Origin of the sequence: Sporolactobacillus putidus (genome assembly GCF_014647035.1) — a bacterium.
GTDB classification, from domain to species: domain Bacteria; phylum Bacillota; class Bacilli; order Bacillales; family Sporolactobacillaceae; genus Sporolactobacillus; species Sporolactobacillus putidus.
In genome coordinates this window covers 1-57,479 of record NZ_BMOK01000014.1, presented here as the reverse complement: position 1 = coordinate 57,479, position 57,479 = coordinate 1, and the positions used below count along the sequence as shown (strand labels likewise).

Here is a 57,479-nt window from a genome sequence, read left to right as displayed (position 1 = left end):
GTCAATCATTCTAGCCTGCATGACCGAACTTTTTTATCGAAATATCTTACAAGTCAAGCTGAGACAATTTGGTCTCCCAGTCTATTGGTCTGTCGCGATACAAAGCCTTTGTTTCTCCATACCCTTTTTTATATCCGGCCATTCGCTCGTGACTGCATTAGGTGCGCTCATTATCGGACATATTAATGGACACATCGTATACAAAACACGGAGTATATATCCCAATTTTATCGTAACCAGCATGTGGTTATTTTTCCATCCGCTTTACAGGTAAAAGTAGGTAAAAGTGGCGGGTCCTTCCCGTTCGGATTCTATCTTGTAAGTAGTTATATATTCTGAGGAGCGGCGATATTTTTCGATGAACAGCGATATAGTTTCGCGGGCGGCGATATTTTCCGATGAACAGCGATATATTCTCGTGGGCGGCGATATTTTTCGCTGAACAGCGATATATTCTCGTGGGCGGCGATATTTTTCGCTGAACAGCGATATAGTTTCGTGGGCGGCGATATTTTTCGATGAACAGCGATATATTCTCACGAGCGGCGATATTTTTCGATGAACAGCGATATATTCTCGTGGGCGGCGATATTTTTCGATGAACAGCGATATAGTTTCGTGGGCGGCGATATTTTTCGCTGAACAGCGATATATTCTCGTGGGCGGCGATATTTTTCGATGAACAGCGATATAGTTTCGTGGGCGGCGATATTTTTCGATGAACAGCGATATAGTTTCGCGGGCGGCGATATTTCCCGCTGAACAGCGATATAGTTTCGCGGGCGGCGATATTTCCCGCTGAGCGGCGATATAGTTTCGCGGGCGGCGATATTTTCCGCTGAACAGCGATATAGTTTCGCGGGCGGCGATATTTCCCGCTGAACAGCGATATAGTTTCGCGGGCGGCGATATTTCCCGCTGAGCGGCGATATAGTTTCGCGGGCGGCGATATTTTCCGCTGAGCAGCGATATATTCTCGTGAATAGCGATATTTTCCGCTGAGCGGCGATATAGTTTTGCGAAAGCCGATATAACCTTTATAGGCCGGCACCATTTATACTAACCGTATCGTCACTCGAACATTTTATCATTTCGTCTGTTCGCAGTTTTCGCGTTTATAAACAACTCGAAAATTCTCACAAACTACTGGGATTTTATCGGTAAATTCTTGATTGACTCTTTCCAATTCTTTTTTGAAGAAGGCTTTATGAACCTCGCGCCAATACTTTAAAGTACGGTCTCCTTCACCTTCGCGATGGGCATGCTCTTCGGTCACTTCATCAAAAGGAACAACTTCTACATTTGTTGTTTTGACAATAGCCACAGCCTTTTCTTCTCCATCCAAAATGATGTTGTAAAGGCCGGCGAACGGCAAGGGATCATTCTCTAATTGGTATAATGTGTAATTTGAGGCCGTCGCTGTCTTTGTCCCATTCAAAACCAATCCGGCAAGGTGATTAGCCGTTTCCTTAGAATAACCAAACGCCCAGGCTTCACAACTCTCCGGTATATCCGGATTAATTTTTCGGTAGTCTTCCCACAGCTGAGCTGCTGAACTATTCATCTTTTTGACCTGCTTTCGATTTTAGGCGCACAATCCGAATAGATCCATCCGTGTTAAGAGAAAAATTCAAATTGCCCTTCCATTTTTTAAACTTAACGTTTTGATCTCTAAACGCGCTCAACATTGATAGAAACTTAAGCTTTTACAAGATCCTTCATCGCTACAATGAATGCGTTCATTTCTTCATCGGAACCTATGCTGACGCGTAAATAATTCGAGATCCGTGGCTGATGAAAATAGCGCACGAGGATTCCTTTATCTCTCAGTTGATGGAATATAGACTCCGCATCATATTGGGGATGGGTGATGAAGATAAAGTTGGCTTCAGAAGGAATAATCGTGAAACCGATTTTGGCCAGACTGTTCACGGTGTTCTCCCTGGTACGGATCACACGCTCCGCCATTTGCCTGTAATACTCATCATCTTCTATGGCCGCTTTGGCTCCTGCCAAAGCCAGGCAGTCAATCGTATAGGAATTAATCGAATTTTTCAGCCGATTGAGGCCTTGAATCAGTTCAGGATCGCCAAAGGCAAAACCGACGCGTATGCCGGCAAGGGCGCCAAACTTGGAAAGCGTCTGAACGACCAATAAATTGGGATATTCTTTGGTCAGAGGAATGACGGATTCTCCGCCAAAATTAACGTAAGCTTCATCAATGATTACCACGCGGTCAGGATCCGCTTCTAATATTTTTTGGATCGATTCAATAGAAATCCCTTGTCCGGTCGGAGCATTCGGATTCGGAATAACCACCCCGCCGCTTGATTCACAGAACGCCTTGACGGGCAGTTTAAACTCCTCGTCCAGCGGAATCACGTTGGGCTGCAGCGAACAAAGATTGGCATACACTTTATAAAAGCTGTAGGTAATATCGGCGAACATAACCGGACGATCAGGCGAGAAGAAGGTCATAAAACTAAAAGCGAGCACTTCATCCGATCCATTGCCGATAAAAATATTTTCACTCGATAATCCAAAACGTGCCGCCAGCGCTGCTCTTAAATCATCCGAGTTGGGATCCGGATACAGACGCAACCGGTCATTGACCGCCTCTTTTATCGCCGCCAATACTTTTGGGGACGGGGGATACGGATTTTCATTTGTATTCAATTTTATATAACGTTTATCCTTGGGCTGCTCGCCCGGAACGTAGGGTTCCAGTCTATGTATCCGTTCATTCCAATATTTACTCATAACGCACCTCGCTCATGGCTGTTTGCTCTCGGATTTTATCAGATAAGTAGTGTTAATGCTTGCAAAAAGATCGAACCTTATTCGTCTCATTTCAAAAATCCACCGTTTAATCGTAACATTTCAAGGGAAAAAAATCATTAACCTTAATCGGAATGATAATAGCAATGATTCTTCAAAGGTTCCGGTCTTTGTTTCACTACTTCAGTTATGATTCATTTTGGGTGTGAGCTTATCCAAACAAGACCATAATCGTTATTTGTTGAAATGAATGTATTGATTTTATAAAATAAAACGTAAAAGACGCATTTTTTACATGATCCGTGTTTCGTAAATTGACTAATTTAGAAAGCGCTCTAATTTATGCACCGTAATCCGCACAAATAAAAGGGATTCGACAACTGTTTTTATAAGGAATAGGATGGTGATCATCTTGGCAGAGCTGAAAACGGAAAATGCTGCCCACTGGATGATAAAGGCGGCACTGCTGTATCAATCGTTCAAAAAATGCGGCGATACTCAAAACGCAGACAAGTTGCTGGACCGGTATAAAAAATCAGTGATTGATCAACATATAGCTCTGGCCTTTTGCGGCCATTTTTCGGCAGGAAAATCCAGTCTGTTAAACAAAATTCTGCAAAATCAGCTTTTGCCATCCAGTCCGATCCCGACAAGCGGCAACCTGGTCCGGATCAGATCAGGTGTGCCATCCGTCCGGTTTGAAACCTATGCCGGCGAAACCGTTTTGCTGCCCGAACACTATCCAACGGAAAAGCTTCACGACCTGTTAAGAGATTCGGATTCTATTAAAAGCGTTGACATAACAGTTGATGAGGCCTTCCCACAGGGCGTTGAATGGCTGGACACACCGGGGGTCGATTCTACTGATGAACGGCACCGAATGGCAACGCATGAGGCGCTCCATCTTGTTGATGCCGTTTTTTATGTGACCGATTATAATCACGTTCTGTCAGAGACTAACTTCAACTTTATGAAAACATTAGACCGGCTTGGCAAACGTTTTTATCTTATCGTGAATCAGATCGACAAACATAACAAAAAGGAAGGAACATTGGCTTCTTTTAAGAATTCTATTGAAAACGCTTTAAATAATTGGTCTCTCCATCCTGAAAAAGTATTTTTCCTGTCACTTATCAAGGAAGATCTGCCGGGAAACGATTTAAACACCTTTCTGGAGTTTTTAAATGAGATAATGAAAAACGGAATAAAGGCTTTCTCTGAACAGGATACGATGCTGCGGGAATTGCGAACATTAACGAAACAACACCGGCTTTTTCTCGATACTCAATTTGACCAATTATTAAAACAAAAACATATTGACACCGTTCCTGATGAAGGCACTGTGCAAAAATTAATAGCTGATATAGAAGTTCTGCAATCTGAGGCCGCGCGCCTCGCTGAACAAGAACGGTCGTGGCTTACTCAGGCAGAAGAAATTCTTTCAAGAACGATTCACTCGGCCATTTTGATGCCGTTTGATGTACGCGAGGCCGCCCAATTTTATCTTGCCTCCCTCGATAGTCAATTCAAAATGGGCTTATTTGCCACTCGGAAGAAAATTGAAAAGGAGCGCGAGCAACGTCTGAACCTTTTCCTTGAAAACTATCAGAAACAGGAACAGACATTAGAATGGGCGGTCAAGGATACGCTGATCTGGATTTGCAGGGAGACGGATGTGATCAGCGAACCGGATATCGGTTCCTTTTCCGGACTGTCCAAGGACGATCTGCAGGAATTCATTGCCGTCCCGCTCACGGGCGGCGTGGAAACAAATAGCGCTTATCTCATCCATTTTGCGGATAAAGTTTCCGATCTGACAAAACAAAAAATGAGGAAAAAAGCGATGGCTGTCCTCCGTGGTCTGGAGACTCTGATACGCGAGCGCAGTGAAGAGAAAGCCGCCTCCCTAAAACAGCTGATCTCAGAAGAAGAAGAAAAACTTCACACGCTGCAAGCGATCTTGTTAAAAAAAGGCGAATGGCAATCCGCTCACGGCCGGCTGGATGCCATCCTAGCCGATGAACAGGCATCTGCCGATAAATCTGAAGCAATTCAATGTTTTGCAAAAGAGATTGAGGAAAAAGAAGACCATCATCGAGTACTGACCCTTGAGGATTATCTGCAAAAATATGGTACGCCGAAAAACGGCAGGCAAAGGGAGGAACGTGAAGACGATATCCACAATGAATGGGACACCCGGCAGGAAGGATCTTCAGAAGTCGGCTGGTATCAGCAACTGACACAGGCTGCAGCCATTTTGCGGCCAATCGGCGGTTTTCAAGATGCTGCAGATGATTTAGTCCGATCTGCAGCGCGTTTGAAACAGAAAACATTCACCATCGCTTTATTCGGAGCTTTCAGTGCCGGAAAATCGTCGTTTGCCAATGCACTGCTCGGCGAAGCTATTTTGCCGGTCTCACCCAATCCGACCACCGCCGTGATCAATCATATAAAAAAATCAACGGCCGATCATCCGAACGGCTCGGCTGTTGTGCGGATAAAGAGTGAGCAGGCATTGCTTGATGAAATCAATCAATCACTGGATCATTTTAACAGCCGGATCGATCATTTAACCGATTTGAAAACGCTTCTTTCTAACTTAGAAGCTGGACACCCGCATAACACACTGCTTTTTACTATGGCAGAGGCAATCGACCACTTCAGAAAAGAATGGGGCGGCGCCTATGAGATGACGCTTTCAGAATCCGGCCAAATGGTGGCTAATGAAAAAATCGCCTGTCTGATCGAAAGTGTCACGATGTACTATGACTGTCCATTTACGAGACAAGGCAATGTTCTTGTTGATACGCCCGGAGCAAGCTCCATACACGCCCGTCACACAGAGGTTGCCTTCCATTACATCAAAAATGCTGATGCCATCCTCTTTCTCACCTACTTTAATCATGCTTTTTCGCGTTCGGACAGGGAATTTCTGATTCAGCTCGGTCGAGTGAAAGGAACTTTTTCATTGGATAAAATGTTTTTTGTCATCAACGCCGTCGACCTTGCCCGTACCGATCAAGAAAAGAAAGAGGTGATCGCCTATGTGAAAGGACAGCTGCAAAAATTCGGCATCCGGTTTCCGAAGCTATACGGCGTATCGAGCAAGCTGGCCTTGCAGGAACAGGGAAGCAATGATCGACAGGCAAACGCGGCATCAGGAATGATGGCATTTCTGGATGATTGGAATGCTTTTGCCGATCAAAAGCTGATGATGGAAGTCGCACAATCCGGATTGAAGGTCATCCGGCAATCGGCCGAACAGATCACTCATTGGCTGAATGACTTGCAACTGGAAGGCACGAAAAAAGAGCAGCGAATGAATGAACTGATGCGAATGAAGAATGCTGTCGGCCAATCATTAGAACAAATGCCCATCAAACAGAGAACACCGGAGATCAATCAACATATTGACGAATGGTTCTTTTACATTAAAAAGCGTCTCATCCAAAGATATATCGATGAATTCCCACAGTTTTTCGAACCAATCCGTTCGAATAAAGCCTTTCTCTCTGAGGGATTGAAAAATTGCATTGACTTTCTGTCTTTTGACCTCGACCAGGAATGCCGTGCCGCCTTTTTACGAATCGAAGCATTGTTGAAAAAAGAATGGTCAGGGATTTACGAAAAATGTGAGCGAATAAGTGCTGAGTTGATCGGAAGCGCAGGAATCGCCGCACGGGATCCGGAATTCAGCGAGCCGATTCTTTCAGCACACCTGAAAGACATCGACATCGCCTCGCTCACCTCTGTTTTTAAATTTTATAAAAATCCAAAACAGTTTTTCGAAAGAGACGGCCAGAAGCTGATGAGAGATAAGCTTCAGGAACTTCTGGATCCGCATATCACGATCATCACTGAAAAATACGGGGACTGCTGCAAATCTCATTATCTTCCGCTGTTTTACAAAGAAGCGATCAGGCTGACTGGACTGTTTAAGAAACAAGCTGATCAGGCTGCCGATAACCATATCCAAATACTTCATGAGGATCAAAAGCCGATAATCAGCTCTCTTAACCACGCTCGTAAAAATTTAATGGATTTAATCGGTGAACAGGGAAAAGCGTCAAGAATTCGGGGAGGGGAAGATTGATACCGCTGTGGGCAAAAAGACAAGGGATGACAACGCGCTACTGACGCTGACCGAACGCAAAAACGCATACACCCCTTCCACGAAGATCGGCAGGAAGGATTCGGACTCTACGGATAATGGAGTAAGAAGTTGAAACGCCGATACGGCAGCCATTTTGGCCAGATCTTCAAGTCCATAGTACGCCACTTGGACTTTGATTTGGCTAAATGAGCTTATTGAGCCCTTCAGCCAGTCTTTCTTCCGAGATCACTTTAATTCCGTTTCTTCCGAGCAATGCAGCGGTAACGCCATTCCCTTTAATTTTCTTTCCTTTAAATTCTCCGTTATAAATCCAGGTACTTCCGCATGAAGGGCTGTATTCTTTGAGTACGACTGCCGTTGCATGAAGTTCTTTCACCTTCTTTAATGTCAGATATGCCCCCTTTACATACCCTTCTGTTACATCTTCCCCAGATTTAGTGACTACTCTGGCCGTTCCATCAAGGACGTCCATACCATCACCGCCGATCATTTCAGCGGGTTCTCTTGGCGTTGAAAAGCCTCCAAGTAATTCCGGACATACCGAGATAGCTTTTCCTTCATCAATCAACTGTCTGATTCTAGTGTCCAAGCAATGCGATTCATTGTACCTTACCGCTAGTCCCGCCAAGCAGGAACTCACAACGATCATTACGCCGCCTCACTTTCTAAATTCTCGAAAAGCACATTTTATGGTTTAAAACGCCCATGCATGAAGATTTGAGGTAAATTAACTATTAACTTATTATATTCAGTTGATTTAAATAAATCGAATGTTTATTTATATAGTCTATACAACTTTTTAATATGTTCAGAGATTTTTACTCGAAGTTCAGCGGGCTGAATGACTTCTGCCTGAGATCCGAAACCTAAAATCTTGCAAAGCGCTTCTTCCATTGTTTCAAATTGAATTCGGGCAAGGACCTTTGCTTTCTTGCCGGTACCCGTTAACTGGATTTGTGGGCCATAATCGACGATTAGACTTGGAACAATAGCAGGATCTATAAGGAGAATTACCTGAAAAACCGGACGGCTGCTTTCAAACTCCCGGCACCATGACGCCCAGATCGGGCAAGGACCTTTGCTTTCTTGCCGGCACCCGTTAACTGGATTTGTGGGCCATAATCGACGATTAGACTTGGAACAATAGCGGGATCTATAAGGAGAATTACCTGAAAAACCGGACGGCTGCTTTCAAACTCCCGGCACCATGACACCCAGAAATGTGCCAATTCAAAATCCCGCGGGAAAAGAAAGGTTTCTTTCTTAACTTCTACGTTCCGGATCCTGGAGACACGGTAGACTCTCAGGATGCCTGAGTGCTTCGCCACCAAATACCAGCAATCAGTCTTAGCAACAAGCCCTAATGGCTCCACTCTCCTAGAAATAAATTCACCGTTTCCCTTTAGGTAATCAATGTGAATCAATTGATTGGACTGTATCGCTTCGTAAATAATAGTAAGGCAGGGCACAGAGTCGTGTCTGCTGAACCATTGAACGGGATCAAGATACAGCCGCTTACTGAATTGAACAGCTTGCTGCCGATTTGCCTTTGGAAGGTAACTGATTAACTTATTGGAGATCTGATTAAATCCTAATCCTAAATCAGTCAGCGGTCCTGGAAAACGGTTAATCAACAGTTCTTTGACTTCCGAAGTTTTCAGGTTTGAAAGGTCTATACGGAAATCCTCTTTTAAAACGAAACCACCCTGTGAACCGCGAACGGCATAGATCGGAAAACCGGAAAAGCTTAAGGCGTCGATATCCCTGAAGATGGTACGTTCAGAAACCTCCAGCTGGTTGGCCAGCGTCCGTGCAGAAGTTCTCCCTTCTGCTTTCAAAATCAGAAGAATCGATAAGAGTCTGTCTGCCCGCAAGTGCGTTCATCTCGGTTCATTTTTCTAAAGTATACCATGGATATATGACAGCAGATGTCATGATTCATCGTTAAGATAGAGGCTGAACCTATTCTGTGAAAGAGGGAAATAGAAGATGATCCCGCATTTTAAAAGAATTGTATGGTGGATTCTTTTTGGGTATACGCTTTCTTTATTTGGCACAGGCATGACCGAGCCTTATCTTGTTCCCTATCTTTATCAATTACGGGGCATCCCGCTTTCATGGACAGGAATGATAATCGGTATTTCCGGATTGGCCGGAGTGATTGCCGTCCCTGTATCTGGATGGCTTGCGGAACTTTTTGATACGAAGCGTATCTTTCTTTCAATGCTCCTGCTCGGCGCAGTCGGCCGAATTTTTTTTGCTTATGCTGAGAACCTGGAAATCGCTTTTCTTGCGTCTATCGTTTCGGGAGCTGGTGCCGCGGGATCATGGAACGCTCTCTCTGTTATTCTGGCGGAGTCTGTCCCTCAATCACAAAGAAACAGCATATTCGGAGCCGCTTTTGCCTTGCAAAATCTCGGTTCCGGACTTGGCGCTGCTGTCAGCGGCCGCCTGATTGATCTAAGCTCTCTTGCATCTTTTCAGCATATCTTTTTTCTTGATGCGGCTACATTCATCATTTTTGCTCTGTTCTGCAAAAAGTGGACATCCGATTCTCAGCAGGAAATTATTAAGAAGACATCCAATGGTTTATCTAAAACATCTAAAACAAAATCATTGTTGAGAGACAAAGCTATGATCGGTCTCTCGTTCAGCTATCTGATCTTGGCCGTGATAATGAGCGGACTGACAACGACGCTCTTTCCCCTATGGACCACCGACCAAGCCCGGCAACCTGTTTCACTAATTGGCCGGGCATTTTTGGTAAACAGTCTGGTCATCGTACTCGGCCAGGTTTTTGTTCTTCAGATGATTCGCAACAGGCTGAGAACCCGGGCGATCGCCATTGCCGTGCTGTTCTATTTAACCGGTTGTCTGATCATGTTTGGATCCGGATTTCTTCAGCGCCCTGCGGCTTCTATTGGTCTTATCTCTTCTTTAGGCGTTACAGCCATCGGTGAAACGCTTCTCTTTTCGTGTCTGCCGGCATTAATCAACGATATAGCTCCTTATCCTTTGACAACCTGGTATAACAGCCTGATCAATGCAACATGGCAAGCGGGTTCTATCATCGGCCCGGTACTGGCCGGATGGATTCTCAGTCACCACCAATCGATCCTTCTGTTTATGGTATTTATTTTAGCATTAGGCCTTTTGATACCCCTTCTTGTTATGCTTGAACATTTCATCCCTGTGACGGTGAACAGAGTGAAACAGTTTTGACGTTTACATCTAAGCTTAAGTTGATAAAGATCCTCTCTAATTCGATCATAGAATAGGGCACTTTCGAATTGACTTAGTTAAGCCCGGATAACTTCCAAAGCTTACGGTTATACGCTGTTAATAACTGCGGCGGTATGTTCCACTGAAAGCGGTCAGCGCCGACAAAAAAGTTCAAGATGAGCTCTGATTGATTTCAAGCCGTTTACTATTGATTCTTTGAACGTTACTGTTGATTCTCTGCCATTTACTGATGATTCTCAACCGTTTGCTGTTGATTCTCTCCTCTTTACTGACGATTATCCGGCTGTGTGCTTCTGGGAACACATAGAAACCCGCTTTTTCAGTTAAGTTTTTTCACAATAAAGGGCTTCAGACCGTTGAGATGACTGCTAAACGGCTTCAATGGACACCGAAAGAAGAAAGATCCCCACCACCGGTTTGTCAGGCCAACATTACGCCGCCTCACTTTCTAAATTCTCGAAAAGCACATTTTATGGTTTAAAACGCCCATGTATGAAGATTTGAGGTAAATTTGATCATTGGCTTTTTATATGGATTGTCAGTCTCCACCAATCAATCCTTCTGTTTAAAGTATTTATTTTAGCATTAGGCTTTTTGATCTTTATTTATGATTTTCTCTATTAATTCCCGTTCACGTTCTAATTTCATTCCCGCTTTCCAGTCATAATCAGCGGATCTTTCGAGAACCCATTCAGCTGTTTCGCGAATTGTTTCTCGAATCGGGCGAAACGAAAGTCCAGCCTGGATGGCTTTTCGATTATCCACTGTTTGAAATCCGCTCATGTTTTCTTTTACAGGAACCCAGAGCGGCATTTCAGTCCAGCCGGCAACTCCATGGTCAAGCAAAAATTCTTCTTTTGCCCATTGAAACTGTACTCCTGTATTTAAGACTTCGGCGCAGGAATCGAGAAAGGCACTCATTGTCAACGGCTCTTTTGGACCAGTCGCATGATAGATACCGGTTTGCTTCGCTTCCACCATATCCAGAATCCATGAGGCCAAGTCCCTGACATCGATCCATTGGACACGTGCATTCGGATCGCCAGGCGCAAGTATGGTTCCCCCTTTCATCATCCGCCATGGCCAATAAGTAAAACGATCGGTCGGATCATAGGGTCCAACGATCAGACCGGGCCGTACGATCAGTGTACGGTTTGGCATCTTTTCCTGAACGACTAATTCACAAAGTGCCTTTAGCGGGCCGTATGTTTCTCCATTTATTATTTCTACCGTTTCATCCGCCAATTTACCAACGTCTGCCTGCTCATCAATGTTTTGCTTACTGAAATCACTATATACAGAGATACTTGAAACAAAAGTGTAGTGATCTGTTAAATGAGAAAGCAAGTGAATAGATTTACGGACGATCCTTGGGACGTAACCCGACGTGTCAATAACGGCATCCCATCTTCTATCTTTCAGCACCTCTAAATTCCCGTCACGATCACCATGCAGCTGTTCAATATGTGACAAAATCCCCGAGTGATTGCCACGATTGAATAACGTAACACAATGCCCCTTTTCCTTGGCGATTTCTGCCAGATGTCTCCCGAGAAAAACAGTTCCGCCTAAAATAAGGATATTCATGATTAGAATCTACTCCTTTTACTATTTACTTCTTTAAACGTTTATTGACCCTGAATTGTTACAAGTAAATAAAAAAGCGTAGGTGTCAACTAGTCCACACTCCGAGAAATCAGAACGATATTTATACGACGCTTACAGTGAGTCTTAGGCCCATCATCTATAACAATTATGGATATCTTGTTTCAGCAGAAAACGGGACTTCTTCCGGTAGATATGTCATACTGGATCGGTACAAACATCAACATAACCCAAACAGGAGAATCGATCATGAAGTGTAAAATCAATCGAAATGCGGCCAAAGTGATGAAAGAGATGCTGGAAAATGAAGATGCAAAAGGACAAATGCTACGTGTCATCGTGACAGAACATCATGGCGATCATGCCCATTATGCGCTTACCTATGGAACCCCGACCGAGCATGATGAGATTGTTCATACGGATAAAGGAATTGACGTCCTTTTAGACACCCGTGAAGAGCTACTGGACGGAGTCTGGATCCAGTTTTTTTATTTTCCTGAAGAAGGGTTTGAAATCGTCAACCCGTCCATGGGGCACCATAACCATTTTTAAAAAATCCTGATTCGCAAGTGAATAGGAATGGTGATATTTTGCTGTAAGCGGCGATATTTTCTCACAAAGAGCGACATTTTGCCGTGAGCGGCGATATTTTTCTAAAGAGCGATGAAATTAGCCTTTATTTTTTCTTTTGCGTAAAAAAACAGCAGTCCGCTTGATCAGGCAAAATGCTGTTTTTTGATATGATTGATCCCTTGCTGTTATGAATTGATTGCTTACTGCTCTCTGTCGTTGCTGTGCTTTCTTCTCCGTGTTAAGAAAATGATCACGGCGCCGCCTGCTAACGTTAAGAACAAGACACCTGCTGTAATAATTCCCCCATTAGTCGACCCAGCGGTTTGTGACAACTTTTCTCCACTTTGAGCATCAGTATGTTTTGGTTGCCGGGTTTCGGATTTCACTGTCTGCTTTTCTTGGCTTTTTTGCAGTACAGCGGGTACACTTTTTTCATCTTTTTCGGTTGATCCCGCTAGTTTTTCCGAACTTTCATTAAAGACTTTTTTTACGGAATGAGACGCCGCTCGCACTATATTGATCCCATCACTCTCGGCATGATTTATCGAGAAGCCGTTGATCACCCATTTGGCATGAAGTTTTGTATCCGCAGTGATTTTCGTGCTGAAATCGAAAACTTTGGTCAGGCTGCTGTCCGCATACCAGCCGGCAAAGGTATAACCTGTTCGCGCAGGATCGGATGGCTGAGTTGCCTGATCGCCGTAGTTCACTGTCTGACCGCCGACTGCCGAGCCGCCATTGCTGTCGAAACTGACCGTGTAGCGATTGGCCGTCCATTTGGCGTAAAGCTGTGTATCTGCAGTGATTTTCGTGCTGAAATCGAAAATTTTGGTCAGACTGCTGTCCGCGTACCAGCGGGAGAAAGTATAACCTGCTCGCACAGGATCGGATGGCTTACCGGCCAAGTCACCATATCGGACCGTTTGCGCATTCACTATAGATCCGCCGTTACTATCGAAGCTGATGATGTCATTGTTAATGTTCCACAGAGCATACAGTGCCACATTTGCTGCTCCCATAGTGAACACGCTATCGGGGGTATAGGTCGTCCCGCTCCCGTCCATACCCGTGTTCCATCCGGCAAATGTGTAGCCTGTTCGGCTCAGTTCCCCTGTATTACCTGATACCGTAAAACTGCCATTATAAGGATAAGTTTTTTCTGCAGGCACGCTGCCCCTGTTGTTGCCGTTTCCGTCATACGTGACAGAGTAGCTGTTGACCGTCCATTTGGCGTAGAGCGTTGTATCCTGAGTGACGGTATCTTTTTCAAAGTCCCATGCCATCGTCAAATCTTTATCTTTATACCAGCCGGCAAAGGTATAACCTGTTTGTGTCGGAACAGACGGGGCGCTGATCGTGTCCCCATAGTCTGCGTTGATTTCTGGTGTCGCGCTGCCTCCGTTACTATTGAAACTGACCGTATAGCGATTGACCGTCCATTTGGCGTAAAGCTGTGTATCCGCAGTGATTTTCGTGCTGAAATCGAAAACCTTGGTTAGGCTGCTGTCCGCATACCAGCCAGCAAAGGTGTACCCTGTTCGCGCAGGATCGGATGGCTGAGTTGCCTGATCGCCGTAGTTCACTGTCTGACCGCCGACTGCCGAGCCGCCATTGCTGTCGAAACTGACCGTGTAGCGATTGATCGTCCATTTGGCGTAAAGCTGTGTATCCGCAGTGATTTTCGTGCTGAAATCGAAAACTTTGGTCAGGTTGCTGTCCGCGTACCAGCCGGCGAATGTATACCCTGCTCGCGCAGGATCGGACGGCTGAGTTGCCTGATCGCCGTAGTTCACTGTCTGACCGCCGACTGCCGAGCCGCCATTGCTATCGAAACTGACCGTGTAACTATTGACCGTCCATTTGGCGTAAAGTTGTGTATCCGCAGTGATTTTCGCGCTGAAATCGAAAACTTTGGTCAGGCTGCTGTCCGCGTACCAGCCGGCGAATGTATATCCTGTTCGCGCGGGATCGGATGGCTGACTTGCCTGATCGCCGTAGTTCACTGTCTGATCACCGACTGCCGAGCCGCCATTGCTATCGAAACTGACCGTATAGCGATTGACCGTCCATTTGGCGTAAAGCTGTGTATCCGCAGTGATTTTCGTGCCGAAATCATAAACTTTGGTCAGGTTGATGTCCGTGTACCAGCCGGCGAATGTATACCCTGTTCGCGCGGGATCGGATGGCTGACTTGCCTGATCGCCGTAGTTTACTGTCTGATCGCTGACTGCCGAGCCTCCGTTACTATCGAAACTGACCGTGTAGCGATTGGCCGTCCACCGGGCGTACAATGTCACATTTGACTGACCCATCGTTATCTGATCACCAGGCATATAAGACGTCCCGCTCCCGTCCAGCTTTGTATTCCACCCGGCGAAGCTGTAGCCGGTTCGGCTCAGTTCCCCTATATTTCCCAAGATCAATAGAGTCGCACCCGGTGCTGTTAGAGGAGACTGTGGTGGAATATTACCTTCGTTATTACCGTTCCCGTTATACTGGACATAATACCACTTGATCGGAACCCACTGAGCGTACAATGTCACATTTGACGGACCCATTGTTATCTGATCACCAGGCGTATAAGACGTCCCGCTCCCGTCCGCTTTTGTATTCCAGCCGTCGAAAGTATAACCGTCTTTTTTCAGATTACCTGTATTGTTCAGCACGGTTACTGTGTTATTTTCCTTATAAGTATTGCTGTCGGTCGGTACGCTCCCGCTCGTGCTGCCGTTGTCATTGTAGACCACCGTGTAGGAGGGGGTGAAAAACGGATAGCCTTCGTTAATCGTCGGATTAATTCCCCATGTGCCGCTGAAATCCCAGCCTGCATCAGTATAAGTAGATTGGGTTTTCATCTCTGCTGTTGTTTTCGGTGTTCCCTTGCCTGTATCGGACTGACCGGATGTTTCGGAGTTATAGAAGCTGTTCTGGATGGTGTGGATGAAATCTATACCGACCAGTCCGCCGACAGAGGTACTCCCGCTTACGTGCCCCGCTGCGTAAGTATCAGTGATACTGCCGCCAAAATCATATCCGACAAGACCGCCGGTACCATCGCGGCCGTTTACATTGCCTGTAGCATACGCGTTGGTGATGCTGCCCGTATTGCTACCCGCCAGACCGCCTGTGCCACGATCACCGCTCACGCTGCACGAAGCATAGGAATTGACAATACTGCCGCCCATATCGTTATAACCTACTAAACCGCCGTTGTGCAGATTACTTCCGTTTACACTTCCTGCTGCATAGGCGTTGGCGATGCTGCCCGTATTGTTACCCGCCAGACCGCCCGCATAGGAAAGACCGTTTACACGGTCATCCTGCATACCGACATTTTGAACCCTTCCTCCGGGACCTACACTGCCAAACAGCCCGACATAATCTGTCAAAGGACGATTGATCTGAAGTCCGATGATTCTGTGCCCCTGTCCATTGAATGTACCGTTAAAAGGGTTCGTATTATCGCCTATCGGTTCCCAGCCTGCGCCGGCATGATAACCTGCTCCGCCGGACGATACATACGAGGACAAATCAATGTCGTTTCCTAACTTGTAATGGGCGGACAAATCATTTCGAACGTTATCCAATTGCTGCGGTGTTGTGATCACCCAAGGGTCATTCGCTGTTCCGCTTCCTCCTGCAAATCCGGAAGTATCCGCAAGCCCCGCTCGCGGAGAAGTGAATTGAATAAATGTTGATAAAAACAATATGAAAGCAAGAAAAAGCAAAGTGCTTTTTTTCCGGTACATGTTTGCTTTCTCATCTCCCAACCCTCAATAAGTATTATTGTTTAAAGAAAGCTCATAAGCGATCTTTTAAAAATGGCAAGTGCAACATCCCCGAACCGGCGTTATGCAACACAGCCTTCTGTTTGCACTGCAGGTGCTTGAGGACTTAGAAGCCCGGCTATTTGATTAAGTCTCCTCTTAATCTCAATGCTTTCTGTGATAAATGTCACTCCTTTCTGTCAAAGGAAATTATATAAAAAAATGTAAAAAAAAAGATCCACCTCAGGGTAGAGAGAGGGGTGGATCTTTCTTCAGCAATTTCAGAGTCCAAGCTCTTTTCCTTTCCGAATCGCCGTCAAACGGCTGTGCACCTGAAGCTTGCTATAGACGTTATTAATGTGCGTCTTGACCGTACCGTAACTGATCTTCAATTTTTCAGCGATTTCTTTGTTCGTCAGTCCCTGGACGATCAGCCCCAGCACCATGCTTTCCTGCTTTGTCAGAATGTCTGTTAAAGGATCGACAACAGAATCCATTTCAGTCAACCCGTCCAGACGGCTTTTAACGGCAGCCAAGAGTGTTCGGACATACTGCAGAGACGGCGCTTCTTCTGCCTGTATACTTGATCGCGACCGGACAAACAGGGCAAGCAGCTCAGCCATCGGCTTTCCTTCGTCAACATAGGTTCGAATAAACCCTTCAGGCTCTGTACGGTGCAGGACCGTTCTCAATTTTTCCAAAGCATGCTCTGTTCTTCCAGTCTGCTGCAGAATCAGCGATTGCAGGATCATGACTTCCGCCCAGTAGAAGAGACGTTTTCCATGGTATGAAATGGTTCTCAGCCTTTCAGAAAGCGTCCACGCTTCTTTATCGTGTTTCTTTGCGATAAGTATCCGAACCAGGAAAAGGTACTCATACAGATGATCGACGGAGAGCTCGTCCTTAACGGACAGCGAATAGCGCCTGATCCATTCATCCGCTGGTTCCGTATTTCCCTGCATAAGAGCAACTCCGGCGATCTCCGCGTCTACATAAATCAGCGCGGACGGAACACCCAAAATCATGCAGTTCCTTTTCGCCTGCAGCAGGGTATGTTCTGCCTCATCACATAAGCCATGAACTTTTTGAATACGGGAAAACAGCAGCCATGCCGGAACCAGCGCCTCAGAAGCCGTTGGATTTTTCAGATCGGTTGATTCAAAAACAGTTTTCAATGTAGATTCAGCCTCGTCAATGTTATCCCATTCATATAGAAATTCAGACAAACTGACCTTTGGCGGAGAAGACAGGCCCAGATCATCGACTGTGGCAATTAAGTTCTGGAAAAATGGTATTAGGAAAGATCGATGTATATGACCTTTGGACGGCGCTTCGTGTTCTCGGATTAATGAAGGCTTGCCCGCGTTTTTCTGGGCGAAAACAAGTTCAGGTCCCGATGGATTAAATTGTTTGGAGCGCTTCATGTACTGAACCACCTGGTCCATGCCGTTTAAGGTTTCTGCCGCGGCATGCGCTTTTACAAAGTAAAAATTGCTCCAAAAATGATTCTTTTCCTTCTCGGTCCAGCCAGCAGCCAGGATTTCAAATCGTCCCTCCGCTTCTCGAAGCATTTTCTCAGCTAAAGCGTACTTTCGATCTCCAAACAGCAGAGAAAGAGCGTAGGAGAAATAAAGCGATGGATGCTCCAGAAGCAAATCATCCGGTATCTCGGAGAGCCAAGATTTAAATAGAGACCAGTCCATTCGAAACATTTTGGCTCTCATCTCGTCGAGTACCCGCAAAGCGGAACGAAAATGCCTTCCATTTATATAATACTCCAGCGCTTCTTCCTGAAGATGTTGTTTTTCACACCATTCTCCCGCTTTTAGATAGAGGGCCGGGATTCTTTCAGGGGCGGTCCGATGCAGCCGATGCTGTAAAAATTCGGAGAATAAGTGATGAAATCGATACCACCTGCCCTGCTCATCAAGCGGAATGACAAAAAGCTGGGCACGTTCAAGATCCTCAAGTATCGTCTGTCCGTCATCATTACCTGTGACCGCGTTGCATAGAACAGCATTCATTTGTTTCAGAAATGCGCAGTCCAACAGAAACTTCCGGACAGGCTCGCTTTGCAGGTGAAAGACTTCCTCCAGCAAATAGTGTTCCAGCAAACGGGTGCTTCCGGCAAAATCCTGAATTTCAATTGGCGCCTGCCCGGAGTTCCGCAGTGTCAATCCTGCCAGCTTCAGCGCGGTTACCCATCCTTCTGTGCGCCTCACCAGTTCCGAACTCTCGCCATGATCCAATTTGAGTTTCATAGAATGACGATAAAAGTCTGCCCCCTCCTCTTCGTTAAAGCGCAGATCTTTCGCGCTCAAATGAAGCATGAGCCGGCTGGTCCGCAGCTTCGCCGACTGAAAAGGCGGCTCGTTCCGGCTGGAAACAGCAAGATGAACGTTCTCAGGCAAATAATCAATAAAATAAGAGAACGCTGAAATCAGATTTTTCTCTGTCAGAAAGTGAAAATCATCCAATATCAGTACAAACGGCTGTTCAAGCTGATGGAGCTCATTCAAGATAACGTTGACGGCTTGTTCATAATCGGAAGGATAGAGCATATTCAAAACTGGAAATGTTCTTTCTTCAAAGCCGGAATAAACGGTATCAATTGACGCAATCATGCAGCGCCAAAAACGGACAACATCATTATCTGCCGGGTCAAGGGAAATCCAGCAGGGGTTATGATCCAGTCCTAGCGCCCATTCAGCCAGCAGAGTCGATTTCCCATAGCCCGCCGGCGCACTGATAAAAATTAACTTACTCTGCAGGCCTTGATTCAGGATTGATGCCAGCCTTGGGCGCGGGAGTATATCTGTATTGCTTGGGGGAATATGACACTTTACGGCCGGAATAGAAACAAATCGTGAAGCGTATAACTTCTCGGGCAGGTCCATCGTACAGTTCTCCTTTCTTCTTATCACTTTTTCCTTTTTGTCATGAGAGGTCGGTGCAAAAAACGCTGAACAGATTCACCGTAAATTCATGTGAAATGATTCAATCTGTTAATCATTCAGGAAGTAAATCTATTCCTCATCATTTTTCTCATGTCGATGTTTCTAGTAAACAGCATATACTATGGCATGAGTGTTAAGCCAGCCTAATGTCCTTAGCCTGTTTACGGATTGACCCAAGCGAATCAAAAAACGCTCTGTTTGAATCCCGCACGCCGCCCGGAGGCCAGGACGGATTAATACTGAACATGCCGCAGGACGCGGCGCTTATGTTCGGCCGCTTATGTTATAATCCTTAAAAATTTTATTCTTTCTTATAGTATAAAAAAGCGCTCATCACATACTCTGATGAACGCTTTTTTGATTGAACCTTTTTTAATAAACGATAACCGGCTCGTTTTGTGTCAGATTGTCATAGACGGATTTCATCACATTTGGGGGCGTGTTTACACAGCCGCCCGATCCGCCTGTGAGATAAGCATCACTTGCCCAGTTTTTCCGCCATGAGGCGTCATGGAAACCGACACCGCCATCCGTGAACTGAGCCCAATAAGAGACGTTGACCGTGTAATGAGGGTCGCCGGCTTCGCTTCCCTTAAGCGTTGAGGGGGATTGTTTATACATAACATACCAAACCCCGGTCGGCGTATCCTCATGCGTATCATGCCTGCCGGTAACAACAGGAGTCGTGACTGCCAGTTGGCCATTTTTATAAATCCAGATGCGTTGTTCCTGAATAGACACTTCGGCATACGTATTGCCAATGCCATTGTTCGTCGTCGTATGATAGCCGACGCCAAAAGTATTATAACCGATACCGTAGACATTGTAGGCTTTCATCGATTTTTCTCCGTTTTCAAAGGCACTCTGTATGCGCGCTGTTTCCTGGCCGACATCCAGTGCCCACCCGTAGGTTTGCCCTTGAACCGAAATGGTTGAACCCGTATGCGTCTTAAATATGTAACTTTTATTTAACGTGGATTGGGAGCGATTAATCGCCGCGATCTCATTCTTAAGATCGGTCGTGTTCATCGTGAGCTTCATATCTTTTGACACCGTTGCATATTGGATGAACTTGCTTGCTTCCAAAGGATAAGTTTGGTTCTGAACCTGATAATCAACCGTGCGCTGAACGAGTGCCTGCAGCTTTTTCTTTTCATTCTGCACGATCTGGCTGTTTTCCTTAATCGGTTGTGAGAGTATAGGTTTCAAATAGATTTCGCTTCTGTATTCCTGGTTGTCATAATCCTTTAGTAGTTTGGTAATATCATATTGTTTCCCCACTTCGCTCCTGGAAACGGCGATTTGACCATGATCCAAGTAGGCCTGAGCGTCTTTTGACGCTATTAAACTCTTATTCATTAATTTAAGTTTTGCTTCTACTTCCCCTTTCAGCGTCTGGCTTCGATAATGATCCGTGCGGCTGGGCATCGCCGAGAAATTTTCCGCTTTTGAAGAAGGCCACCATGTCCGCTGTTTTCCTAATAATCTCTTGATTTCAGGAAGATCTTGATTTGTAAATCCCGACTTCGTACTTTTTCCGTCGAACACTAAATTTTGTCCGACATAGACTTTGTTTGTTAAAATCAATGTTTTCAATTTCTTTAATGCCTGATCAGCGGTCAGTCCGCCCACTTTTGTACCGTTGATCGTAATTCGGGCATTGAATCGGGTAGCCTGATAATAGCTGATGCCTGCAAATATAAGAGCGGCAATAATGAGGATACTGCTTATGACAATGATGCTGATCTTACGGATGCTCGTGCTCATTCACCTCGCATATAGCTTTATCATGAAACGTTTCAAAGAAGACGTTCATGTGAATCTGGTTGTCTTTACCGTAAATAAATCGGTATTTTCGACTTTTTGTTACAATTATTTTGCATTTATTACATTTTGGTAAACCGGATTTTTCACTAACCAATATACACTTTATTCTCCCCGATTGCGAAAAATACGTTATTTTTACATAGGGAATATTAAAAGATCTTCCCCAAAAATCCGGGAAGATCCATTAAGATGCACAGCGAAAGCTGAACCAGACATAAAAATCAGCGAAAAAGCCAATGCCGTCGGAATTAACTAAAGCGAAACATTATCGGGAACGCAAATGCAACAACAGCCATCCAAATGACGTAAACAGATAAATAGGCGGTTTGCCATTTTTCAAGGTGAGGAAAATCATTTTTTTTAACGAGATAGCGAAGATACAGCCAGGCCAGGCCCCCAAGATTGACCAGCAAGGTCAGATTCTCACCGAGCGCCGCGATTTTATTCGGGGTTATTCCGAAGGTTGATAATCTGAAAAGTATAGCTGATAAGGCGACGCCATCGATAATAAGGGCCGCAAGAATCAGCGCAAGATTCAAATAATCAAACAGCTTATTATTATCATGGGAGTCCCGGGCTGAAATGACATAGAGGACCAGCCCAAGCACTAACACAAGCATAAGATCAAATCCGATTAAAAAATTCCTGTCAACAAATGGGCTCTTTCCCGAAATGATCATGACGAAAAGAAAAGCGATCATGGTGATCAGAAAAAGAGGGCTGAATAGTTTCGCCAGAATCGGAGCAAAATTTTCGACGACGCTTTTCTTGTATTCTACAAGATACACGGTGATCATCGCTGTCGCGCACCCTCCGTACACAGAGAGATACTGCTGTATGAAACTGCTGAGATCGATTTGAATCGCTCTGAATATCGTCTCGGTGAACAATGCTAAAACAATGATCCCACAGAATATTAGCGTTCCATAAATCACCGCTTCGCCTGTAAATCGGATAAAATCCATTCTTCTTCCGGTGAGTTTCCATTCTAATCCCATATAAGCGGCACCCGTAATCAGCCATAAGAATATAGGAAGGTGAATACCGGTGAGCAGCTCCGTGCTTTTAGGAGGGTAGGATGGAAAGAGATTGATTGTAAGAGCGGCCAGAAAGAAAATTCCCAGTATGGACGCGGTCATTTTCCAATTTGACTGATGCTTAACCAGAAAAAAAACGGCAATGAAAGGCAAAATAAACAAACTAAGATTTTTGAAATAAAACAATTGATCGGCTGGGTTAAACAGTTTAAAGCCGAACAGCTCGGGAATTTTCATTAACGTACCGGCCAGCAGCGAAAAAATAATCACTAATGCAATATATTTTCGATTCCGGCTCACGCCATAAACGTGATCCGGATCGATTAATAAATGTTTCCAAAGATTTTCTGAATTTACTTTCGAATATTCCTCGGAAATTGCGTTGACATTCCCCAAACGTTTGACGCCGATCAAAAACGATTCATCCTGTGAGAGACCGGCTTCAATCAGATCATCAATCTCATCGCGCAGATGATTTTCCAGTTCAAGAAGATCCGTTTCTTTGAAGTTTCCGCGCGCCCGCAGGTGATCGCTCCAAGAACGAATATTTAATTCGAGATCAAACATGCCGAGCCCCTCCCTTATTCCTGATTCAACTTCTGCCAAGTTTTTGAAAGCGCGGAGTGAACCATATCCCACTGCTTCTTTTGCAGCTCCAGCTCTTTCAGCCCGTCGTCTTTTATTGTGTAATACTTGCGCCGGCGTCCTGTTTCCGAATTCCTCCAGTACGACTGAATAAGATTTTGGTCCTCAAGACGGTGCAATACCGGATACAGCATCCCTTCTGACCAGACTAGTTCATTTCCCGACAACTCTTTGACCTTTTTAATAATGGAGTAACCATAACTGTCGCCTTGTTTCAAAATAGCTAAAATCAAGGGGACAGCGGAGGCCGCGATCAAATCCTTGGATACATTCATAAACCCCTCCATATACCTAGAAGTCTTATGCATATAAAATATACTTAATACTTCTAGGTATGTCAAGCGGAAAAGTATGCTGATTTTGGGCTGCCAAGCACAGAATGTTCACACTGGTTATCCCATCCCTAAACAAATAAACGAAGCACAATCGAAAAATGGAACAAAAAAAAGGCTGCTAAAAGCGCCTTTGAGACTTGTATTTTTTGCCGCCCGTTACGGAACCGATGCCTTTATCACCGAGTGCCGGGTGACTTGTTTCAGACCACTGTTAATCATGACCAAAATGAAGAGCCAGCTGATCATGATTAAAACCATCACTTTAATTATGGAATCACCAATAAGCGGCAGCGGCATGTCCCAAAAGGCGTGAAGAAAAATGGGAATAATCATCAGCTTGAGAAATCGTGCTTTAAACAGCAAACCTATAGTAACAGGCTTGTTCTGCTTAACCAGAACTAGGGCCGCCCCGGCAATGGCCGTCCAGATGGCATGTGTCCCGATGCTCGTCCATGCCCGCATCACAATAACATTCAGAAAAGTTTCATTACGCATCGTTTGAAAAGCCCGGAACGCGTAACCCGCAGATTCAAATGAGGCAAACCCCGCGCCAATGACCGCACCGATCAACAGGCCGTTTAATATATATTTGACATTCAGCTGACTGACAAATCCGATGACAATCAGCAGTTTTCCTAACTCTTCAACCATACCAATAACAAATGCACTGGTTATGCTGATCCGGTAAACCGGAAAAATCGTATAAAGAACCAGGGTTACGATGATTGAGGCCACACCACCGAGAAAGAACATGCGGACGATATCAAAGATGCTGATGTTTCGGGGAGCGTTTGTTTCAAAAAAGAAGAAGACAAGGGAAAAGGGAACGGCAAAGGAACCGATCAGCATTAAACCCGGGAGCGCATAAGGATTGCCAAAATCGTTCAGGCAGATCCAAAGCATGGCATAAGTCACTAAAAAAGTCAGAAACACCCTTGAGAAGAGCCATGGCTTCGGCCACACCGAAGAAATGTCTGCTTCATTGGGCGTTGTAAAAGAGGTACCGGCGATAAAAATCCGCTCGCTTTCTGCTTTCGTATGGCGTCGGAACACCTGCGAAAACAGATCGCGAAGCTTCAGATCAACCGGACCGCGTTCGCCAATCAGCTCATTCACCGGTTCCGTCGCGCGGCTGATCAGACTCCTTGACCGGCGGGAAGCCCTGCGCACGTTCCGCTCCGATGATTGAAGCGACGTCTCGCGCATTCTCAGCCATGTTGTCATGCCTTGCGTAGTGACCAGCGTGTTGCTGTTGATCTGCCCTTTGTTTGCCAAAAAAGTCATCTCATCTTCGGAGAAAGGGCCCTGCGTCTCTTGACCATCATAATAATACCAGAGGGAATCCATATTCTTTCGTCTCTTCTTTCACTTTTAAAATTGAGCGGCTCATTTCTTTAGTTTGCAACGATATTGTCTGTTTAAACCGCTTAAAAGTTGAAAGTAAAGAAAAAGATAGGACGGATCATTTACCTATAAAAAGTTGATCTGAACGATTTTATGTACATAAAATTGGACGTGCGATCAATGCCTAAACTTTTTTCACATGGATCTCAATATCCGTTGCCTGCCCTTTTGCTCCCCCAAGAGGCTGATGGATCATTACTTCACTATTTGTCAGCGCAAATCTTTTTCCTTTTTCCTCGCCCGCAAGCAAAAAAGCGCCCATTGAGGCGGCCATACCCACACATAGAGTACTGACGTCAGACTTGACATGCCGCATCGTATCAAAAACAGCCATTCCTGCAGTAATCGATCCTCCAGGCGAATTGATGTAAATGCTGATATCTTTATCAGAGGTATCCGCGTCAAGAAAAAGGAGCTGTGCAACCACGCTGTTTGCCACATCATCTGAAATTTCGCCTGTGAGCAAGATAATCCGGTCTCTGAGCAATCGAGAATAAATGTCGTAAGATCGTTCTCCTCTATTTGTCTGTTCGATGACATAAGGCACTAAATTCATTTGTACGTCCTCCTTAATATTCCTGATTTGTCTTTCTTGTAACCTAAAAATCATTCATATAGCGCGAACACAGCCATCTATTCGATACTTTTTCTCAAGTGGAGAGAGCTTGTTTTCTGATAATTGAGTGGTCGGCGGAATGATGACAATCGGTCCTTCCTCAAATTCTGGTTTATTTAAATTCTTCATAGTCATGACATGAGCAGCCACTTCAGGATCAACTCGTATTTGTTCACTCATTTCTTCAGGAACAATGATTAAAGGAAGCTGCAGTTTGTCCTCGTGAATTTGTCCCTGAAGGTTGAAGGACAGGTCTAGCGAAAGAGATACCTTCCCGTGGGGCACTGACCCTTCCGTGTATATCTCAATAATTAAATCAATGTCTTCATTCGGAGCTGTGATGGATATCGTTCCGTTTTTATCTTCAGGATAACCGTTTAAGTTTCTCAAGGTCCGGAGTCCTTCCGGAAGATACAAACAAAGATGAAGTTCCGCCACTTCAGCTAAGTGAGCCGAATCGATGTGAATCCATACATGATTCGTTCCTTCCCAGCATTCCATCTTCGTTTTGGCCAGCTTCGCAAGAATCATCGTTCTTCATCTTCTTTCATAATGTTTGAAATTGAGTCAACAATCTTCTGCTTCATCTGTTCCGGCACATTTGAACTGAGTGTTATAAAAGCATCATCATTTATTCTCGTGGTTTCCCGGGTGATCAAGTTTTCCGATTGGTAGAGCGTCATCTGTTTTCCGATTTTCTTAATTTCATCAATTGAAAGTGCCTGCAGTTTTTGTTGAATGGACGCAAGTGTCTCTCCTGTTTTACTTAGAGTCAGAATAGCGCGAAAATAGGCCAGATGATTGTCTGTATAAACCCTTTTATTTCCGGCTGTCTCAAGCGGCGGTACCATGCCGATCTGTGTATAGTACCGTATCGTGCGTAAATGAATGTCCGCCCCTTCTCGCTGAAGCAGTTCAGTTATCTGTTTCGCTGTATAGCTTGACATCATAATTCCTCCAGTCTGAAGTTACACCATAGTGTATATGTAACAGTTTAGTGTAACGATGTGTGTTTGTCAAATTTGCTGTCAACCTGTATCAAGTATCAGTAACCGTGTTACGTACATAGCTGACGATCAAATTATTATTCGAATAGAAAGTGCTTTTCCAAGAAGGTTAAAGCCTATCAGTGAAGAACTTTTTATTCATGGCATTATAATTTGAATGCTTCGCAGCCAACTGTTTTTCAGCTCTATTCACCAGCAAACAAAATCGCTGTAATGTCCGCAATCCGCTGAATAATTTAGAAATGGAGGCTTGGCGATGAAAGTCAACTTCGGTCTTACTGCAAAAGACTATAGTAAATATCGAGCAGGCTATCCGAATGAGTTATATGAACGTCTTAAAAATTATGGTGTTGGGATTAAAGGTCAATCAATATTGGATATTGGAACAGGCACGGGGTATCTTGCGAGGACATTTGCCAAACAAGGCGCCCGGGTGACGGGAGTGGATATATCAGATGAACTTATAGAAGAGGCCAAGAAGCTGGATGAAAAAGTTCATGTGCATATTCGATATCTAAATGCGCGGGCAGAGCATTTACCCTTTTCATCTTCTGAATTCGATGTAGTTTCAGCAGGCCAATGTTGGCATTGGTTTCAAGGTGACCAAGTGTTGAAAGAGGTGAACCGCGTTTTACATGCACATGGGAAGTTAATCATTGTGCATTTAGATTGGATACCATTAGATAGTAATATTGTGTCGAAGACGGAAGAGCTTATATTATCCTATAATCCAAAATGGAAAGGTGCTGGAGGAACAGGTGTTTATCCAGATTGGTTAACGCAAGTAGCTATAGGTGGATTTACAGACATCGAAACGTTCACATTTGATCTGCATTTTAAATATAGTCAAGAGGCTTGGAGAGGAAGAATTAGAGCAAGTGCCGGGGTAGGTGCCAGTCTTCCACATGAAAGAATAGCAGCGTTTGATCATCAGTTAAAAGAATTATTACAAGAGAACTATCCAAATATCATCGAGATTCCGCATAGAGTTTTTTGTTTGGTCTGCGAGTCCAATTAAACTAAAAATTCCTGGAGTTTATAGTTGGGCACTAATAAAAGTGACTGTATTTGGAGGTATTATTATGAACTTAAAAGGCAAGATCGCTATCGTAAGCGGCGGCTCCCGGGGTATTGGCCGCGCTACTTCAAAAACATTGGCCCAACGCGGCGCAAAAGTAATCGTCAATTATTTAAACAATCAGGACGCAGCACAGGCGGTAGTGGATGCCATTCATTCGAACGGAGGCGAAGCAGCAGCTTTTCAGGCGGATGTTCGCAATGAAAGTCAAATTTCAAATCTAATAAGCTTCACAAAAGAAACATTTGGCGGCCGAATTGATATTCTTGTCAATAATGCGAATGTCCCTTTCGTCAGAAAGCCATTTACCGAGATCTCATGGAGTGAATTTGCACAGAAACTGAATGATGAACTAAAGGCCGCGTTCACGATGACTAAAGCGGTCATTCCATCTATGATTGAGCAAGAGTATGGACGTATCATTTATATCTCGTCAGACTTGGGAAAATACCCAAAGCCTGATTTTATTGCTCACGGAACGGCGAAAGGCGGAATTGACACATTTGCCAAATATATCGCCAGTGAGTTCGGGCCTCTTGGAATTACCGCCAACGTCGTTGCTCCGGGAGCTACAGAAACCGACGCCATTTCCCGAATGCCCGAGCAGGTAAAGCAGGCTTTTAGAAAGAACACACCTCTTCGGCGCATGGCCCAGCCTGATGATTTGGCTGCTGTCGTCTCATTTCTGGCCAGTGATGACAGTCGGTTTGTTACGGGTTCCTATACACTGGTGAACGGCGGCATGCACATGGAATAATGACCGGTACGGACACTATTGACCGTCAGCGTATAAAAACAGAATTTTTTAGATTGATCGGGCTCGCTTGAATCACCAAAAAGAGAACCTCCCCTTTTTTTCTCTGCGCGAAAAGGCCAAGCATAAACCAGATTTTTCCTGATTTATGCCCGGCCTCTTTTTGCATTTTACGCTTTGTTTATTTACCCACGGTTTGTTTATCCTTTTCCATGGCTTTTATGGATTCGGCTGCCTTAATCATCATGGCGCATTCGATTCTCTTGCGAAAAACGTCGCAGCTGAATGCGTAGTTTCCTTTAAGTGAACCCGTCGCGTGCAGTGAATTCGCGGGGCAGCCGCCGCTGCAGTAAAGCTTCGCCCAGCAGTCGCGACATTCCGGCTTTGAGTAGCAGTTGCACTCTTTAAATTGGTTCTGCAGCTCCGGTTTTGTGATTCCGTCCCAAATATTGCCCATGCTGTAGGCTTCATCCCCGACAAACTGGTGGCAAGGGAAAAGCTCGCCCCAAGGCGTGACCGCGAGATATTCAGTGCCTGAACCGCAGCCGGAGATTCTTTTATGAATGCAGGGGCCTTCTGTCAGATCAAGCATGTAATGGTAAAAGATAAAGCCATTGCCTTTTTCTGAACGCCTGAGCATTTCCTTGGCGAGAATCTCATACTGTCTGTTAATCTCAGGGAGATCCTCCCTGGTCAGTGCGTACGGTTCCTTTGGATCACAGATGACGGGCTCCATCGAGAGACGGTCGAAACCCAGATCGGCCATATGAAAAATGTCGTTAGTGAAGTCGACATTATTATGGGTAAAGGTTCCCCGGACATAGTATTCTTTGTCCCCGCGCTTCTTGACGAAGTTCTGGAACTTCGGAACGACATAGTCATAGCTGCCCTTGCCGTTAACCGTTTTGCGAAGCCGGTCATGAACCTCTTTTCGTCCGTCCAGACTCAGCACGACATTGTGCATTTCCTCGTTCAGAAAATCGACGACGTCATCTTTGAGCAGCATGCCATTGGTCGTCAGGGTGAAGCGGAAAGTCTTTTTGCACTCTTTTTCTTTGCTTCTCGCATAGGCGACAAGCTGTTTGACCACTTTCCAGTCCATCAGAGGTTCTCCGCCGAAGAAATCGACGTCGAGATTTCGATGAAAACCGCAATTTTCAAGCAAAAAATCAATAGCCCTCTTTCCGACTTCATAGCTCATGATCGCCCGCTCGCCGTGATATTTGCCCTGGCTTGCAAAGCAGTACTCACAGGAAAGGTTGCACGTATGCGCGACATTCAGGCATAAAGCTTTGATATAGGTCTTGCGTTTTTTCAAATCGAATGAGAGATCTTTATATGTATCTTCAGTAAAGAGCTGTCCGTCCTTTTTCAGCTTGTTGATGTCCGCGATCGTTTCATAAATGTCCTTTTCGGTGATATCTGCATGATCGGCGTACTTCTTCAACATCCTGGCCGCGATTTCTTCAGGAGAATAAGCCTCATAAAGCGCAATAATATCATAGGCGAGATCGTCAACAACATGCACCGCCCCACTGTAGGTGTCAAGCACAATGTTGTGTCCGTTTAATTTATATTGATGAATCATAGCTGGCTATCGGGCTCCCTTATCCAAAAAATTGCCGCCCAACCGCAAAACAGTTGGGCGGTACACTTTCGTTTCTTATCTTTCCGCTGGTTCGGCACACTTCTGATTGGCTACACCGCAAGACGTTTTGCAGGCCGACTGGCAGGATGTCTGGCACTCGCCGTGTCCGCCGTGTTTTGCGGTTTCTCTCAGGTCCATCGTATTCAGTGATATGATTCTTCTCATCAAACATAACCCCTCTTTAAGAACATTTTTTAGAAAAACAAAAAACCCAGCTGCACCCTCTTGCCTTTCATAGATCATGCATCGAATTCACAGCTATTGTCCTTTTTAGCAGGACAAATCAATGGGTACTTATGGTAATCATTATATAAAATGAGAAAGATTTTTTCTGTGATGTTTATTATAGAAAAAGAATAAGGAAAACAAAGCTTAATTTTGAGTAAAGTTGAATTCTCTTGTCTTCAAATAGTCTGAATGATAAATTCTTAGCGAACAATTTTTAAATGGCTTATGTACACCCGTTCTGATAAAGGCTATCTGGCCAACTGACGTCGATGATGCTTTTCTAAAAATGCCGTAACCATTTGAATGACGGTGTCGCCTTCACAATCATGGCAGATATGGTGCTTTGAAAGCGGAAGATAGTGCAGCTCTTTTTCTTTTGACAAAGCTGCACGAAAAATCCATTCGGAACTCTTCGGATCAACAGTCTCGTCCATTTGGCCATGAATGATGCAAATTGGAACAGAAATATGCCGGAAAATTCGTTTTGCATGACGGACAATCTTTTGAAACTGGAGTACGTTATGAATGGGGACGGAGCTGATTAATGCCCGATTACTAAGCATCGTCTGAACAGGCAGTGAACGATTCTTTCTAATATACTGAAAAAATTTTTCCATCCTCATCTTTAAAACAAAAGGCGTAAACACGTATACCGACGGAGATAGCAATACCAAGGTGGCTATTTGATAGCGGCTGGCCATAATGGAAGCGATCATGGCCCCCATAGAAAAACCGATCAAATGAATGTCTTTCTTTTCGTCAATGGCTTGTCTAACAATTTCTTCAATGACTTGCAGCCAATCCGACGCAGTGATTTTCTCCATCCGCTTTTTGTCACTATTATGTCCGGGCAGCAAGGGAGTCACGACTTCGTAGCCCTTTCGTTCCAAGGCATGTGCCAATGGCGCTACTTCCTGCGGATTTCCTGCGAACCCATGAATAAGAACACATAATTCTTTCTGCATGAAAGTCTCCCCTTTGAAGCCGGCTTAAAAGATGCATTTCGAGCATGAACTAACTCTTCTCGTCATCGTCCGCAGATTTACCGGTATCGAATCTTTCTCGTTATTGTTCCAGTTGAAATTTACCGTGTAAAAAAGATGACCGTCTTAGTTTTCCAGTGCAACTGTCGTCTATACGCGGGTTTCCATTTATGTGCAGTCTAATCAGTCCATCGGATGGTGAAATAAGTATAAGCGGTCCCGCCTGATTTGAAAGTAACGATCAAGAAATCCATTGGATTCAAAAAATGCCTTTCACTCATTCGGATGCCGGCGCAGAATCGGGGAATGATAAGAATACTTTGAAGTATTTTAAGCTGAGGTGGTCAGAAAATGCCCTTTGTCATGGTGAACGGCTGCAGGCTCTATTTTACGGTTCAAGGTCAAGGGGTGCCCCTCCTCTTTATTCATCCTCCGGTTCTTACACATTACAATTTTGATAGGCAGATAAAGGAATTATCGAAGTATTTTCGGATCATTACCTTTGATATCCGAGGGCATGGAAGAAGCTCATTTTCCAAAGTGCCCTTAACTTATCCTTTGATTGCTGACGATATGAAGCACATATTAGATCATCTGAAAATTCAAAAGGCGTTTATTTGCGGTTATTCCACGGGAGGATCCATCGCTCTTGAATTTTTACTGACTGAAGCAGATCGAGCATGGGGCGGCATCGTCATTAGCGGTTTGTCGGAGGTCAGTGACTGGGTTTTAAAAAATAAAATTGTGATCGCGATGACTCTTGCCAAACTAAAAGCGCTCTCTGTATTAGCCCTATATATATCCGGGACGAATATGACTACCCGATCCTCATTTTGGAAAATGGTCAAGGAAGAGCGAAAAGGAAAGGCTAAAAATATTGAAGAATATTATCGATACAGCCTGTCCTATAATTGCACGGATAAATTAGGAAAAATTACAACCCCCACTTTATTAATCTATGGACAAAAAGATCAAGGGTTTCAGCGCTACGCCAAGCTGCTGTATGACAAGCTGCCCCGGAGTGAATTGAAATGGATCCCGCATGTTAAACATCAGATTCCAACGAAAGCCGCCTCTGAATTAAATCGTTTCATCAAGCAATTTATCGAGACGCAAATGGAAAGAAATGGGAAGTAAGCCGGGTACGTGTTCAGTTCGGCCAACCGGTTCGCTCAGGGGTTCTTAAAACCCGCTTGTATCTTTTAATCATCAATGAACCTGGAATTTTCCCCGAAAATGGCCACAAAGAGGAATGAGCCTTTGATCTCAAAAGCGGTTGGTTTCTTGCTTAAAAAGCAGATTATCAAAATATTTCCGAACTACTTTTATATACTGTTTATCATGACGGTCAATAAAATTTTGCTCCAATATTTTTTTCATTGTGCCGCTATTCAGAATAAAATTTACATCTCTATGTTTATAATGAAAAAATACTTTTTTTAAAATCTTTTTTCCGCTCTTTGTTATGATTAAATGCCCTTCCTTATCATAACGTATTAACAAATTGAATTTTTGAAGCAATTCTTTTCTGTCATACACCCATCGATTCAACGAAGGATATTTATTGTCTATCTGTCTGAATAATCGGATCGTATTCAAAACATCATAGTAAGCGTTATGCTGCTTTCCGACGAATTCAAGCCCGAACAGCGAAAGAGATTTTTTTAAACTCGGCTGCTGATCTAAATGACAGTCATACATCACCATTTCCTGCAAATCCATATATCCTTTGATCCATCTTGTGCTTGCATTATATTTCAAGGCGTTTTCCATAAAATAACAAATATCATGACTACTAAAACTGACAAAAATGACTGATTCATAGAAATTGCTTTGTAGTCTAGATACATACGCCTGAAAGTCTGGCGCATTCTCAACATGATCCAGCGTAATGCCGGTTAATTCCCGGATCGGCTTCTGTATTCCAAATTGTGGTCTTATATAAGAATTAAAATATTTTATGCGGCTGCTTGTCCCATTTTTTTCATATAAACCGGAACTGAATTGAATAATTTCATCAATGCCGTTTGGATATAAGTGCCCCATGTTGGCCTCGAAGTCCACAATTAAATAAATCACCGCCATCACCTAACCACACTATAGATTATGGACCGTCTGATCATCGTCTTTACAAAAGACGAATGGCATGGCTGCCGTATATTATTTCAAAAAAACGACAATCTTATTATCTATCAAATCACAAGCCATCGGATTCAGCAAATATTCTGTAGAAATGAGATGCGGAACAGTCTGCGCCGCAGCAACTTTGAAAAGACTTACTAATTATATCAGGTATGTAAATTTACGGCCTGACGGCCAGGCGCCTCACCCGTGCGTTCGTTTGGCTTATAGCTGACTCGCCCTTGTTTATCTCTGCCACTGCAAGCCGTCGCGAACCCGTCCTGTTTCCGGTTAATCCATCCGCGTCTTTCAGGTTGCGGCCGGCAACAACCTGTTTCTGAATGCCACTGGCCTCTTTTGTTCTGTACAGGCCAAATCCAATACCGATGAGTATCAGCAGCTTCAATATCCATATTATACCATAAGCCCGCCAATGCGAACTTTTTTCTGCCGTCCATCCCGCGGCTTCATTTAGGATGACCAAATGCCATTGTCCCGCGGATAAAGCGCTGCGAATCGTCCGCACATTGTTTTCATTCAGTTTTTAAAAATTGCCCGGGAGAACATTTCAACAATATTTATAAGCAATATATTACTTTGATAGATACAGTATTTAATCGTATATTGTATTCAAGGCGGTGTTGAAATTGTCGGATAAAAAAATTTCCGCGGATCTCCTTCGCGGGCACACAGACACCATTATTTTAAAGCTGCTTATGGAGGGCGATAAATATGGCTACGAACTGGCAAAACAAGTGACGGTCAAGTCGGGAGGAGAATACGAGCTCAAGGAGGCAACTCTGTATGCCAGCCAGAGACGTCTGGAAAGGGAAAAAGCGATCAGCTCTTATTGGGGCGACGAGTCTCAGGGAGGGAGAAGGAAGTATTACTATATAAACACGAAAGGTGTGGAACAATTTCACATAAATAAACAAAACTGGGAATATGCAAAGCATATTCTGGATGAACTCATTTAAGAAAGGAAGATTCTCAATGTCAGCAAAATTATCTAAATACCTGGATGTAATTTTCTCGCCTTATGAAGAGCTGCCGCAGATTAAAGAATTAAAAGAGGAACTATCCCATGACCTTCAAGAAAAAATAAATGACTTAAAGAAAGAGGGACATAACGAAGATGAGGCTTTTAAAAGAGCAACGGAATCGATCGGCAATATTGAAGAGCTTATTGAAGAAATAAATGACAAGACCCGAGAATTGCAGCAGCTGATCGGAATGGATTTTTCGCTCAGTAAGCTAGAAGACTCCGATTTCGCATCAACCGACTTGAGCAGCGGAAAATTTAATTATAGTGATTTGAAAGGCTCAGATTTTCAGTACGCGAATTTAACTCAGTGCGTATTTAAAGCCAGAAATCTAGAAAATTCGAAATTTTCATATGCCAATCTCACGGATTGCAAAATCACTGCATGCAATCTTAAAAAAGCCAATTTTGATCATTGTATTCTGAAGCGGACGGACTTCGGCAAATCAAGTCTGGCGGGCGTATCTTTCGAAGCTATGACCCTGGACAATGTAAATTTCACCTATGCCGGTCTTAAAAAAACTTCTTTCCGGAATGCTATTCTGAAAAATGTCTGCTTTAAAACCAAAGCAGGCGAGGCTATTTTTGACGGTGCGACGATGGATAAGGGAACCTATGCACTTCTTAAGGGCTACCGGGCCGATCTTAAAAACGTAACCATACTGTGAATAAGAAAAGAGACGGCACTTATGGGAAATTATCGGCGAGCTGCAAAACGGAGTGACCGAAAGATTCAGAGTCACTCCGTTAAACCGGTTTTCATGACTTATGGGACCTGTCCTTCGGGATACCGTCATGCTTCTCGTTCCGGCAATGTTGATTCTGGTTATTGCCGCTGTTTTCGGCTTTCCTATTCATCCGGTCGGTTTAGTTCTGCTTCTGATTCTTCCCGCTCTCCTGACTGCCGTCATTTCGGCTACATCCAACAGTCTGGGCATGATTCTGAAAAACATCGGAAGCCTGGCTGCGATTGTGACAGGCATGCAGCTTCCTCTGACCCTGTTGGTAGGCGTCCTGCTCCCGCTCTCTTTCGGACCGAAATGGCTTCAGCATATCGCCCATTTCAACCCGCTTTTTTATGATGTGGAAGCGGCGTTCTAGCAAACGGCACCCTGCTCGCTTCCCGGGTCTATCGAAAAGGATCCCATAAGACGTACTGGAAAACGGTGACGCCGGGATCCTGATTCTCCGGAAAATATAAGTAAATATCCCACCCCGTTAATAAGGGGGAAACTTTTGAACGCTTACAGATCGAACATTTGCTTTAGCATATTAAAAAAGATAAGACAATCATAACAAAACGATGACCCTTACTCCCTGACCGCTGCTTATTTTTTGATGGCGGCGCACAGGGAGTCGATCATTTTTCGGAAAGCTGTTTCGCGACCTGACTCGCCGCATAAGAAGTCTGAACGGACTGATGAGCATGATCACGTTTATTAAGTCCAAAGGCATAATAACTCATCACAACGAGGCCTAAGAAAATAATCCCGGCAATAAGCGATAAGCGTGTATCATCATTGAACCACATACCGATTAATACCGTCACTAAGAAAGCAATCGTCAGATAGTTTGTAAAAGGAGCGAAAGGCATTTTAAATGGATGCTTACCCATTTCTGCCCTTCTTGCTTTTCTGAATCGTATTTGACTTATTAGAATGGTAAACCAGGGGATCATACCGGGCAGCACGCTGGCACTGTACACGTACACAAATACCTTGGACGGCGCAATATAGTTTAAAACAACCCCTATAGCCAAACCAATAAGCACGGCAATCGTACCGTATAACGGGACACCGTTCCGGGAAACTTTCATAAAAAATTTAGGTGCCTGTCCGAATACCCCCAGTATATAAAGCATACGTCCGGCACTGAAAATCCCGCTGTTACATCCGGACATTGCGGCTGTAATGACGACAAAGTTAATCACGCCGGCCGCTGCCGTAATACCGATTTTAGCAAAAGTCGTTACGAAGGGGCTGCCGATTGCATGAAGCTCATTCCATGGATAAATCGTTACGATCACAAAAATAGCTCCAATGTAAAAGATCAAAATACGCCAAATAATGTTTTGAATCGCGCGCGTCAGCGTATTCTGCGGGTCTTTCGCTTCACCGGCCGTGATCCCGATGAGTTCAACCCCCTGATAAGCCGCAATGACCAGCGATAATGCAAAGAAAAATCCTTTCCAGCCTCCTGTAAAGAATCCGCCGTGCGCCCAGAGATTGGATAATCCGATCGCTTTTCCTCCATTACCGAATCCGAAAAAAATAAGGCCGATTCCGACGACTATCATTAATACGATGGTTACAACTTTAATCATCGCAAACCAAAATTCAAATTCCCCAAATGATTTCACTGAAACTAAATTCGCCGTACCGAGAATCAACATGACAATGATACTCGGTATCCAGACAGGCAGAGCCGGAAACCAGAACTTCATATAGGCTCCGACAGCTATAACTTCGGACATTCCGACGATAACCCACTGAAACCAGTTGCTCCACGCGGTCACATACCCTGCCAGCGGATGGATGTAATTGTGTCCGAACTTGGCAAATGAACCCGTACTGGGTTCCAAATACAGCATTTCTCCCATTGCGCGCATGATAAAAAATACAAAGATTCCGCTGATTGCGTAAGCGAGCAGAACAGACGGACCCGTCCATTGTATCGTGCTGGCGGATCCCATAAATAAGCCCACGCCAATTGTGCCGCCTAAAGCAATCATTTGTATATGACGCGCACTAAGACCTCTTTTAAGTTTTTTATTCTCCACCCGGCTTCCTCCTTTACGTAAATAACTGTACGCTTTACGTCCGTCTCTGTAAATAACTTTTTTTTCCAGATTGTCTAAATTCAAGAAAACCGGCGTTTCCTTTAAAATAAAAGGCCGATATAAAATTATTTTCCTGCTGAGGCAAATGGCTCGCGTCCACAAGCTGCAAAAGAGTTCCCAGCTGCCTCGACACGCAGAAACCGGCAACGTCATAATACAATCTTTTTAGCACGGCATACACATCGGTTTTAACCTTTCTCTCCTACCGGTATGATCTTAAAGAACGGATCCAGCCGGTCGGCAAGCAGGGACAGAAAAGCACCGGCATGCGGAATCACAAATTTAATATTTTTATAGCGGCTGAACGTTCCATTAATGATCATGTTGATAACGGTCCGCGTCGCATCAAACAGAAATTCTATCGCAGGAATAGGCAGGCCTTATTCACATTTTCCGGAACTTGGCCCGGCTTATTCGGGTGAAGCACGACCACTGCTTTTCTCTCATTTCAGACAATGGTTTCGATTCAAGCCACGGTGACCCATCTTAAAAATTAAGAATGGAAGGAAATTTATATTCCTTCCACCCTTTTTTCGAATATTGGGATTTAGCAATATCTGAAAACAGTCTCTTAACAGCGGCCCCTACACGATATGAGGACATTATAAAAATACTGATCACGTCTCCACTTTAGTTACAATGAATTTCCTGTAACGATTTTACTGAACGCTCCCTTCATTCCACAGGCGTTACGTTAGACCATCCTTAACGATCATACTGAGGTTTTCGGCGATAAATAATGAACCGTCGGAAAACATATTGCCACGGCAGAGCCAGTGCATGCAACAGCCGGGAATTGAGAAACATCCCCAAAATCAGAAATCCGCAGATTACATGTAGTTTGTAAATGAACGGTACATGCAACATGAATCGAAAATCCGGATAGTGGCCAGGACAGCGCGCTTATCCCGCTCATCCGGCCTTTTGATCAGGTATCCTTTTTCCTCAAGCTCGCTGATGACAGGATGTCTGTTCCATTAATTGGAACTTGGATTTGAGACGAGCTCATCCGGCCAAATGAAGTACGAAAAAGGCTGCCCCATGAGTAAACTGAGGGACAGCCTTTTTCCAGATAGCTTATTCTCAATAGCTTATGATCAGCGCTTCTTCAAATAAATCGTTACTTCCAGCTGAAGCGGCCGATCTTTTTCCACATACAAAAGTTCCTTTTTTTCATTAAACTCATTTTTCTTGGCTGTCCAAGGTTCAATGCAAACATAATCCTTGTTTTTTTCCGTCCAAAGCACGATATAACGAAAAGCTTTATCCTTTTCAATAACCAGTACATCTGATTCGTCGAAACCGGCTTCCACTTTATCCGAACTGTCCCGAAACACGACAGGTTCGATCAGATCACTCATATCTATCGTTCCGTCAAATGATTTAATCGTTTGGTCATTATAATCCAGATATTGAGTCGCGTCAGTTTTCACATCTACGACTTTATTGGCGATATTGAAGTATGGATGAAAACCGGGACAGATCGGCATAGTGTCTGCAGAGAGATTTTTATAAAGCTGGTGAACCATTAATTTGCCCTTTTCAAGTTTATAAGTAAACACAACTTCAAACTCAAAGGGAAACGATTGTTTTGTTTCCTTATCACTTAAGAAAGAAACGGTCAGTTCCGCGTGCCGATCATCAGCATCATGACGAACGACCGGCCACGGTCTTGTCCTTGCCAGTCCATGATTCGCCATTTCATATACAGCTCCGTTCCATTCATAGCAACCGTCCATCAACTGTCCGCCCATTGGAAACAAGACCGGAATGCCGCCGCGAACATTTTTTGTTCGGTCAAAAAGCGTCTGTTCATTCAAAAACAGCACATCTTTTTCCAATGTATGAAAAGCTGTCACAATAGCACCGCGTTCTGGGCAAACATCTGCGTAGGCTCCTTCGCCGGAAAGTCGGACAAAGCTTAATCCGTCTTTGTTATATTGAGTTACCTCATACATGTCTTTTGTCCTCTTTTCCTTCGCTTGTTTAGCATCGAGTAAACATAAGATCTCAATATTGCGTCAAAAATATAGCCCTTTGACTCTGTCGAAAACCATAAACCAGATGAGAGGTTCTTTAAAAGCGTAGCAGGTTTATTATTTAATGATCTTGACAAATTTCTCATAATAAGAAACAAGTTCGGGATCAATTGACGAATCAGTAATGATTGCGGATATGTTCCGAACATCGTATAAATTGTGGAACGCTTCAACACCAAATTTTGTGCTGTCCGCCAATATATAGGTTTCGCTGGCATTATCAAGAATGATCTTTTGAGCGGTTCCTTCCTCTTCGTTGGCCGTGGTGACGCTCATCTTTATGATCCCGTTTGTTCCAATAAACGCCTTATTCACATTAAAATCATGAAGCATTTTATTTGTAAAATAGCCGACAAAGGTTTCGGTTCTGGAACGGTATCGCCCACCTACCAAAATGATTTCAAAACGGGGAAAATCATTTTTAAATTGCTCAAAAACAGTCACTGAATTTGTAACAATATCCACATGATCATAACGCTCTTTATCAAGAAATTCATAGATAAAACCAGCCGTTGTGCCGGGTCCAATAAAAACAACATCGTTATTTTCAATCAAGCCTGCGCAGTGTTTGGCAATGGAACGTTTCTTTTCAACATTTATCGTTTGTTTTTGAAGATGCGATAATTCCTTATAATCATTGACTTGCTTTTTTCTTGCTCCCCCATGAATGCGGGTTAACATTTCTCTTTCCTCAAGATCACTCAAATCCCGACGTATAGTCATCTCGGTAACATTTAATTTTTTTGCCAAATCTGATACACGCACGATACGATTGAGCTCAATCTCTTTTAAGATTTTATGATAACGCTCTTCTCTTAACATCACATCCCCACTTCCCCCAACGTACATGCATGTTTATATTAAATCAGAATTTTTTTTATATGCAAAGTAGTTAAACAACAAACACTCATGTTTTGACCAAATCCACACTTACATTATACATCAATGTATTTGTCAAATCCGTCCGTATAAGGCTGAATACCTTTGTTCACCCATACTCTCGTTCAGACAGGCGTGGACAAATAGATATGTGTTTTTATTCATCCGATGCAATACTTTTCGGACACACAAGTCAGGGTAACTTTGAACTGTTAAACATATCGCCGGATCAATAATTGAAACTCATGCAATGACCCTCGCCGTAAAATAGCGCTGAACTATTGATAACAAAGGTCAAACATGAGTTCATTCTTTTCACGTTATAGTATGGCAACCTAATGCATCCTTGAAAATGATGGTAAACATAAGTTTGCATCAGCTTTTAAATGTTTGGCCTATTATTCAACAGTAATCTGATCTTTTCCACCATATACTTCGTACCAAGGGGTGGCACTTTTGACAAGGACGGCATTCAATTCCTCAATATTTTTCTTGCCCTGTGTCCGAAGCCATTCAGTGGCTCCCTTTTCCCCGCCTTCTCCGTAGGCTTTTACTCCTTCACGCCAGGTTGCCCGGCCGCATAGCACACCATTGAATTTTGATCCCGCCTCGCGGGCGAAGATCAGCGTTTGTTGGAACAATTCTGCCGAAACACCCGCGCTCAGCCAGATATAAGGCACTTTTGCCGCTTCATCAACACGCCTGAAGTATTCCTTGGCCTGTTCAGCCGAATATGCCGCTTCATTTTCGCCGATACCTTCCACACGGCTCATATCAACAGGAACCTCCAGTTTAAGAACATCCACACCATAGCGTTCTTCAGAGAATACTTTTACGGCCTCAATGACTTTTTCCGGCTTTATTCGTGCGTAATCTGCTTTATCCGTTACGTTTTCATCATAAGTGACAAGTTCAAGGAAGAAAGGAATGTCTTCTGCTTTACATTCTGAACCGACACGTTCAACGAATGCTTTTTTCACGTCATTAATTTGTTCACTGTCGTCCTTATCATAGTAAACCAGGATTTTAACGGCATTGCTGTCCTCTTCTTTGATTCGTTTTACTGACCAGTTTGGCAGGAGGTCTGGCAGACGGCCAGGGGTGTTTACATCATAGCCGGTTTTTTCATAAGAGGTGATCAGACCGCAATGCTGATTACGATTTTTGCCTGCAGGCAAACCAAATTCAGGATCAAGCAAAATGGAACTGGCATAAGGTGTCAGCTCTTTCGAAATCAGTGTCTTGAAGTTGATCAGCTCTTCAACCGTTGCGCCGGTTCCCTTGGCAGCCCCAATCATTTTTTTCAGGGATCCGCGCTGATCTATGGCCAGCGCCGCGATAATACCATTTTCATCTGAAAGTTTTTTGAGCGCCTTAAATTTGCCTTCTTGAAATTTTACCATACTACAAATCCTCCAAACTCTGTTTTCGTTCAAATTATTACTGTGGTGTGATAAAGTACCATGCTTTTTAGATTATGAAACAACAAATTCATAAATTTCTTTACCGGTTTCAAGTGAGTCCAGACGAGACATCTTGTCGCCTGCAGTAAAAAAAGACATGAGGTAAGAAAGTATATTCGTCTGACTGTTTTTTTCATTATTTAAAATAAAAAAAGCATAACGAACCGGGATACTCTTATCAGGTGAAATCATATCATGAAAAATGACTTCTTCTTTCAGACGGGCGATTACGATACCTTTCCAGTTGCAATAATTAACTTCCGTATGCGGGATTGCGACATTTGATGAACCGGCTTTCACAACACTTAGATCGAGTCCTGTCGGGTATTTGCTTTCTCTTTCCGTAATTGCATCAATATACCCCTGATTAACCAGATTCTTCTGCAGTAACTTTTTACCTATGGATTTAAACAGCTCTTCTTTGCTCAACACATCTTCAAAGAAAATAAGATCTTCGCGAAACAAATCCTGAATACGCGTACTCACTTTGTTTCTCCCCCTTTTTCAGTCGACTGTTCTTACCGTTATTTTTCTCTTAAAGGATTCGACTTGCGTTCGATCCACATACCCGGTACGCTCTTCCATCGCGTTTAAAGTCCCGAAAACGGCTCCGTATGTGAGTGCCTCTTCAGGAGGAAGGCCGCGATCGATGCCGTATGCGAGGCCCGCGATCATGGAATCACCTGATCCAACGGCATTGACCGCCTTAATCTTCGGCGGTTCGACAATAAAAGCACGCCCGTCAAAATATCCCAGGGCGCCTTTTTTGCCAAGTGAGACAACAATAAATTTCACGCCTGTCGCCGCCAGCCGCCGCGCACTGGCGATTAACTCAGCTTCAGTATCTGCTTTTTCCCCTATCAAAGCAGCCAGTTCATCCTGATTAGGCTTAATGAGGTAGGGAGCCGCCTTAATCCCTTCTTTTAACGATTCGCCGCTGGTATCCAGAAGAAATTTTCTGTTTTTCCGGGCTGCATGTTGGATCAATTGCTGATAAAAAGTTTTTGGAAGCCCCTTGGGCAGACTGCCGGAAGCTGTGACAACCGTCGCACGATCAAGAAGAAGGTCATACTCTTGCAGAAAAGCAGCCGCTTCCTGTTTGGAAATGGACGGTCCGTCTTCCAGAATCTCCGTCTGATTTCCTTCATGTATGATCGCAAGGCAGTGCCGTGTGTTGCCTTTGATCGGTACAAAGCTATGAGCGACGCCTGCATGATCAAGCTCATCAGCAATGAATTCACCGGTTTTCCCTCCGAGAAAACCCGTTGCCAGAACATCTGCTTCCACGCATTTTAAAACACGTGTCACATTCAGCCCTTTTCCTCCTGCGGTTTTGATGACATGGCCGCAGCGATTCACCTGATCAATAGCCAAATGTTCAAGCTTATAGTTCATGTCAATAGCAGGGTTCAACGTCAGCGTTAAAATCATCACAAATTCCCCTCGAATATTATTGAACCAGAAAAGCGTTCGGACTCTTATTCAATCGGTATATTATCTTTTTCAAAAACATTACATTTACATAAATGACGGACCCAACATCATGCTCGGAAATATCCCTGACTTTATTTTTTTAACATCACCTGATTTATCAGGCTCTAACCTAACCTGACTTGAATGTTACATTTCAGTCATGATAAAAGCCTTCATCCCATTTTTTGTTATATTCATCAAAGATATGTTCATTGGTATTGGCTTCATCGTTCATCGGGATACTGTCAATCTTTGCAACCAGCGCTTCACTTTCCGGAGTTGGTTCATACTTTGCTTCCAGAAAAGCATCAACAATGTTTTCAATCAAGCCGACTCCGGAGATACGGCCGCCCATTCCGATGACATTCGCGTTCAAATGTTTCCGTGCATAAACAGCCGTGCCTACGTCGCGGACCAGCGCCGCACGGATGCCTTTCACTTTGTTCACACTGTTGGTAATTCCGACACCGGTTCCGCAAATAGTGACGCCCAGATCTGCTTCACCCGATGCTACTGCCGCGCCAACCTTCCGCCCATAAATCGGGTAGTGCGTTCTTACCTTGTCATAGGTGCCGACATCAATGACGTCATAGCCTTCTTCTTTCAGGTATTCCACCATGTGATCTTTGATTTCCGTTACAATATGGTCACAGCCGATTGCCACTTTCATATCTGATCGCTCCTTTTTGAACCCCTTTTTATTTGTTAGCACATTCTGTTCAGCATATCCACGCGTACCTGATGACGGCCGCCTGCATATTCGTTTTCAATAAACGCATCCGCGCAGCCTTCCGCCAGCCGTTCACTGACAATACCCGAACCTAGAGTAATCATCGATGCGTTATTGTGGCTCCTTGTCATTTTCGATGAATGTTCATCGGATGTTTCCGCGCAGATCACGCCTTTATATTTAGTTGCTACCATGAATGATCCGGCCCCGTATTCATCAATCGCAATCCCGCGATCCCCTTCGCCCTGCTGAATCGCCTTCGCGACACGCGAAGCGGATTCGAATAAATCCAGATCTTTTTCTGGTGTTTTATCGACCACATCGTAGCCTTTATCCGTCAGATAATTCTTCAGATGTTCCTTTAATGCGTACCCTTTAGCATCTGCGCCAATTATGACTTTCATTAAAATATCCTCCCTAAGGTAATATGAAAACTATCAAGCGTTTCGTTTTATAACAAATTCGCTTTCTTTGAATCAGCAAAGAAAAATGTGTTATAAAGCCTCTGTAGATTCATCAAATTTATTCCGGTCTGCATCACGCCCCTAAGCGGAATGTTCATTAAAGTTATTTATTGTTTTATAATGTTTATTTTATCATGAAAGCGTTAGCATCACAAGATTATTTACTCAAATTCACAACTTTGTAAAGGATGATGCGACCCTGAATAAAAAGCGCAGATCATTATGGTCTTCCATTCTGTTTGAACACAGCCATTTTCAGGGAAAAAAACAATCCTTTAAAAAAGAAGGATTGCTTTTTTAAATCTAAACTTAAGATTTTGCCTTTTGGGATGACGATTTCGGCGATGACAAGTACATATACATGAATGAGGAAGGAACGGCAAAGAGAAACCCTAGGATACTCAATGTCAGCTTAGGGATAAATCCGATCGGAACGATAACGCCTGCAGCAAAAAGAACAATGCCGGCCAGAACGGCTCCTTCAAGCAGGAGACGTGAGCGCACGGACAAGTATTTGCCCTCTTTTCGCCGCCTGCTGTTCCCCAGCAGGACGATGGAAGGAGAAACTGTCCCAAGCATCAGATAGCACCATCCATATAAAGAATAAATGCTGCTGGCTTTCAGAAACTCCTGTAAGCCCCAGACAACAAAAATCAGGCAAATTCCCAGATAAATGACTTTTAAGCCGGATGATATCGTTTTCGACATCTTCTCTGCATCTCCATTTCCATTCAATTTTCTGCACGACTGTCTTGCCTATGATTCCTCCGACAAAGCATTCAGGCTTATTCATTATCAAAATGCTCAATGATCCAGACCGGAATCAATCGTGATAGTATCCCTCTTCCCATTTCTTTTCAAACTCATCAAAGAAATGGTCGTTGCCCGTCTGTTCCGGCTTCGGGCCTTCGAGCGCGTCAATTTTGCTGATCCAGGCGTCATGTTCCGGCGTTTTCTCATATTCGGTCGTAATGAATTTATCGACAATCGCAGCGATCAGGTCAACACCGGTAATATGTCCGCCCACTGCGACAACATTGGCGTTCAGTACTTTGCGCGCGTAAACAGCTTCCGATACGTCACGGACAAGAGCGACCCGGGCGCCGGGAACTTTATCGGCAGATGAGCTGATCCCGACGCCTGTCCCGCACAGGACAACACCAAACTTGGCTTCGCCGCTGACCACTTTTTCCGCCGTCTTCTTCCCGTAGATCGGGTAATGGGTCCGCAGTTTATCGTACGTTCCGTTATCGATGACTTCATAGCCTTCTTCTTTCAGATGTTCGGTAATCCGCTCCTTAATATCGGTCACAATATGATCATTGCCAATTGAAATGACGGTCTTTTCCATCCTTATTCACTCCTTCAGTATTATAAAATATTTGTTTACACCATCAGGCCATCTTATTGACCATATCAATTCTCACCATGTGACGGCCGGCATCAAACGGTGCTTCGAGATAGGCTTGGGCACAGCTTATCAGAAGTTCCGGACCGACAACGGCTGTACCGAGTGTAATCATCAGTGCTCCGTTGTGGCGCCGGGTCATCCGTGCCGAGTGTTCATCTGAGACGTTCGCACAAATCACATATTTTAATTTGTTTGCTGCCATGAACGCATCGGTTCCCCACTTATCAATGACAATACCCCGCGCAGCCTCTTCGCTCTTATCCTTGCCATTGTCCGTTTCTTTGAGCGTTTCCTTAGCCACCGCAACCGCGACATCCACAAAATCCTGGCCTTCTTTTGAAAGGTCAAGGATCTCATAACCCTCACTATTAAGTACCTTGATCAGATCGTCCTTCGCCTGTGCTCCATCTTTGTCTGCGCCAATAACGACTTTCACCGAACTTACCTCCTTATAATTTAAGCTTGAATCGTAATGTTACTATATGTTTATATTTGTTTACACGAACAATGTAACATCCAGATATTATAATGTCAACGCATACATAAGTCATTTTAAGTTATATATCCCAATAAAATGTTGACACAAATTTAACGATTTTTTCTAAAATTAATGTATTGACAGCGCTTTCGTTTGGATTTATTCTAAGTGTGTGAAAAAGAAACAAATAAAAACATTTTAGAACCAGAGGGGGCCAACACTGTTCACTAGAGATTTACGGCTTTGAGTCACTTATATATGCTGCTTGCGAAGAATCAGGAGGCACTATTTGAAAGGATGGAAAAGCAGTCGATTCACCTCCGGATTTTCTTCGTATGATCGACAAAAAGTTCATATGTTGATTTAGGCTCGTACAAAAAGCTTTACAAACCTGTATAGTATTACGCTTTATTGCTCAAAGTAAAACTAGTATTTAAAGGAGGAATTTCAAATGATAAAAATATTAACTGCTTGTGGTGCCGGAGTAAATTCAAGTCATCAGATTGCAGACGCTTTGGAAAGTGAAATGCGCAATCGCGGGTATGAGGTTCAGTGTGAAGCAGTCATGATTAAAGATGTGACGGAAGATATGGTGTCTCAATATGACATTTTAGCCCCTATTGTTACACCTGATCTCGGTTTCGATGTGAAAATCCCGATTATTGAATGTGGCCCAATTCTTTACCGCATTCCGGCCATGGCACAGCCTGTATACGATGAAATGGAAAAAGCAATTAAAAGTCTTAATAAATAATCAAATTGATTTTGTTCTGGTTTAATAACTTGGAGGTGAAGATCAATGGGTTCGATCATTAGTTTTGCTAACGCCATTTTTAATCCGCTTATTGCTTTAGGTGCCGCTCCGGTTATGCTGATTGTCCTGACCATTATCGCCCTTTGCTTTCGTGTGAAATTCCCACGGGCGCTGGAAGGCGGCATTCGGCTGGCCATCGCACTAACCGGTATTTCCGCTATCATCGGACTGCTTGTCACCGCATTTTCCACTGCTTTGACAGCTTTTGTACAATCAACAGGTATCCAGCTGAGTATCACGGATGTTGGCTGGGCTCCTTTGGCAACGATTACTTGGGGCTCTCCTTATACGTTATTCTTCCTGCTTATTATGGTCGTCATTAATGTCGCCATGATCTTCCTGAAACGGACGAACACACTGGATGTCGACATTTTTAACGTCTGGCACTCCGCTTTTATCGGCCTGCTTTGTATGTTCTTCGGTGCCAATCTGTTTATCGCAACGCTGCTCGTCCTGATGATCGGCGTGATGAAAATCATCAATTCCGATCTGATGAAACCGACATTTAACGATTTGATGCGCAATAGCAACAATCCGATGACCACGACACACATGAACTTTATGATGAATCCGGCAATTATGGTCTTCGACAAAATTTTTGACTTAATCTTCCCCTGGCTTGATAAATTCGACTTCGATGCTGCGAAATTGAATCAAAAAATTGGATTTTGGGGAAGCAAATTCGCTATTGGTATTTATCTCGGGGTGTTTATCGGCATTATGGCCCATCAGTCCCCGAAAGATATTTTTACCCTTGCATTTACTGCCGGCACTGCCCTGGAGCTATTCTCGCAAATCGGAAACTGGTTTATTAAATCTGTTGAACCATTGTCTCAGGGGATTTCCAATGTCGCCACTAAATATTTAAAGGGACGTCAATTCAATATCGGCCTCGATTGGCCGTTCATCGCCGGCCGCGCGGAAATCTGGGCAGCCGCCAATGTTCTGGCACCAATAATGCTTGGCGAAGCTCTGATTCTTCCGGGTAACCACCTGCTTCCTCTCGGCGGAATTATCGCCATGGGCGTTACCCCGGCACTGCTGGTTGTGACCAGAGGCAAAATTATTCGTATGATTATTATTGGCGCTCTCGAATTACCGGTATTTCTCTGGGCAGGCACTTTGGCGGCACCTTTCGTTACACATACCGCTAAAGTGGTCGGCGCATTCCCTGCAGGAGTTCCAAAAGGCCAGTTGATTTCCCAGACAACTATGGAAGGCCCGATCGAAAAATTTCTGGCTTATCTTGTTGGACACGCCACTTCTCAGGCTGGCATGTATGTCGTCTACGCCCTTCTGGCCATTGCCGCTTATATCCTTCTCTTCATCTGGTACGCATTCCAAATGAAAAAAAGGAACAAAGCTTATGCCGAAGCTGCTACGAAATAAATGAGATAATATTGAAAAAGACATTTTTCAAAAAAAAGAGAGATGCTGTCCCAAAAGGTCAGTTCAAAGCTAAAAACGAGAGGAAAATTTCCTCTCGTTTTTAGCTTTTATAGACTGATTGGGTTATAAAAGGGGTGTCGTTCTTGGGAACCCCTTTAAAAGCGCTTAGTAATAATGGTCGATTTACTGTTTCGACATTTCATCGACGATCCCAAATCTTCTTTTATTAGAAATTTCTGTTTTCCCCTCTCTGTTTCAGGCATTCACGGACTTATACTTCTAACTTATTAATTTTTTAGCAGTGAATACAATAAAGAAAAACGAACAAAATAATTTGCTAGATTGCAATAATAAATTAGCCAATTTGTACATCCGGCAATACCACTGGGTTTGTTCCTGCCGCCTTAAGGCGGCAGGAACAAAAAGCCTGCTCATCCTCTCCCTTAGCCAGCCAGTTTTCGAAGCTCCTGCTGATACTCTTGGGCAGGCGTTCTGTAATTTAGGATTCTCCTGGGAAGATGATCTATGGCCCGAATCACCTGACTGATGAACGTCCGGGAATAATTCGAGATCGGATGGCCCTTCGGGATGAATCGGCGGATCATTTCGTTATGACGTTCGTTGGTCGGCCGTTCCCAAGCGGCATAGGGATGCGTGTAATAGACATGAGTGTCCTGTTCGTTCAGGTTGTTGGCAAGGCCGGCAAATTCACTGCCATTGTCTGCCGTGATGGTTCGAAACACCTTACCGAATAACGGACCGTATTGATCTTCCAGTTGTTTCATGGCGTAGCCCACAGAATCCGGATCTTTTCCCTCAATCTTACGAGAGATCGTGAAGCGGGTCTTGCGTTCCACAAGTGTCAAAAGCACATCGTCATCACGGGATTTCTTACCGACGACGGTATCAATCTCCCAGTGACCAAACTGCCGACGCTTCAGGACCTCGGCAGGCCGGTTGTCAATACTATCGCCCAGATGCTTGATGTTGGGACGATGTCGGGATTTCTTCGTGCGGTAGCGGAGTTTGTCGGGTAAATCCATGTTTGTCACCCTCAGGATCCCCAGATCAATGTAGTGGTACAGGGTTCGGGTACAGACCCTAACCTTATTTTTCCACTTCGGATCCCTTCCGGCTGCCCCACAGACGGCATCTGGAGACCATTGGGATGCGGACAGCATCTTGTTTTCAGCGTAGGCGATAAAGTCCGAAGCCGCTGCCAGCTTGATCCTGCGGCCACAATGGTGTCGGTTTCGTTCATAAACGGCTTGACCTGTCTCCAGGAAATAAGCCTGAAAGCGTTGATGATTCGGCCCGATCTGTGTGGTCGTTCCTCGCCGCAGTTCATTAAGCACCGTCTGGTGGGTACAGCCGATCTCACGAGCCATGTCACGTGAAGAACGATGCTCCTGATGAAGGGCCTGAATTTGGCCTCGCTGAAAGGGATTCAAGTGTGTGAAAGTCCGATGTTTTGTGCTAGGCTTGGGGTAAGCCATTATAAAATCCACTTCTTTCATTAGAGTTTCGACGCTTTAATGATAACACCGGATTTTATGATGGTGTTTTATTACCCCAATCGAACTGGCTAATTTGATTTTACAACTGGCCGAATGAATTACTTCAAATTAAATTTAAAGTAATTCGTAGGGAGGTGAAAGACAAGAAGCATGTAATAAACCGGTATGCTTTCCATAGTCGAGCTTATTCGATCCTCTTTTTTTCGATTGAACAGGCGTACATCTTTCTCATTGTTATACCATTTTCCCTGATATATCTATTCCTCTAGAACTAGATTGCATCTGAAGTTTCGAACTTCGTCACAAAGTTTTGTAATATTTAAAAGGATCAGAACCAATACTGTCGAATTATAGTTTTGTAGTTCTTTTCCATCAGTCGGCCTGTTTCAAGGAGGTGGTTGTTCTTTTCTTTGATTTTCTTCCGTTTCCCCTTCGTTTGACCCTCTTTTTCCGTTTTTATCGCTCCACTCGCATTTCATTTTCGTTGTTTTTATCAGTTCACTTCCACTTCTTTTACCCCACCACAAAGGAGTTCTTCACATGCTTAAAACCTTCCGCAAGCTCATTCTTGCTTCAGAACGTGCTTTCACACTCATTGAAATGATGATCGTTCTTATGATCATATCCATCCTTCTGCTGATTGCTGTTCCGAATATGATGAAGTCCCACCAGGTTGTTAAGAACAAGAGCAGCGAGGCCACTGTCAAGCTGGTGCAGAGCCAGGTCGCGGCCTATCAGATGGAGAAAGGAACGCTGCCTGCAAGCCTTCAGGTGCTGGTCGACGAGGGCTATGTGGACAGCATTGATAGTCCGGACGGCGGAACGCTTACCATGGACGCGGAGGGTAAGGTCAGTGCGCCTTAACAGCCCCTTTCGTGCAGAGAACGGATTCACCGTTCTTGAGCTGCTGATTGTTGTTTCGATTGCCTGCATTATGGCACCGATTTCGTTTCTCACGTTTTCTCGTTTATCGGACGCTCAGTCGATGAGACAGTTTGCCGAAGAAGTCAGGGAGACCATCAGCGAGGCGCAAATGGAGGCGATCACAGAGTCGACACCGATAACCATTATATTTAACACAGACCAGCACTTCTTCCTGGTGTCTAAGCGTAATAAAACCGTCAAAAAGGCAATGGATCCGAGGATCAAATTATACAGCAACGTTAATAAAAGCGACATTCTGATCAGCCGGATCGGAAGTTTTTCAAAGCCGGGAACCTATACCTTTTCGATGAACACCATTCGGTACAATCTTGTTTTGCTTTTAGGACAGGGGAGGTTTTACATTGACAAGGCGAAATGGTGAGCAGGGAATTTTTCTCTCTGAGGCGGTTATCTCCGTCTTTATCCTAAGCACGGTCATGCTCCTTGCCTTTCCGGTTCTCATCCATATCTATAACGAACGCCAGATTCTGCAGCAGAAGCAGGAAGCCATTGACGTTTTGCGCGATCAGCTGATGCAGTGGAAAACCGGGAATCCAATCGCCCCAAAACCTGAGGTGCGTACCGATTTCACATTACACTGGAGCCGGAAAACGGAGCATGAAGCGAGGCTTCGCGTCTCCTGGTTATATGGGGGACGGATCCATGAACTAAGCAGCGAGGCCAGAAAATGAAAAATCAGGATGGATTTACGCTGCTGTCGATGATGCTCGCACTCAGCATTCTCACCATCACTTTATTTCTTGCCGTATCGACCCTTTCCGTCATGGGGAAACAATTTGAAGATAATGCCAGTATAACGCACAAGGATGTCAGGCTTTTCTTCTCCCAGACTTCCAGGGAACTTCACCTCTCGCAGACTGTCAGCTGCTCACCAAATCATCGGCAGCTTATCCTGAATAAGAACAACGAGCAGATCGTTTTCCAGCCATCGTATCCCCAAAGAGTCATCCGCCTCGTTAACGGGCTAGGCTATGAAATTGTGCTGCAGCATGTGAAAAACATTCAATTTCAATGCACCGGCGCCTTTGTCTCGATTCAGGTCATTGACACTCAGGGCAGGTCCTATTATTGGAGCGACCGGCTCTATTTGGAAAAAGGAGGCTGAAATGTTTAAAAGCAATCATCAAAACGGTTTTATGCTCCCGCTGACGATGATCTTGTCGCTGCTCCTACTCGCGTTTGTCCTGCATGCAGTGCTTCTGCTGGACAGCGACCGAAACTTCTTTCAGGCATCTTATAACAGCTTTCAGCTTCAGCAGCTTCGTGAATGTGTCCTCGTCGATATCGACGGACAAATTCAGCAAAAAACATTGCCGGAAAAAGGTTCTATCGTATATGATAAAGGAACAGCAAACTTCAGGACGAATAAAAGCGGGGACAACCTCGAAATCGTGTTTACCATCACTTCAGCTCAAAGCAAAGAAACCGATAAAATCGTTTACAGCCTCGCCAGCGGCCGCCCCGTTGGCTGGCTTGAAAGGACAGACCCATGATCTACATGACCGGATTTATGGGCGCGGGAAAAACAACCGTCGGTACTGCGCTCAGTAAAAAACTGAATGTTCACGTTTACGATACAGACATGATGGTAGAAAGGGATCAGAACAAATCCGTTCAGGATGTATTCCGGGACGAAGGAGAAGCTTTCTTCAGATCATGTGAAACCCATGTTCTGAAAAAACTGGCCACGCGGAAGGAAAACGCCATTGTGACGACAGGCGGCGGAATTGTCATGAGCCCGGACAACCGGGCGCTCATGAAGGCCAGTGGCTCGATCATTTTTCTCTATTGCGACATCAAGACCGTTAAAAGCCGGCTCGTTAACGATAGAACCCGGCCTCTGCTTCAGAAGTTTCAAGGTACAGAACTGGATCATCTCTATAAAAAAAGAATGGCCGCCTATCTGGATGCGACTCACGTCATCAATGTCACGGCTAAATCTGTGGAGACGGTTGTGTTTGAAATTCTTTCACTGATGTATCAAACATCGCCCGACTGGATATCCTGCTGATAATCACTATAAATCGAAGGGGTTCCTGAAAATGAAGTCAGATGAATACGTGAAATTTCTGACGGAGCAGTTTGTTCGCTACATGGAAACGCCGCGGGCCGAGCGAAAGCGGGCAAAAATTGAACAAAGGGCATTGCGCCCGCCCCTCCGCAATGAGCTTTTCGGTCAGATACCGAATGCCATCGAAAGCTATGCTTTGCAGCTTAAGGACTTTTTCAATAAAAAAAACAGAAAACCCCAGTAGGCAGACGCAATCCCCTTTGTGTCAACAGATGATCTCAGTCAATCTGTTCCACACGAAGGGGATTTTTTTTCTGAAGCAGCTACGGCTTCTCCGCCCGAAAAATCCGGTAGGTGAGAACATCTCTATAGGTTTGCAAGATCTGGAGGTGAGAAAGCCAGACATCGAATGCTTCCTCATCTATTTTCTCCGTCAGATGGTATGAAGGCAGTTCGACAGCGCCCTCTTTTTGTGAAAAGTCGCTGTCTCGCAGTGCTTCTATTCCGGAAAATCCCGCCTTTTCCCAGATCTCCTTCCAATCATCTTCTGTCAGCAGCCGCCCAACGCCGTACAATGATTGAATCACCTTACTGTCCGGGCGCGGAAGCCGCTCTTCAATGGTCATTTCAATGGCAATCAGCTTGCCGCCGGGCCGGAGAACACGAAAATATTCCGGGGCCGATTGAGTCATATCAGTAAATGCAGTGACCGACTCCGAGAGTACCCAGTCGAATGTTTCATCGTTAAAGGGCAGACGCTCCGCCGATCCCGGAACGATCTGAAAAGGTCTGGAGGATCCAGTGGACCGTTTTTTCGCCAGTTCAACCATTTTCGGATGAATATCGATGCCGGTCACTTCGGTTCCCGTTTTTTCTGCAAGAAGGGCTGATGTAGCGCCCGTTCCGCAGCCGACATCCAGAACCTTATCTCCTTCTTTCATTGATGTTTCGCTTATGATCGCTTCTGTCAATTGCCGTCCACCGGGATGCGCGCTGTCAATCGCCAGTTTCGCCAGAAAATCAATATATCGATGGTTGTTCAAAGCAAACTCCCCTTTTGTCTTTCATCACGCCCATTGTATGAAAGAAAGGGGAGTACCGTGAATAACCGGTTGTTTCAGATCAGGAAAGGATTCGTTTCCGCCTCTTGCCCGACCGTTGTTGAGAATCCGTGCCCCGGAAAGACGGCGGTTTCCTCCGGAAGAGTCAGCAGTTTTTCTCGGATGGACTTCAGGAGCTGGAGACCGTCGGCGCCATATCCGTCGGATCTGCCGATGCTTCCGTTAAAAAGAGCATCCCCGCAGAACACGGCCTGATCATGGGCAAAGTAAAAAGAAACACCGCCGGGAGAATGACCCGGTGTCTCGATCACATCAAACGAGAAAGGGCCAATCGTCAATGCATTTTCCTGAGTCAGTGTCTTTTCCGCCGGCCGGGTGCGGACCTCTTTCGTCATCGAAAAAAAAGCCGAACCGTTCTTCTTCGGATCAGACGGCCAATCCGATTCATTTTTGTGCAGATAAGCAGGAATCCGCCAGCGGTCGCGCGCCGGATCGAGCGCCCCGATATGATCGAAGTGAGCGTGTGTCAGTAAGATAGCCAGCGGATGAAGCTCTTTCTCCTCAACGATAGCTGCGATCTTTTCCGGTTCGCTTCCCGGATCGATAATGAGCGCTTCATTCGTTTTCTCATCTTCAAGAATATAACAATTGGCCTGAATCGGTCCTACCGGACATACGGTCCATTTCATCAAACCACCTCATTAGCATGAATGCATTCGCCGAGCGTCGGAGACCGTCGTTCCATTGCAGTAAGAGGCATGACACGTAGGTGACCGATTAACGACCGGCCCCCTTCCAGTGTCAGAGGGTGCCTCAGCCGGATCAGGCGGTACGCAGCTTGCCGATTTTCATTTTAGCGAGCCAGGCGCCGCCGATTACCCCTGCGTCGTTCCCCAATTTTGCGACATCGATCGTGCAGGCTTCGAACACTCTTGGAAGCGAGAATTTTTTAAAGTATTTCGTCAGCGGTGCGAGCAGTGTGTCCCCCGCGCGAGAAACGCCGCCGCCGATGACTATTTTTTCCGGATTGATCACAATCGATATCGCTCCGAGGGCATATCCGAGATAGTAGGCCGCTTTTTCGGCAACGACTGAAGACAGCGGATCATTTTTCCCCGCACAAAGGAACACGTCTTCGGCGGTGATATCTCCTTTATTTTCAAAGATATCCCGCAGGATGCTGTCCGAATCATTATAATCCAGCGCTTCAAGCGCGAGCCGCCGGATACCCGTCGCGGATGAAACCGTCTCCAGACACCCCTTTTTCCCGCAATTGCATGGTGCCCCGTTTTTCGGAAGAACGGTGATGTGGCCGATCTCTCCGGCCATACCGTTGACCCCATGCAGGATTTCTCCGTCACAGATAATGCCGCCCCCGACTCCCGTGCCGAGCGTGACACAGACCATATTCCGGGCGCCCCGGCCGGCGCCGAGCCACATTTCCCCAAGGGCCGCCAGGTTGGCGTCGTTTTCAATAATCGCCGGAATCCCGGTCAGGCTTTCAAGTTCATCTTTCAGCGGATAGTTCTCCCAGCCAATGTTGACGGCCTTGTAGACAAAACCCGTCGTCATGTTGATAAATCCCGGCGCGCCCATGCCGATGCCACTGACTTCCGACCGATCGATCTGAAGCTGGGCGAGCTTCTTGACAATGCTTGCGCTGATGTCCGAAGCAATGCGGCTTCCATTGTCTATGGTATCCGTTGCGATTGCCCATTTGTCAATCATTTTTCCTGTATCATCAATCAGTGCCATCTTAATCGTCGTTCCGCCCAAATCCACACCAATATGAATCAATTCAGACATGAAATACACCTACCTTATGAGATTATCTCTTTTCTTCTATTTTCTCTTAAAAGCCATGAAATGCCAATGAATAAATAGTTAACGTTTACATTAGGGCGATCGCGATAAATTAGCCTGGATCTCCTGCGGCAGAAATGTCCCGATAACGGCCTCCGGTGTTTCGATTCATGAATCGAAACACCAGTGAATAAGCTGTCTTAAGCCATCTTGTCCCGGAGGTCTGACCGATGCGAAAAAAAGGGCTCATCATCGTGGTGCTTGCGGCATGCGCCGCCTGCGTTCTGTTCCTTGTTTATCCGTTTATTTTTTCGGCTCGCCCCAGCATTACATTTTTTCCTGAAAATGGGGGCGTTCATTATCAGGCGGCAGCGACAGGCCTGGAACTTGATCCGGCAACCGGCACTATCAACTGGACCGTCGGCTCGGAAATCGATCACCGTGCTTATTTGATGCAGGATTTTTCTCTATTGTATAAAAACAACCGTCTGATTGCCATGATTAATCACTGGGAGAGAAACGCAACTACACTTTGGCAAAAAAAACAGTTTCAGGCATCGCCGGGCTGTTATCAAAGTCTTTCGGTTCATGAAGCGGAAATTCACTCCGGCGGTCGTATCTATGGAAAAACTGAATTGTCGGAAGATCAGCTGTTCATCGGGTGGGATCAGGCGCATTTTGTATCGTTTAAGGCCGCAGCATCAAAAAAGGAAACGGAGCTCAGCAGTCAATACAAGAATCGGATTGCCTTTACGCGTGCGGAGTTGCTGCGAAAAGCCTCGAAAAAGTACGGATTCAATCCAGGGGCCTACCAGATCTTTCCGCTTTTCGAACTGACCCCGTCTTCAGTCAGAACACTTTTTCCGTTTAATCGTGATAAAGCCTGGCGTATCACTGTCCAGCTATGGGAAGGGATTTACAAAACCTTTCTTCAGGGGATCGAAACGTCATCGGGGCGCTATGAACCGGCTGTAGGAAGCAGCATGCCTCTCTTGCTGATTGCCGGGGATCATTTGCTCATTGTCATTGAAACTTCCCGGGGTGATGTTGTTCTTCTGAAACAGGTTTTCAATTAATTTTATCTAAAAAAGTCTAAACCGTCTTCGCATGCCCTGCGCTCTGCCCATTCTCCTCAGAAGATAGCCGCTGCCCAGGAACACGCAGACCAGTTTCAGGATTCCCCATCGTCTTCTGTAGAGATAACAGACTGCTGCTGCCAAAAGTAAAGCCTGTACTGACCACGATCTTCTCATGAAAAAACGCTCCTTGTCCGAACATAGTGAGCTTAGTCTGACTCATCCGTTTTATTTTCATGCACTGACCGATCATTCACGCTTATCCATTCATTCTCCGTGATCAGCATATCCACTCTCTGGTCATGGCTCTCTTCGGGCAAGCGGTCAAGCAGCTGATTTTCAAGCAAAAGCGAGACTGTTTTTCCATGATAATTCTGTAAGAAACGATCGTAATAGCCGCCTCCGTAACCGATCCGATAGCCCCTTCGATCAAAAACAACCCCTGGCACGATCACTAAATCGATACTTTCTTTGTTAACTTTGACCGTTTTTTCCGGTACGGGTTCCATCAATCCGAAAAAACTGTTCTTGAGCTGATCAAATGACTCCAGCCTGTAAAAAGTCAGATGCTTTGTCGCAGGCTCGCACTTCGGTACCGCCACGTACTTCTTCTCCGTCCAGGCTTTCATGATGATCGCCGCCGTTTCAATTTCCCGGCCGACAGATAAGGTCACGGCCAAGGTCTTCGCCTGGCGCCACAGACGGCCGGCGAACAGCCGGTCTCTGACCCTGATACATTTTTCATGAAAAAGTCCCTCATCCATCATCTGCAGATCGTGAAGGACCTGACGGCGCAATTCCTTTTTCGCTAATTTCATGCTGTCCCTCCAATAAAATGAAGCCGCAAAGAACCTTCTTTAGGCTTTTGCGGCTTCATTCCCCGGAAAATACTTATTTTGTTTCACGGTGAAGCGTGTATCTTCTCAGCTTCGGGCTATATTTCTTCAGTTCAAGACGTTCCGGATGCTTCTGCTTGTTCTTCGTTGTAATATAGTTACGATCGCCTGTTTCTGTACATTCAAGAATGACTTTGACGCGCAAGTTTTATCCCTCCATTGCTAACTGATTCTGTCGTTTCCGTAAAAACATACACTTTATATTAACAGAAAAACAGGATCACTTCAACTGTCCGTCTTATTTCGTATGTGTCAAGCTTTTCTCGGAACCTCTGATCTGAGAAGAACAATCTTATTCTAAAGTGTACACCTTAGGCATATACTGGCATCACACAACTTCGTTCTTTTGTTAGTTGAAATTAAGCATTTTGTTCAGTTGACCCACGGCGCTGGATGAGGAAGAGTGACACCCTATCCGGCCGTGATACG

59 protein-coding genes and 2 pseudogenes (1 of these 61 running past the window's edge) are annotated in these 57,479 nt (G+C 44.7%); 20 read left to right on the top strand and 41 right to left on the bottom strand.

What is annotated here, in order from left to right; all coding sequences use genetic code 11:
* Positions 1-274, top strand: partial view of a nitroreductase family protein gene (locus tag IEX81_RS13730; protein ID WP_188804308.1) — the final stretch only. The gene continues 941 nt to the left of window position 1, outside the view; 274 of the gene's 1,215 nt are visible here — the last part of the coding sequence; its start codon lies off the left edge, out of view; its stop codon occupies positions 272-274.
* On the opposite strand, the gene IEX81_RS13725 is transcribed toward IEX81_RS13730, so the two are convergent.
* The 3 genes from IEX81_RS13725 to hisC form a co-directional block, all read right to left on the bottom strand.
* Positions 248-1,054: a hypothetical protein gene (locus IEX81_RS13725; RefSeq protein ID WP_229727622.1), complete on the bottom strand. Its 807-nt coding sequence runs from the start codon at positions 1,052-1,054 to the stop codon at positions 248-250. The genes IEX81_RS13730 and IEX81_RS13725 overlap by 27 nt on opposite strands.
* 33 nt (positions 1,055-1,087) lie before the next feature.
* Positions 1,088-1,564, bottom strand: coding sequence for an ASCH domain-containing protein (locus IEX81_RS13720; RefSeq protein WP_188804304.1), 477 nt, complete (start codon positions 1,562-1,564; stop codon positions 1,088-1,090).
* A gap of 134 nt (positions 1,565-1,698) precedes the next feature.
* Positions 1,699-2,760, bottom strand: a complete 1,062-nt coding sequence (hisC, locus tag IEX81_RS13715; protein ID WP_188804302.1) for a histidinol-phosphate transaminase — start codon at positions 2,758-2,760, stop codon at positions 1,699-1,701.
* Positions 2,761-3,190: 430 nt separating this feature from the next.
* Here hisC and IEX81_RS13710 point away from each other — a divergent pair, with 430 nt between their 5' ends.
* Complete coding sequence (locus IEX81_RS13710) at positions 3,191-6,871, top strand: dynamin family protein (protein ID WP_188804300.1); 3,681 nt, start codon at positions 3,191-3,193, stop codon at positions 6,869-6,871.
* Between the two features lie 202 nt (positions 6,872-7,073).
* Here the strand turns inward: IEX81_RS13710 and IEX81_RS13705 are convergent, their stop codons facing one another.
* The 3 genes from IEX81_RS13705 to IEX81_RS13695 form a co-directional block, all read right to left on the bottom strand.
* Positions 7,074-7,541, bottom strand: a complete 468-nt coding sequence (locus IEX81_RS13705) for a 2-thiouracil desulfurase family protein (RefSeq protein ID WP_188804298.1) — start codon at positions 7,539-7,541, stop codon at positions 7,074-7,076.
* 125 nt (positions 7,542-7,666) lie between these two features.
* Positions 7,667-7,867: a WCX domain-containing protein gene (locus IEX81_RS16895; RefSeq protein ID WP_444544688.1), complete on the bottom strand. Its 201-nt coding sequence runs from the start codon at positions 7,865-7,867 to the stop codon at positions 7,667-7,669.
* A 35-nt stretch (positions 7,868-7,902) separates the two neighbouring features.
* Positions 7,903-8,766 carry a helix-turn-helix transcriptional regulator gene (locus IEX81_RS13695; RefSeq protein WP_188804296.1) on the bottom strand — a complete coding sequence of 288 codons (864 nt, stop codon included), beginning with the start codon at positions 8,764-8,766 and terminating at the stop codon, positions 7,903-7,905.
* A 115-nt stretch (positions 8,767-8,881) separates the two neighbouring features.
* On the opposite strand from IEX81_RS13695, the gene IEX81_RS13690 reads away from it, so the two are divergent.
* On the top strand, positions 8,882-10,114 hold the full coding sequence (locus tag IEX81_RS13690; protein ID WP_188804294.1) for an MFS transporter: 1,233 nt from the start codon (positions 8,882-8,884) through the stop codon (positions 10,112-10,114).
* A gap of 606 nt (positions 10,115-10,720) precedes the next feature.
* Here the strand turns inward: IEX81_RS13690 and IEX81_RS13685 are convergent.
* Entirely contained in the window at positions 10,721-11,722 is a 1,002-nt protein-coding gene (locus IEX81_RS13685) for an NAD-dependent epimerase/dehydratase family protein (protein WP_188804292.1), read from the bottom strand.
* 267 nt (positions 11,723-11,989) lie between these two features.
* On the opposite strand from IEX81_RS13685, the gene IEX81_RS13680 reads away from it, so the two are divergent.
* Positions 11,990-12,292 carry an iron-sulfur cluster assembly accessory protein gene (locus IEX81_RS13680; protein ID WP_188804290.1) on the top strand — a complete coding sequence of 101 codons (303 nt, stop codon included), beginning with the start codon at positions 11,990-11,992 and terminating at the stop codon, positions 12,290-12,292.
* 221 nt (positions 12,293-12,513) lie between these two features.
* Here IEX81_RS13680 and IEX81_RS13675 read toward each other — a convergent pair whose 3' ends face one another.
* From IEX81_RS13675 to IEX81_RS13635, 9 genes and pseudogenes are all read right to left on the bottom strand, one after another.
* Entirely contained in the window at positions 12,514-16,062 is a 3,549-nt protein-coding gene (locus IEX81_RS13675; protein ID WP_188804288.1) for an InlB B-repeat-containing protein, read from the bottom strand.
* A gap of 299 nt (positions 16,063-16,361) precedes the next feature.
* Positions 16,362-18,977, bottom strand: coding sequence for a winged helix-turn-helix domain-containing protein (locus tag IEX81_RS13670; protein ID WP_188804287.1), 2,616 nt, complete (start codon positions 18,975-18,977; stop codon positions 16,362-16,364).
* Between the two features lie 432 nt (positions 18,978-19,409).
* A complete protein-coding gene (locus tag IEX81_RS13665) occupies positions 19,410-20,804 on the bottom strand; it encodes a L,D-transpeptidase (protein ID WP_188804285.1) in 1,395 nt (464 codons plus the stop codon).
* A 308-nt stretch (positions 20,805-21,112) separates the two neighbouring features.
* Positions 21,113-22,468: a permease prefix domain 1-containing protein gene (locus IEX81_RS13660; protein ID WP_188804283.1), complete on the bottom strand. Its 1,356-nt coding sequence runs from the start codon at positions 22,466-22,468 to the stop codon at positions 21,113-21,115.
* A gap of 14 nt (positions 22,469-22,482) precedes the next feature.
* On the bottom strand, positions 22,483-22,821 hold the full coding sequence (locus IEX81_RS13655) for a PadR family transcriptional regulator (RefSeq protein ID WP_188804281.1): 339 nt from the start codon (positions 22,819-22,821) through the stop codon (positions 22,483-22,485).
* Positions 22,822-23,037: 216 nt separating this feature from the next.
* On the bottom strand, positions 23,038-24,228 hold the full coding sequence (locus IEX81_RS13650) for a PrsW family glutamic-type intramembrane protease (protein ID WP_188804279.1): 1,191 nt from the start codon (positions 24,226-24,228) through the stop codon (positions 23,038-23,040).
* A 184-nt stretch (positions 24,229-24,412) separates the two neighbouring features.
* A pseudogene (locus IEX81_RS13645) lies at positions 24,413-24,841 on the bottom strand (ATP-dependent Clp protease proteolytic subunit); the annotation flags it as partial.
* A gap of 54 nt (positions 24,842-24,895) precedes the next feature.
* Positions 24,896-25,432 (bottom strand): hypothetical protein, encoded by a 537-nt coding sequence (locus tag IEX81_RS13640; protein WP_188804275.1) that lies wholly within the window; start codon positions 25,430-25,432, stop codon positions 24,896-24,898.
* The gene (locus tag IEX81_RS13635) at positions 25,429-25,848 is read right to left on the bottom strand and encodes a MerR family transcriptional regulator (RefSeq protein ID WP_188804273.1); all 420 of its coding nucleotides are present in this window, start codon (positions 25,846-25,848) and stop codon (positions 25,429-25,431) included. Before IEX81_RS13635 ends, IEX81_RS13640 begins: the two co-directional genes overlap by 4 nt.
* A gap of 316 nt (positions 25,849-26,164) precedes the next feature.
* On the opposite strand from IEX81_RS13635, the gene IEX81_RS13630 reads away from it, so the two are divergent.
* Both IEX81_RS13630 and IEX81_RS13625 read left to right on the top strand, forming a co-directional pair.
* Positions 26,165-26,926: a class I SAM-dependent methyltransferase gene (locus IEX81_RS13630; RefSeq protein WP_188804271.1), complete on the top strand. Its 762-nt coding sequence runs from the start codon at positions 26,165-26,167 to the stop codon at positions 26,924-26,926.
* A 64-nt stretch (positions 26,927-26,990) separates the two neighbouring features.
* Positions 26,991-27,743, top strand: a complete 753-nt coding sequence (locus IEX81_RS13625) for an SDR family NAD(P)-dependent oxidoreductase (protein ID WP_188804268.1) — start codon at positions 26,991-26,993, stop codon at positions 27,741-27,743.
* A 178-nt stretch (positions 27,744-27,921) separates the two neighbouring features.
* Here IEX81_RS13625 and scfB read toward each other — a convergent pair whose 3' ends face one another.
* From scfB to IEX81_RS13610, 3 genes are all read right to left on the bottom strand, one after another.
* Positions 27,922-29,328 (bottom strand): thioether cross-link-forming SCIFF peptide maturase, encoded by a 1,407-nt coding sequence (gene scfB, locus IEX81_RS13620; protein WP_188804266.1) that lies wholly within the window; start codon positions 29,326-29,328, stop codon positions 27,922-27,924.
* Between the two features lie 75 nt (positions 29,329-29,403).
* Complete coding sequence (gene scfA / locus IEX81_RS13615) at positions 29,404-29,553, bottom strand: six-cysteine ranthipeptide SCIFF (RefSeq protein WP_188804265.1); 150 nt, start codon at positions 29,551-29,553, stop codon at positions 29,404-29,406.
* A 311-nt stretch (positions 29,554-29,864) separates the two neighbouring features.
* Entirely contained in the window at positions 29,865-30,581 is a 717-nt protein-coding gene (locus tag IEX81_RS13610) for an alpha/beta hydrolase (RefSeq protein ID WP_188804262.1), read from the bottom strand.
* Positions 30,582-30,950: 369 nt separating this feature from the next.
* Between IEX81_RS13610 and IEX81_RS13605 the strand changes: the two genes are divergently transcribed.
* A complete protein-coding gene (locus IEX81_RS13605) occupies positions 30,951-31,736 on the top strand; it encodes an alpha/beta fold hydrolase (protein ID WP_188804261.1) in 786 nt (261 codons plus the stop codon).
* A gap of 129 nt (positions 31,737-31,865) precedes the next feature.
* Here IEX81_RS13605 and IEX81_RS13600 read toward each other — a convergent pair whose 3' ends face one another.
* Positions 31,866-32,684 (bottom strand): 3'-5' exonuclease, encoded by an 819-nt coding sequence (locus IEX81_RS13600; protein WP_188804258.1) that lies wholly within the window; start codon positions 32,682-32,684, stop codon positions 31,866-31,868.
* Between the two features lie 217 nt (positions 32,685-32,901).
* Positions 32,902-33,204, bottom strand: coding sequence for a hypothetical protein (locus IEX81_RS13595; RefSeq protein WP_188804256.1), 303 nt, complete (start codon positions 33,202-33,204; stop codon positions 32,902-32,904).
* Between the two features lie 163 nt (positions 33,205-33,367).
* Here IEX81_RS13595 and IEX81_RS13590 point away from each other — a divergent pair, with 163 nt between their 5' ends.
* The 3 genes from IEX81_RS13590 to IEX81_RS13580 all read left to right on the top strand — a co-directional run bounded on the left by IEX81_RS13590 (position 33,368) and on the right by IEX81_RS13580 (position 34,863).
* Positions 33,368-33,697, top strand: a complete 330-nt coding sequence (locus IEX81_RS13590) for a PadR family transcriptional regulator (RefSeq protein WP_188804254.1) — start codon at positions 33,368-33,370, stop codon at positions 33,695-33,697.
* Positions 33,698-33,713: 16 nt separating this feature from the next.
* Positions 33,714-34,430, top strand: coding sequence for a pentapeptide repeat-containing protein (locus IEX81_RS13585; protein ID WP_188804251.1), 717 nt, complete (start codon positions 33,714-33,716; stop codon positions 34,428-34,430).
* A 100-nt stretch (positions 34,431-34,530) separates the two neighbouring features.
* Positions 34,531-34,863, top strand: a complete 333-nt coding sequence (locus IEX81_RS13580) for an ABC transporter permease (protein WP_188804249.1) — start codon at positions 34,531-34,533, stop codon at positions 34,861-34,863.
* A gap of 259 nt (positions 34,864-35,122) precedes the next feature.
* Here the strand turns inward: IEX81_RS13580 and IEX81_RS13575 are convergent, their stop codons facing one another.
* From IEX81_RS13575 to IEX81_RS13520, 13 genes and pseudogenes are all read right to left on the bottom strand, one after another.
* A complete protein-coding gene (locus IEX81_RS13575; protein ID WP_188804247.1) occupies positions 35,123-36,541 on the bottom strand; it encodes an amino acid permease in 1,419 nt (472 codons plus the stop codon).
* Between the two features lie 248 nt (positions 36,542-36,789).
* Entirely contained in the window at positions 36,790-36,924 is a 135-nt protein-coding gene (locus IEX81_RS16735; RefSeq protein WP_268239367.1) for a hypothetical protein, read from the bottom strand.
* 382 nt (positions 36,925-37,306) lie between these two features.
* Positions 37,307-37,471 (bottom strand): annotated as a pseudogene (locus IEX81_RS16890) (respiratory nitrate reductase subunit gamma); the annotation flags it as partial.
* A gap of 227 nt (positions 37,472-37,698) precedes the next feature.
* Positions 37,699-38,559, bottom strand: a complete 861-nt coding sequence (locus tag IEX81_RS13565) for an aldose epimerase family protein (RefSeq protein ID WP_188804243.1) — start codon at positions 38,557-38,559, stop codon at positions 37,699-37,701.
* A 138-nt stretch (positions 38,560-38,697) separates the two neighbouring features.
* Positions 38,698-39,462 (bottom strand): DeoR/GlpR family DNA-binding transcription regulator, encoded by a 765-nt coding sequence (locus IEX81_RS13560; RefSeq protein WP_188804241.1) that lies wholly within the window; start codon positions 39,460-39,462, stop codon positions 38,698-38,700.
* 455 nt (positions 39,463-39,917) lie between these two features.
* Positions 39,918-40,922, bottom strand: coding sequence for a tagatose-bisphosphate aldolase (lacD, locus tag IEX81_RS13555; protein ID WP_188804239.1), 1,005 nt, complete (start codon positions 40,920-40,922; stop codon positions 39,918-39,920).
* Positions 40,923-40,994: 72 nt separating this feature from the next.
* Positions 40,995-41,468 (bottom strand): PTS sugar transporter subunit IIA, encoded by a 474-nt coding sequence (locus IEX81_RS13550; protein ID WP_188804237.1) that lies wholly within the window; start codon positions 41,466-41,468, stop codon positions 40,995-40,997.
* Positions 41,469-41,486: 18 nt separating this feature from the next.
* On the bottom strand, positions 41,487-42,413 hold the full coding sequence (gene pfkB / locus IEX81_RS13545; protein ID WP_188804235.1) for a 1-phosphofructokinase: 927 nt from the start codon (positions 42,411-42,413) through the stop codon (positions 41,487-41,489).
* Positions 42,414-42,609: 196 nt separating this feature from the next.
* Positions 42,610-43,125, bottom strand: a complete 516-nt coding sequence (lacB, locus tag IEX81_RS13540) for a galactose-6-phosphate isomerase subunit LacB (RefSeq protein ID WP_188804233.1) — start codon at positions 43,123-43,125, stop codon at positions 42,610-42,612.
* A 35-nt stretch (positions 43,126-43,160) separates the two neighbouring features.
* Entirely contained in the window at positions 43,161-43,589 is a 429-nt protein-coding gene (lacA, locus tag IEX81_RS13535; protein WP_188804231.1) for a galactose-6-phosphate isomerase subunit LacA, read from the bottom strand.
* 369 nt (positions 43,590-43,958) lie between these two features.
* Positions 43,959-44,357 carry a hypothetical protein gene (locus IEX81_RS13530; RefSeq protein WP_188804229.1) on the bottom strand — a complete coding sequence of 133 codons (399 nt, stop codon included), beginning with the start codon at positions 44,355-44,357 and terminating at the stop codon, positions 43,959-43,961.
* Between the two features lie 115 nt (positions 44,358-44,472).
* Positions 44,473-45,000: a galactose-6-phosphate isomerase subunit LacB gene (lacB, locus tag IEX81_RS13525; RefSeq protein ID WP_188804227.1), complete on the bottom strand. Its 528-nt coding sequence runs from the start codon at positions 44,998-45,000 to the stop codon at positions 44,473-44,475.
* Positions 45,001-45,043: 43 nt separating this feature from the next.
* The gene (locus IEX81_RS13520; RefSeq protein ID WP_188804225.1) at positions 45,044-45,496 is read right to left on the bottom strand and encodes an RpiB/LacA/LacB family sugar-phosphate isomerase; all 453 of its coding nucleotides are present in this window, start codon (positions 45,494-45,496) and stop codon (positions 45,044-45,046) included.
* 493 nt (positions 45,497-45,989) lie between these two features.
* Between IEX81_RS13520 and IEX81_RS13515 the strand changes: the two genes are divergently transcribed.
* Both IEX81_RS13515 and IEX81_RS13510 read left to right on the top strand, forming a co-directional pair.
* On the top strand, positions 45,990-46,292 hold the full coding sequence (locus IEX81_RS13515; RefSeq protein ID WP_188804223.1) for a PTS sugar transporter subunit IIB: 303 nt from the start codon (positions 45,990-45,992) through the stop codon (positions 46,290-46,292).
* Between the two features lie 45 nt (positions 46,293-46,337).
* Entirely contained in the window at positions 46,338-47,741 is a 1,404-nt protein-coding gene (locus IEX81_RS13510; RefSeq protein ID WP_188804221.1) for a PTS galactitol transporter subunit IIC, read from the top strand.
* A 443-nt stretch (positions 47,742-48,184) separates the two neighbouring features.
* Here IEX81_RS13510 and IEX81_RS13505 read toward each other — a convergent pair whose 3' ends face one another.
* Positions 48,185-49,237 (bottom strand): IS30 family transposase, encoded by a 1,053-nt coding sequence (locus IEX81_RS13505; protein WP_188804218.1) that lies wholly within the window; start codon positions 49,235-49,237, stop codon positions 48,185-48,187.
* Positions 49,238-49,798: 561 nt separating this feature from the next.
* Between IEX81_RS13505 and comGC the strand changes: the two genes are divergently transcribed.
* Genes comGC through IEX81_RS13470 form a run of 7 tightly spaced genes read left to right on the top strand, consistent with a single transcriptional unit; the run spans position 49,799 to position 52,458 of the window.
* Positions 49,799-50,122: a competence type IV pilus major pilin ComGC gene (comGC, locus tag IEX81_RS13500; RefSeq protein WP_188804216.1), complete on the top strand. Its 324-nt coding sequence runs from the start codon at positions 49,799-49,801 to the stop codon at positions 50,120-50,122.
* Positions 50,112-50,564, top strand: a complete 453-nt coding sequence (locus tag IEX81_RS13495; RefSeq protein ID WP_188804214.1) for a prepilin-type N-terminal cleavage/methylation domain-containing protein — start codon at positions 50,112-50,114, stop codon at positions 50,562-50,564. Before comGC ends, IEX81_RS13495 begins: the two co-directional genes overlap by 11 nt.
* A complete protein-coding gene (locus IEX81_RS13490) occupies positions 50,545-50,874 on the top strand; it encodes a type II secretion system protein (protein WP_188804212.1) in 330 nt (109 codons plus the stop codon). The genes IEX81_RS13495 and IEX81_RS13490 overlap by 20 nt, the downstream gene beginning before the upstream one ends.
* Positions 50,871-51,308, top strand: coding sequence for a competence type IV pilus minor pilin ComGF (comGF, locus tag IEX81_RS13485; RefSeq protein WP_188804383.1), 438 nt, complete (start codon positions 50,871-50,873; stop codon positions 51,306-51,308). Before IEX81_RS13490 ends, comGF begins: the two co-directional genes overlap by 4 nt.
* A 1-nt stretch (position 51,309) precedes the next feature.
* Positions 51,310-51,696 (top strand): competence type IV pilus minor pilin ComGG, encoded by a 387-nt coding sequence (locus tag IEX81_RS13480; RefSeq protein WP_188804210.1) that lies wholly within the window; start codon positions 51,310-51,312, stop codon positions 51,694-51,696.
* Complete coding sequence (locus IEX81_RS13475; RefSeq protein ID WP_188804208.1) at positions 51,693-52,214, top strand: shikimate kinase; 522 nt, start codon at positions 51,693-51,695, stop codon at positions 52,212-52,214. The genes IEX81_RS13480 and IEX81_RS13475 overlap by 4 nt, the downstream gene beginning before the upstream one ends.
* Before the next feature lie 31 nt (positions 52,215-52,245).
* Complete coding sequence (locus IEX81_RS13470; RefSeq protein WP_188804206.1) at positions 52,246-52,458, top strand: YqzE family protein; 213 nt, start codon at positions 52,246-52,248, stop codon at positions 52,456-52,458.
* Between the two features lie 79 nt (positions 52,459-52,537).
* Here the strand turns inward: IEX81_RS13470 and IEX81_RS13465 are convergent, their stop codons facing one another.
* From IEX81_RS13465 to IEX81_RS13455, 3 genes are all read right to left on the bottom strand, one after another.
* The gene (locus IEX81_RS13465) at positions 52,538-53,257 is read right to left on the bottom strand and encodes a class I SAM-dependent methyltransferase (protein ID WP_188804204.1); all 720 of its coding nucleotides are present in this window, start codon (positions 53,255-53,257) and stop codon (positions 52,538-52,540) included.
* A gap of 74 nt (positions 53,258-53,331) precedes the next feature.
* The gene (locus tag IEX81_RS13460; protein ID WP_188804202.1) at positions 53,332-53,964 is read right to left on the bottom strand and encodes an MBL fold metallo-hydrolase; all 633 of its coding nucleotides are present in this window, start codon (positions 53,962-53,964) and stop codon (positions 53,332-53,334) included.
* 133 nt (positions 53,965-54,097) lie between these two features.
* The gene (locus tag IEX81_RS13455) at positions 54,098-55,081 is read right to left on the bottom strand and encodes an ROK family glucokinase (protein WP_188804200.1); all 984 of its coding nucleotides are present in this window, start codon (positions 55,079-55,081) and stop codon (positions 54,098-54,100) included.
* A gap of 227 nt (positions 55,082-55,308) precedes the next feature.
* On the opposite strand from IEX81_RS13455, the gene IEX81_RS13450 reads away from it, so the two are divergent.
* Entirely contained in the window at positions 55,309-56,154 is an 846-nt protein-coding gene (locus IEX81_RS13450; RefSeq protein ID WP_188804198.1) for a hypothetical protein, read from the top strand.
* A 6-nt stretch (positions 56,155-56,160) separates the two neighbouring features.
* On the opposite strand, the gene IEX81_RS13445 is transcribed toward IEX81_RS13450, so the two are convergent.
* From IEX81_RS13445 to rpmG, 3 genes are all read right to left on the bottom strand, one after another.
* Positions 56,161-56,331, bottom strand: coding sequence for a hypothetical protein (locus tag IEX81_RS13445; protein WP_188804196.1), 171 nt, complete (start codon positions 56,329-56,331; stop codon positions 56,161-56,163).
* A gap of 32 nt (positions 56,332-56,363) precedes the next feature.
* The gene (locus IEX81_RS13440) at positions 56,364-56,972 is read right to left on the bottom strand and encodes a 5-formyltetrahydrofolate cyclo-ligase (RefSeq protein WP_188804194.1); all 609 of its coding nucleotides are present in this window, start codon (positions 56,970-56,972) and stop codon (positions 56,364-56,366) included.
* Between the two features lie 73 nt (positions 56,973-57,045).
* On the bottom strand, positions 57,046-57,195 hold the full coding sequence (rpmG, locus tag IEX81_RS13435) for a 50S ribosomal protein L33 (protein ID WP_188804192.1): 150 nt from the start codon (positions 57,193-57,195) through the stop codon (positions 57,046-57,048).
* Between the last annotated feature and the right edge of the window lie 284 nt (positions 57,196-57,479).

Excerpts from the sequence above, each read along its gene's own strand:
- IEX81_RS13725 (WP_229727622.1), bottom strand. The coding sequence starts at position 1,054 with ATGGTGCCGGCCTATAAAGGTTATATCGGCTTTCGCAAAACTATATCG.
- IEX81_RS13720 (WP_188804304.1), bottom strand. The coding sequence starts at position 1,564 with ATGAATAGTTCAGCAGCTCAGCTGTGGGAAGACTACCGAAAAATTAAT.
- hisC (WP_188804302.1), bottom strand. The coding sequence starts at position 2,760 with ATGAGTAAATATTGGAATGAACGGATACATAGACTGGAACCCTACGTT.
- IEX81_RS13705 (WP_188804298.1), bottom strand. The coding sequence starts at position 7,541 with ATGATCGTTGTGAGTTCCTGCTTGGCGGGACTAGCGGTAAGGTACAAT.
- IEX81_RS13690 (WP_188804294.1), top strand. The coding sequence starts at position 8,882 with ATGATCCCGCATTTTAAAAGAATTGTATGGTGGATTCTTTTTGGGTAT.
- IEX81_RS13685 (WP_188804292.1), bottom strand. The coding sequence starts at position 11,722 with ATGAATATCCTTATTTTAGGCGGAACTGTTTTTCTCGGGAGACATCTG.
- IEX81_RS13680 (WP_188804290.1), top strand. The coding sequence starts at position 11,990 with ATGAAGTGTAAAATCAATCGAAATGCGGCCAAAGTGATGAAAGAGATG.
- IEX81_RS13675 (WP_188804288.1), bottom strand. The coding sequence starts at position 16,062 with ATGTACCGGAAAAAAAGCACTTTGCTTTTTCTTGCTTTCATATTGTTT.
- IEX81_RS13670 (WP_188804287.1), bottom strand. The coding sequence starts at position 18,977 with ATGGACCTGCCCGAGAAGTTATACGCTTCACGATTTGTTTCTATTCCG.
- IEX81_RS13665 (WP_188804285.1), bottom strand. The coding sequence starts at position 20,804 with ATGAGCACGAGCATCCGTAAGATCAGCATCATTGTCATAAGCAGTATC.
- IEX81_RS13660 (WP_188804283.1), bottom strand. The coding sequence starts at position 22,468 with ATGTTTGATCTCGAATTAAATATTCGTTCTTGGAGCGATCACCTGCGG.
- IEX81_RS13655 (WP_188804281.1), bottom strand. The coding sequence starts at position 22,821 with ATGAATGTATCCAAGGATTTGATCGCGGCCTCCGCTGTCCCCTTGATT.
- IEX81_RS13650 (WP_188804279.1), bottom strand. The coding sequence starts at position 24,228 with ATGGATTCCCTCTGGTATTATTATGATGGTCAAGAGACGCAGGGCCCT.
- IEX81_RS13640 (WP_188804275.1), bottom strand. The coding sequence starts at position 25,432 with ATGATTCTTGCGAAGCTGGCCAAAACGAAGATGGAATGCTGGGAAGGA.
- IEX81_RS13635 (WP_188804273.1), bottom strand. The coding sequence starts at position 25,848 with ATGTCAAGCTATACAGCGAAACAGATAACTGAACTGCTTCAGCGAGAA.
- IEX81_RS13630 (WP_188804271.1), top strand. The coding sequence starts at position 26,165 with ATGAAAGTCAACTTCGGTCTTACTGCAAAAGACTATAGTAAATATCGA.
- IEX81_RS13625 (WP_188804268.1), top strand. The coding sequence starts at position 26,991 with ATGAACTTAAAAGGCAAGATCGCTATCGTAAGCGGCGGCTCCCGGGGT.
- scfB (WP_188804266.1), bottom strand. The coding sequence starts at position 29,328 with ATGATTCATCAATATAAATTAAACGGACACAACATTGTGCTTGACACC.
- scfA (WP_188804265.1), bottom strand. The coding sequence starts at position 29,553 with ATGAGAAGAATCATATCACTGAATACGATGGACCTGAGAGAAACCGCA.
- IEX81_RS13610 (WP_188804262.1), bottom strand. The coding sequence starts at position 30,581 with ATGCAGAAAGAATTATGTGTTCTTATTCATGGGTTCGCAGGAAATCCG.
- IEX81_RS13605 (WP_188804261.1), top strand. The coding sequence starts at position 30,951 with ATGCCCTTTGTCATGGTGAACGGCTGCAGGCTCTATTTTACGGTTCAA.
- IEX81_RS13600 (WP_188804258.1), bottom strand. The coding sequence starts at position 32,684 with ATGGCGGTGATTTATTTAATTGTGGACTTCGAGGCCAACATGGGGCAC.
- IEX81_RS13585 (WP_188804251.1), top strand. The coding sequence starts at position 33,714 with ATGTCAGCAAAATTATCTAAATACCTGGATGTAATTTTCTCGCCTTAT.
- IEX81_RS13580 (WP_188804249.1), top strand. The coding sequence starts at position 34,531 with ATGGGACCTGTCCTTCGGGATACCGTCATGCTTCTCGTTCCGGCAATG.
- IEX81_RS16735 (WP_268239367.1), bottom strand. The coding sequence starts at position 36,924 with ATGATCATTAATGGAACGTTCAGCCGCTATAAAAATATTAAATTTGTG.
- IEX81_RS13565 (WP_188804243.1), bottom strand. The coding sequence starts at position 38,559 with ATGTATGAGGTAACTCAATATAACAAAGACGGATTAAGCTTTGTCCGA.
- IEX81_RS13560 (WP_188804241.1), bottom strand. The coding sequence starts at position 39,462 with ATGTTAAGAGAAGAGCGTTATCATAAAATCTTAAAAGAGATTGAGCTC.
- lacD (WP_188804239.1), bottom strand. The coding sequence starts at position 40,922 with ATGGTAAAATTTCAAGAAGGCAAATTTAAGGCGCTCAAAAAACTTTCA.
- pfkB (WP_188804235.1), bottom strand. The coding sequence starts at position 42,413 with ATGATTTTAACGCTGACGTTGAACCCTGCTATTGACATGAACTATAAG.
- lacB (WP_188804233.1), bottom strand. The coding sequence starts at position 43,125 with ATGAAAGTGGCAATCGGCTGTGACCATATTGTAACGGAAATCAAAGAT.
- lacA (WP_188804231.1), bottom strand. The coding sequence starts at position 43,589 with ATGAAAGTCATAATTGGCGCAGATGCTAAAGGGTACGCATTAAAGGAA.
- IEX81_RS13530 (WP_188804229.1), bottom strand. The coding sequence starts at position 44,357 with ATGTCGAAAACGATATCATCCGGCTTAAAAGTCATTTATCTGGGAATT.
- lacB (WP_188804227.1), bottom strand. The coding sequence starts at position 45,000 with ATGGAAAAGACCGTCATTTCAATTGGCAATGATCATATTGTGACCGAT.
- IEX81_RS13515 (WP_188804223.1), top strand. The coding sequence starts at position 45,990 with ATGATAAAAATATTAACTGCTTGTGGTGCCGGAGTAAATTCAAGTCAT.
- IEX81_RS13510 (WP_188804221.1), top strand. The coding sequence starts at position 46,338 with ATGGGTTCGATCATTAGTTTTGCTAACGCCATTTTTAATCCGCTTATT.
- IEX81_RS13505 (WP_188804218.1), bottom strand. The coding sequence starts at position 49,237 with ATGGCTTACCCCAAGCCTAGCACAAAACATCGGACTTTCACACACTTG.
- comGC (WP_188804216.1), top strand. The coding sequence starts at position 49,799 with ATGCTTAAAACCTTCCGCAAGCTCATTCTTGCTTCAGAACGTGCTTTC.
- comGF (WP_188804383.1), top strand. The coding sequence starts at position 50,871 with ATGAAAAATCAGGATGGATTTACGCTGCTGTCGATGATGCTCGCACTC.
- IEX81_RS13480 (WP_188804210.1), top strand. The coding sequence starts at position 51,310 with ATGTTTAAAAGCAATCATCAAAACGGTTTTATGCTCCCGCTGACGATG.
- IEX81_RS13475 (WP_188804208.1), top strand. The coding sequence starts at position 51,693 with ATGATCTACATGACCGGATTTATGGGCGCGGGAAAAACAACCGTCGGT.
- IEX81_RS13470 (WP_188804206.1), top strand. The coding sequence starts at position 52,246 with ATGAAGTCAGATGAATACGTGAAATTTCTGACGGAGCAGTTTGTTCGC.
- IEX81_RS13460 (WP_188804202.1), bottom strand. The coding sequence starts at position 53,964 with ATGAAATGGACCGTATGTCCGGTAGGACCGATTCAGGCCAATTGTTAT.
- IEX81_RS13455 (WP_188804200.1), bottom strand. The coding sequence starts at position 55,081 with ATGTCTGAATTGATTCATATTGGTGTGGATTTGGGCGGAACGACGATT.
- IEX81_RS13450 (WP_188804198.1), top strand. The coding sequence starts at position 55,309 with ATGCGAAAAAAAGGGCTCATCATCGTGGTGCTTGCGGCATGCGCCGCC.
- IEX81_RS13445 (WP_188804196.1), bottom strand. The coding sequence starts at position 56,331 with ATGAGAAGATCGTGGTCAGTACAGGCTTTACTTTTGGCAGCAGCAGTC.
- IEX81_RS13440 (WP_188804194.1), bottom strand. The coding sequence starts at position 56,972 with ATGAAATTAGCGAAAAAGGAATTGCGCCGTCAGGTCCTTCACGATCTG.